Consider the following 57671-nt stretch of genomic DNA (forward strand, 5'->3'; position numbering starts at 1 on the left):
TCGCGGCCACCCGCCCGACGTCCCGAACGAGTTCTGGCGGGCAGTCGCGATCGGCGAGGCCATCGCCACCTGGCACATGGGCCGGGTGATCTACGCCTACCGCTGCCACCCGTGGCACGGCCAAGCCCTGCCGCAGGAGCTCGTCGCCGGCTGGCTCGGACTCACCCAGGCGCAGCTGAGCCGCATCGAGAACGGCCGCGCACCGGAGGAGCTCAGCAAGCTGGTCCGCTACAGCCAGATCCTCGGCATCCCCGCCGACCTCCTCTGGTTCGACCGCCCCGGCGATCCGCGCCAGCGCCAGCCCGCCGATCCACCGCGATCCAGGGAATCCGACGTGGAACTCCTCGGCGTTGCGGCGGCGGACGGCGGGGGAGGTCCTTACCGGGTCCTCGCCGAGGTAGGAGAGGTGATCATCGTGGCGGTCGACCGGCGGACGTTCCTCGCGGGCAGCGGAGCGGGGCTCCTCGTCGGTGGGCAGGCCGTACCGGTCGAATCACCGGGACAGGTCGCTGGACAGGTTGTCGACCACCTGACCGGCCAGATCGAGAGCTTCTACGCCGCCGAAGCCGTCTACGGCCCTCGCGCTGTCATCCCGTCCGTCCTGGTCCAACAGGAGCTGACCCGTCAGCTGGTCGGCGCCTCCCGGGGCGCGATTCGCCAGGATCTACTCCGTACCAGCGCCGCCTACACCGGCCGGTTGACCTGGCTGCGCCAGGACGCCGGTGACTTCGCCACCGCGTCGCAGTGGGCCAACGAGACCCTGGAACTGTCGCACCGGGTCGGCGACGCCCAGCTCATCCGCCACGCCCTGGTGAACAAGGCGATGATCTGCACCGACCAGCGCGACGGCGCGGGAACGCTCGACCTGACCGACGCGGCACTCGCCGACGAGGCGGTCCTCTGCGCGAAGGTCCGCGTCCAGGCCCTTCAGCAGTCCGCCCACGGCCATGCGCTGCTCGGCGACCGCACCGCGACCGACACCGCGCTCGACCAGGCGTCCGCGCTGCTGGCCCGGGTCGACGACGACTATCCCTGGTACAACGCGTGCCGCCGGACTCCGAACTATCTGGAGGCCCAGCGCGCCACCTGTTACAACCGCCTCGGCCTCGGCACCGAGGCGCGGACGCTGTGGGAGCAGGTCATCGGCGCCCTGCCGCCGGGGGCTCGCCGCGACGCGGGCGTTTACCAGACCCGGCTCGCTCTTTCCTACGCACAGGCCGAGCAGCCGGACGAGGCCGTCGGCGCGATCGACGACGCCGTCACGATCGCCCGCGAGACCGGCTCGGCCCGGCTACGCCAGGAACTTCACGACGTGTGGCACCAGCTCACGCCCTGGCACGACGCCCAACCAGGACGCGAGGCCAAGGACCTGCTCGCGACGCTGTAGGAGGACGACACGATGGGACTACGCGACCCGCTGCCAGCCGACGAGGTGACCCGCCGGCTCGCCCAGCTCGAAGGCTGGGAGAAGGCGCCCGACCGCGAGGAGATCCACAAGACGTTCCGCCTCGACTACTACGCCTCCGTCAAAGCCCTCAACGACGTCATGACCCCCGCCCAGGAACTCCAACACCACCCCGACATCGACCTGCGCTGGGAGACCCTCCACTTCAGCCTCACCACCTACACCGCCGGCCAGAAAATCACCGAACTCGACTTCCTCCTCGTCGACCGCATCGAACAGGTCCTGGCGGGATACATCACGGCCGCGGAGTAAGCGCCCGGTTGGCGTTGCTCCGGCCATGCAGAATCGGTTCGCTGGGCGCCGAGCCTGGGTCTCTTTGCATCTCTGGCTTGCGATGGCGTCAGGCCAGTTGACCGCTCGTCAGGGCCGCGGCCTCCTGCAACGCTCTTGGGCTGTCGGCTAATATCCAACCTGCCCGTCGTGTCCACGCGTCACGGGGGCGGTGGAACCGAGCCGGGCATTCGGGGGGCCTGTGGGTATCGCCATTGTCGACGCAGTCAAGCTTGCGAAGGACAACAAGCGCTCGTACGAGCATCTTGATGCGCGCCGCCAGTCATTGGCGCAGAAGATGGCTGCCGAGTCAGGGGCCCAGCAGAAGAGCCGCACTGAACTGTACGAATCGGCGCTGGCGCCGTTCCAGAAGGTGTTCGGTCGGCTGAAGAACGTGGACCTGGTCGAGCTTGCCAGGATCGACCTGATGACGGGCCGGAACCTGCCGGAGGCCGCGCTGCCCGGGATTCGGATCGGGGTGGTGCAGTCGCTGGGAGTGTTAGCCGGTGGTGCCGCGGCGGGCGCCGGGGTGGGCGCCGCGACCTTCGCGGCGGTCGGTGCGTTCGCGACGGCGTCGACCGGCGCCGCGATCTCCGGTCTGTCCGGCGCGGCGGCGACGAGCGCGACGCTGGCCTGGTTGGGCGGCGGATCGATCGCCGCGGGCGGTGGAGGTGTCGCCGCCGGTACCACCGTTCTTTCCGGGATTGTGGCAGCGCCGGTGGCACTCGCTCTCGTGGCGATTGTTGAGTGGCAGGGGCGGAAGGCCCGCAACGGCGAGCGTGTGACGTCGGCCAAGCTCGTCGAGGCGGCAGCCGCGCTGGACCGCGCTGAGGCTGATTCCGCCCTGGTGCGCCGACGAAGCCGGCAGGTGCGAGACGTTCTCGGGGACCTGCGCGTCGCGCTGTCCGATCGGTTGCCGTCGCTGGACGCTCTCATCACCTCGAACCCGGACTACATGACCTACACCAGCGAGCAGCGGCGCGTAGTCGCCCAGCCGGTCGCGATCGCCTCGGCCGCGGTCATGGTGATGAGCACGCCGATCGCGACCGACGACGGGACGGTGAACGAGCACATTCGTCCCGCCGTCCTCGCCGCCAAGCAGCGGCTGCTCCTCATGACGGAACCGTCATGACTTCCACCGAGCCCGACCACACTCCGTCCCAGGCCGCGACCGGACGATTCCCCGGTTGGCTAACAGGTGGTGCCGATGCAGCGGTCCTGGCAGTCATCGACCTGGCGACCCGTCGGACCGCCGCCGAGGTCGTCGAGACACTGAACGGCCGCGACACCGTGGTTCGGCTGGCCCAGCGATATGCCAACCTGGGCAACCCGCAGCGCGCCGGGCACCTGTTCGAGGTGATGCACACCGTCGGGTTCAACCGCCACGCGGCACGGGCAGGCGCGACGGTGCGCGCGCAGGTGCTGGAATGGACGCAGGGCGGCTCACAGAACGGTCCCGCCGACATCCGCCTGGTCGATGGTGGCCGCACGATCGCCGAGATCCAGGCGAAGCTCGTCGGCCGAGTTCCGGGCGCGGCCCGCGAAATCTCCCGGCCGTCCTACCGTGGCATGGGACGACTCGTCGCGGCCGATCGCCTCGACGACGTCAACAATCTGCTCGACCGCCGGCTGACCATGCACCCGCAAGGCGTCTTCTTCGACGATTACCTCGACGCGAGAGCGCGCACGTCCAGCCAGCTGGCGCACGAATCCGTCCGTGGCGACCCGATCGGCTACCAGCAGGCGCAGGTGGCCGCCAGCGACCCGATCGGATGGGCCAACCATCAGGTCGCCTCCGCCGTCGCCCGTGACGTCGTGGCGGCGAGCGCCGCCGCGGCCGCCGCGGGCGCGGTCGTGGGCGCGCTGGTCTCCGCGGTCGGCGAGACCGCGCGGGTCCGGGCCGGTGAGACCTCCGCGGGCGCCGCGATCATTACCGCGGCCGGCGCCGCAGCCCGTGGCGCCGCCCGCTCCGGCACCGTCGGTGCGATCTCGGCCTCTGTCCGGACGGCCGCCGCGACGGGCGTCCTGCCGACAGCGCTGGGCGGTGGCACCGTGCCTGCCGCCATGGCCGACGCCGTGTGGGTGGTGGCCGATGCCGGCCTGCAGCTGGCGAAAGGCCACATCGACCCAGGCGAGTTCGCCGCCCGCGGTGCGGCGGGAACCATCCGGGCCGGCATGGTGTGGGCCGGCGGGCTCGTCGGTCAGACCGTCCTGCCTGTGCCCGTCCTCGGAGCACTCGTGGGCGGTGTCGTGGCCCAGGCCACCGCCGCCCTCGTCCTGCAGGGGCTCCAGCTGGCGATCGTCGCCGCGCGCGCCGACGGCACAGATCACGACCACCTCGCGCTCCTGGAGGCCGAGACGGTCACCACCGCAGCCACGGCCGCGCTTATCGGCAGGGCCACCAAGGCTCTCGGCGAGGACCAGCACACCCAGCTGGCCCTCGCCGCGCTCCCCGCCCTCGCCCACATCCAGGCGACGCTGGCCTCCCCGGACCCCGGCAAAGCGATCACTGAACTCGCGACGGTCACCTGCCGCCATGCCAGCCAGCCCACCTTCACCACCGCGGACGAGTTCGACCTCTGGATGATCAACGACAACACCGGGCTCGTCCTCAACCCGAACTGGTAAATGCCCAGGGGGAACCTGTGCCCAGCGGCCCGAAGGGGTGACGTAATCAAGCCGTCGGCGGGGCTGGCGAATCGCCGATCGCCTCCCGCCTTGTCCGCCGGGTGATCGTCGCCAGTTGGCCGAGGGCGTCGTCCCGGGCCCGTTCGGCGGCTTGGCAGGCGGCCTCGGCGTGGGCGGCGCGATCGATCGCATCGTGGGCTTCGGAGCGGCTGCTCGTACCGGGAAGCCAGGCGGCGTACCGCTCGCGTAGGCCGTGATGTGCTCGCGAGTGAAGGTCGCCGCGCTCCACTCAGACCGGCGCGCGGACCCGGGCGGCAGTGCAGGCGTCGGCGCAGCCGTACCTTCCGCCGGTGAGGGCAACGCCGCAACTATCGGCCGGTGCAGGCGGCACGGAACCTTCCCACCGGTGTCCTCGTCAGCTGGACCGCTGCCCGTCCGTCATGATCCGTGAAGAACCTCAGGAGCGGCCGGCGACAGCCGAGATCGCTCCCGTCGGGATGGCATCACCTTGGCATCAGAACCACAAGTACGCGATCTTCAGTGTCAAGATCCCGACACAAACATGCAGGTCAGGCCAGGTGGGGCGGGTGGGGCTCGAACCCACGACCGGAGGATTATGAGGACTGTCCGGCTTAGCGGTGTGCTGAGCTGCATCAACGCAGCTCGCGTAGCACCGTCGGGTGTCGAATACCCCGCTGTATCGCGGTCGACTCGCGAGCAGATCCGGCGCGCTTGTAGTGTTGTACATCACAAGCGTTGAGAGGTCGACATGACGCCCTGTGTCCAATCGCAGACGTTCGGTCGCCGAGTGCCCACGGGCTTCTGTCGTTGCGCCTGCACACCCTTAGGCGCCACGCTCCCGAAGGCGGCATTGCCTGGCCTCGGCCAGCTACGCCCCCGCGCGGGTTAGCCCTCTGATGCGGTCAGCTAGAGTCCAACAGCTCGCCCGGCCCAGCCCGGACGCGAAGGCCAAGCGGGGGCCGCCGTGTCCGCCGCCTTCGGTCGGGACCTAGCGGCGCCTACGACCCCGCCTCGACGCATGGCGATGGCCAAACTGGCACAAGTCGACGCGGGGACGCCCCACGGGGGACTGCCGCCACGCGAGTTCCTGCCTCGGTGAGAAGATCGGACTGTGGGGGACGCGAGCGCAGAGCCGCAGGCGGAGAGCTGGGACTTCTTCGTCTCCTACACAACCGCTAACAAAACCTGGGCTGTCTGGGTGGCATGGCAATTGGAGGATGCCGGATACCGGGTGCTCATCCAGGAGTGGGATTTTGTGCCAGGATCAAACTGGCACGCCCGCATGCAGCAAGGAGTCCTCTTTTCGCAGCGAACGATTGCGCTGCTTTCAAACGCCTATCTCAATTCGGTCTATGGGCAACAAGAATGGCAGGCGGCCCAACAGGCCGACCCGCAGGGTTTCAAGCGTAAGTTGCTACCTATCCGGATAGAGGACTGCCCGCGGCCAGGCCTGCTCGGTTTGGTCGTGTCCATCGACCTGTTCGGCCGCGATGCCGACGACGCTCGCAGGCATCTGCTTGACAAGGTCGAACATGCAATCAAGGGTCGGGCAAAACCGCACGCGGCCCCAGACTTCCCACAGTTTGCGAAGGCCGCAACCCCGCCCAACGAACCCGGGTTTCCTGCCGACAATACCCGACCAGACATGCCCATTCCCGATCCGCAAGCCCCACCTTTCTCGGGTCAGTCGATCCGGGCCGTTCTCGATTCGCGCCCGACAGAAGCGCCGTATGACCAAAATTCTTCGGAACCGCCTCCGTCCACGGGGGAATCAAGATCGTCTGCTGCGGATGCTCGGCCGAATCGAACTCTCTCGGATAACCCGACCTGGTCTGTCCCGGCTCCGCCCCGCCGATCAAACCTCAATCGGGGGAGCAGGAGCCTCCCGGATCCACGCCCGGCGGGCGCGCCGCTACTCGGCCACACGCGCGGAGTGCGGTCGGTCTCGTTCAGCCCCGACGGTAAAATTCTCGCGACTGGCAGTAGTGACACAACTGTCCGGTTCTGGGACGTGACTGATTCCGCCCGCAGCGGCGAGAGCACCACACTACTCACCGATCACACCGGCGGAGTGAGTGCAGGAGTCTTCGGCTCATACGCTCAGATTTTCGCCACATGTGGCGGCGATGTGAGGCTCTGGAATATGACCAATCCGGCGGCACCTCAACTCATCACTGCGTTGCCCAGACCGAGTCTTGGGGCCGTGAGAACCTTGGCGTTCAGCCCCGACGGCCGCACTCTCGCCACCGGCAGTGTCGACGCAATCGTGAGATTGTGGGATCTAAGAAATCCAGCCCAGCCCAGCCCGATCGCCACCCTTCCCACTCGACACACTGGCGTCGTGGGAGCATTGGCATTCAGTCCCGACGGGCACGCTCTTGCTACCGCGAGCAGCGACGAATCGGTGCTGATATGGGACGTGGATAGACCCGGACGTCTTTTTGCCGAACTGAGCGGGGTAAATGCAGCAATGTGGGCAATTGCCTACAGCCCGGATGGGCGAACCCTCGTTTTCGGCGGCGAACGCCAGTCGGTAATAATCTGGAACGTGGAGGACGCAAGGCGGCCCCGAAAGATTGCCGCCCGGCTCGGCAGCCACGCCGAGGGGGTTCGTTCCCTAGTATTCAGTCCCGACGGTTCAATGCTCTTCACGGGATCTGTCAATCAAACAGTCCGGATATGGGATGTGGCCAACCCGGTCCGACCGTCGCTAATCGACGATCTGGTAACTGCACACACTGGCATCGTGAATGCGATGGCATTTAGTCCGGACGGGCGGAAGCTCGCCACCGGAAGTAGTGATACTACTGTTCAGCTCTGGCAGACGCGCCCATCCGAGCAAGGCACCTAACGTCCCCGTCCAGCGATTTTCTGTGGCCAACTCGAACCAGTCGCGTCGCGACTGTGATCCGAATTGGACCACGAATTGGTCGGCCGCAGCACTGGACAAAAGGGTTTCCGTGCTCAACACCTTCTATAGCCGGATTCCATCTGCCTTTCTACGTCGCCGCGCTTGCGCGGCCTTGAGAGCGAGACTTGTGAAGTAGGCACGGCGCGCGGAGTCGGCGCGCCGGGCGCGCTCGGCGGATGGCAGTTTGCGATCTGGGTCGACCTGTCGTTCGAAACGGTCGAGGAATGCGGCGCGGGCGGGTGCGGTTCGGGCGGCCCGGTCCTGTGTCTTCGCCCAGGACGAGTGGGATGCGATTCGGGCGATCATGCTGCGGTCCTCTGGGCGCGCGGCGGCCATGGGACGACCCTTCAGTGAATGATGCCGGGAGCGCAGACCGGCGGGAGATGAGAGGTAGCGGGTAGCGCAAGGTGCAGCGCGGAGGCACGGCCCTGAGCGCGTTTTCGGTCGACGGGCGCGCCGTCCGCTACCCGCTACAGGGCGCGATGTGTGCTGTTCAGAAGGCGTGTGACGGGTCGCCGGGGGTGTAGCGCTGCCGCTACACCCCCGGTGTGTCGCTACAGGTCGGCGCGGGCGCGGTGGGCTTCGCGGATGGCGTCGGCTCGGGCGCCTTTGCGGACCTGCCCGTCTCGGCGGACGTCGACCGAGGGCACGCCGAAGGCGCGAAGCTGGGCGCTGATCGCCTCAGCTGTGGCGTCTCGGTAGTGCTCTGGGTAGGCGGTCGCGAGACGGATGGCCAGCTCGGCCCAGTGGAGCCCGGGGGCGCCGTCCGCGAAGACCGACAGCGCATCGGCCAGGACGTCGCGCTGCTCGCGGTGGGCGATCTGTCCGGCTGCTTGGCCGGACAGGGTGCCGGTGAACTCGCGGAGTTTGCGGGCGATGGCGAGAAGGTGTGCGGCGTCCTCGGCGTCCGCGAGGTAGGTGCGGACGGTCGGGTTCGTGTCGCTGGCGCCGCGGAGGATGCCGGCGCCTTTGTGCTCGGCCGTTAGGGTCGAGGAGTCGAGCCCTTCGCTGAAGGCGCCCGCGCCGAGGACCAGGTCAGAGACCTGCCATGATCCAGTGCGTAGCGCGAAGCGGACGAGGTGGTTGTCGCGGTAGTCGGTGAACTTTTTCGCGACGTCGCCGCTACCGATCCCCGAGGGCCGCTGTGTGGCGCTGCCGATGATGACGCCGGCCGCTGGGGCGACCCTGATCAGATAGACCAGCAGCGTGGCTATTTCGCTGTCGGCCGCGGGGTTGCCGGTCGCGAACCATTCTTGAAACTCGTCCAGCAGGAGCAGCCGGACGGGCATGCCGTACTTGGGGTCACGTGAGATCTCCCGGGTCAGCTTGCCCTCGGGCACCACGTCTGGTGGCAGGTCCGAGAGTGCCAGGTAACGCGCTTGGACGTCGGACCGGATCTCGCGCAACGTGTCGATGAGAATCTCGACCGGGTCGCCGTCGCGGGTAGGCGCCAGCCCGAAGACGGCTCGGTCCGCGATGGCCTCGAACTTGCGCCAGTCGGGTTTCCCGCCACCGTCGGCCACGGTGATCCTTACGTACGGGTCGAGAGCGGCGAACAGGCCGAGCGACCGGAGCGCGAACGTCTTGCCTTGCCGGGGTTGGGCGCCGACCAGGATCGAGTTCCACATCAGGTCGACCGTCACGGGTCGGGCGCGTTCGTCCAGCCCGAACGGCGCGGGCGTCCAGATGTCCGTGGGCCTCCCGCGCAGGAGCGGCGTTCGTCCTGCGGGTATCGCGAGGGGGTCACGGTCGGCTACCCAGAGGGTGTGGCGTCGGTGCGACGTGGGATCGCGGGTGAGGAAGACTTGGGTGACCGCGACGTCGAGGCCGGAGGCGATGGCGCCGTGAGCCTTGACGGCGTCGGTGAACCCGCGGCCGTAGGGAAGATCGACCGCGACGCGGGAGCCGTCGCCGTCCCTGGCCATCGGCGAGCCGAAGGTCACCCGTTGATCGTCTTTGTCCGCTCCAAGCCGCGCGGCGTAGTAGGCGCGTAGGACGACGTCAGCGTTGAGCTTGCGGAATCGTGGCGTGACGATCGCGGGTGCGATCAACGGTCCTCCTGCCGGTCGCCCGGCACGCGCGAGCACGGCCACGAGCAGTGCGACGGTCAGCGCGGTCGCGGGCCACGGAGCGTTCGCCAGCGCGGGCAGTGTGGCCGTCAACGCGGCGAGGATCGCGCCGCCGGCGACGACGGTCAGGCCGGTGCGCGTTCGGCGGGTGGACCGCGCTTCGCGGTCCAGGCGTAGCCAGGCCGCGCTGTCGCCGCTGTCGACTGCGGCCCGGCGAAGCGGCGCGGACTCGGCGCATGCCCACCACCGGACGAGTCGGGCGACCAGGCGGCACGCGCCGAGGACCGAGGCCCGTGCCACAACGATCAGGTACCAGGGTGCGCGAACGGCATGGAAGGCGCCGATGTGCGCCCATCGGCCGCTCGTATGCCGGAGGGTAGGACCGAGCCGGCTGCTGCGGAGTTGCTCGGGGATGACCGGTCGGCGCCCGATATCGGCCGGTCGGTCGCCCGAGGGGTCGACGGGCGCGAGCCGGCCGTCGGGTCTCTGGTCGATCGGCCATTCGTAGCTACGCTCCTGCGTACCCGTCGCAGCGGGCAACATCGGCCTGATTTCGGCCAGGACAGCGGGGATGTCCGGTACCCAGCCCGATTGTTCGGCCGGCACGGGCAGGTTGTCCGTCATGGAAGGTCCCTTCGAGAGTCGGTTGAGACGATGGGGAGGCGCGTCCCGCCATCGCGGGGATGGCGGGACGCGCCTGCGATTACCGCTCTAGTAACGGATTGGTAGCGTGCGCAGGAATCCGTGAATCTGCGTGAGGACGGCCGCGATGGTCGGCACGAACCCGGAGCCGGCCCAGTACCAGCCGAGCAGAATGCACACCACGGGAACCAGGCTCCGGGTTCGGGTTCGCGGTGCGATCAGCGCGACCAACAGCAGTGCCCCAAGGAGAATGACGATGGTGATCTCCATGACGGGTCAGGCCTCGCTGTCGTCGTAGTCGTCGCCGTGGTCGTAGTCGCGGATGTCGGGGCCGAGGTCTTCCTGTAGGTCCGGAGGGATCTCAATGCCGGCGACCGCAGCCCACGTCCGGTAGGTCGCGGCCCACTCATGGCGGGTCTTTTCGCGGTAGCGGTGAATGAATGTGATGGCCTCGTCGACCAGTTCGGCCGCCTCCTGGTCGTATTCGGGGAGAGCCGCGAGCGCGCGGTGCAGGACGTCTGTAGCGTCGTAGGTCGCGATGTGGTCGGCGTAGGCCTGATCGGCGCGCAGCGCGAGATCGTCCAAGGTCAGCGACCCGTAGCCGATCAAGGGCGTGCTGCTATCAATGCGGATCATGAAAGGTTCTCCTTCAAAGCGGGAGAGGGAATGCAGCTAGCGAGACGTCGCGGTCAGAAGTAGCGGAGTGAATCGCGCGGCCGAGGCGAACAGCCAGACGAGGCAGACCCACGCCCTTACCGAGGCGCGGAGCGGCTTCGCTCCAGACCCCATCAGACCTAGGAGAAGGACGGTTTCGAGTAGCCACCATGCGGCGTCGTAGGAGAGTAGGAAGGCGCCGGAGTCCGGGCCTGTCGCGGGCCTGGAGAAAACTGGATTGAGGCCGATGGCGAGGCTCACCGGTCTCGGCCGCGGTGGACAAGGAAGACGGCGCCGTAGGCTAGGCCGGCGACGATCAGGAAGGGGCCGACGGCCGACAGGAGATGGCCGGCCACGTAGGACAGGCCGAACAATGCGAGGTACAGGGCTGAGACCGCCAGTGACCAGCGGAACAGCCGCGACAACAACGAGGGCCGGTAGACGAATCGAGGCATGGAGACTCCAGGCGTTATTGGCGAGAGGGGCGCCTCCGACTACTTCCCGGGGCGCGTTGGCATCGCCAGTATTGGCCTCGCGGCGCAGGGGTTTTGCCCCCAATATCGGTCAGTGATATGCGCCGATACACGGCGGGTCGTTGCGTTCGGATTGGGCGGCACAGTGACCACGCGTCAGGGCATCGCCGTGGCACGAAACATGGCAGCGGATCGGTTACAGATCCGAGCCGACCGCCCGCAAGCAGCGCGCGGAGCTGCGTGTTCAGGAGTTCTCATAGGCCCTCGTCGCGCCTCTCGCGTCCCCGGCCAGGGTGCGCCTGCCACCGATCAGCCTCGGTCGTGACCAAGACCGCCGCGCCTACTGCGCGAGGGCCCACCAGATCCGCTGCACCGACGCGCGTCCCGTCCTACTTCGGCGGGCCCGCTTCCTCTCGACCGCCGAACGGCCGTCAGCGGCGGCTTCGGGCAGTCATCGACAGCTAGTGGACACAAACGCAGCAGAAAAGGACAAAGCATGAGATAGTTGTCGACGTTGCCCAGCGAGTACCCCGCAAGGGCAACACCAGACACCGAAGGAGGAACTGCGGCGGGGGACGCGGGGGCCTACACAGGCCCACGCCGAACGCCACATGCACACCCACGACAGGCCGGACGTCGAGACGGTCGAAACGCTCCTCGGCAAGGCCCGGCGCCACGGCGCCGGAGCCGCCGAGCTGGCACGACACAGACCCGACCTGGTCGACCTGCTCACCCCGCCCGACGGGACCAGCCCGAAAACACGGGCCTTACTCGCCGAGCGGATCATCAGGGCCGCGATCGACCGGCTCGACCCGCCAGCGGACAGCGCCATGAGGGCTCTGTTCGGCCTGACGGCCGAGACCCGGCGCAGGAGCGTCGCCTACCGCCGAGACGAGGCGGCGCGCCTCATATGCCTCACTCCCGGCGCCTTCCGGCGTCCCAACCGGGAGGGCTCCATGATCCTCGACATCGCCTTCGAGATCGTGACCGCGGAGTGACCTCGGCAGTAGCGGCGAGAAGTGGGCCGCGCGGAGCAACCAGCCGCGCGGCCCACACACGTTCGCGGGTAACCCGAGAGATTCCGCCCCGAGGCCCGTTCCCGCCCGTTACGATCGTAACGTGACGATCGATACTGCCTGCCGGTGCGGCTGCGGTGCCCTTGTGCCTGCGGCGCCCGCCCGCGGTGGCCGGTCCCCGGCATGGGCCACGAACGCGTGCCGTCAACGGGCGTACCGGCGCCGGACGGCCGCCCTTTCCACCGGCCCGGTAGATCCACCGAGCGTCGCTCCGTTGCTCGCAGCGATCCGTGACCTTGCCGGACTCCTTGACGGCGGCCAGGCGCCCACCGCCGACCAGGCTGCCGCCGTGGCCGACGGAGCTAACGCACTTCTCACCCGCGCGGGAACGTCCGCCCGCATCAAGGTGGCGTCCGATCGTAACGAGACGATCGAAACGAGCAGCTCAGGCCATAGCGCGAGCCGTCCGCGGCGTGCGCCGGCCGCTGCTCCGGCCGATCGTAACGAGACGACTGAGCCGGGCGGTCCGGCCCACAGTGCGAGCCGGGCCGAGCCGGGCCCAGTCGCTCTGGCGGCCGATCGTAACGAGACAACCGACACGGCGGCCCCGCGCGCGAGTCGCCGTGCGCGTGCCCTGATCACTCCACCGGCCGATCGTAACGAGACGACCGAAACGAGCGCCCCGGCTAAGGGCGTGAACCGTCCCGAACCCGTGCCAGCGTCCGATCGTCACGGGACAAACGAACTGGTAGACGCGATGCGCGCAAACAGGGCCGCTCTTGAAGCCGCTGTGCGGGCAGTTCGGACCGCGCCCCCGGATGCGGTACCCGCGTTCGTGCGAGCGAGTGACGGCGGGTGGACGGTCGTGATGGGCGACGTCCCGATCGGAGTGCTACAGCCGACCTACGGGGTTCGGAGTCGCTCGGGCTGGGAAGCCCGCGACATCGCATCGATGGTGCCCCGCGGCCAGCATCCAACCCGGGCAGGCGCCGCTCTGCTGCTCGCCGATTCCCTGCTCAGGAGGCCCGACATCGCCGGTCGTCCCGACGACGTCGCGGAGGCCACCGTCCGGGCGTGGCGGGAGACCGGAGAGACATGGGCTCAGATCGGCGCCCGGGTCGGCTTGTCCAGTCGCGCGGCATCGAAGCGGTGGGGTCAGACGGCCGCTCATCGCGGCTAACAGTCGGACGATGGCCGCCGACGGGCGATGCGAACGCTTGCGAGCGGCTCGCGCTCGGCATCGGTCAACCTGCGAAGACGGCGAGCGCGTGTGCGGCGTCGCGGAGCGACCGAGGCGCGGCCGGTGAGCGCTTGACCGTGTCGGCCAGGCGGACGATGCGGACGTTCAATCGCCCCGAGTGGCTGTCGTCCGCGGCGTCGACAATGTCTCGCACCGTGCCTTCCGCATCCCGCCATGCCCCCGCGAGAACCTGGCTCAGCGCGAGATTTGGGAGCGTCAGAGAGCAATACAGACTGTCGGGCCGCGTTTCGAGGTACTCCCGAAAGGCCCTGATGGCCAACTCGTGCTCGTCAAGATCCTTCAGCAGAAGTGCCTTTTGAAGTTCCATCTGCTCGTCGTCCAGCCACCACACCCAGTAAGGATCCGAATCGCGCACCCCGTCGCCGAACTCGGCGACGGCTCGTTGCCAAACTCTCCTCGACTCGTGGTCGCCGCGTGCCGCGAGCGCACGCGCTTCACGCACGTGGAACATCGCGGACAGCCGTGGTGAGAGCGGCTGGTCCAGGACGCCGCGCGCCAGATAGAGCGCTTCGGTGGCCCTGCCGGTCTCACACAGGTGCATGGATTCGTTCTGCAGAACGAATATCTCCATACCGTGGTCACCGGCGACCGCCGCGTGGTGGAGTGCTCGGCTGTTGGCGTGGTCCACATCAGTCGGCCGCGCGGCATCGACCAGGAGCCAGCCTGAGATCTCGAACAGCTCAGCGGCGACCGCGTGGGCTTCGGACTTGTAGCCGGGGCGGACACCTGCGTCGGTTATCCGGCGTTCGAATGCGCGGGCGGAGTCGACGGCAAGGTCCGCGATGCGGGTTCCTCCGAACGTGCGCTCCATGGCAAGCAGCTGTTTCACCCGGTCACGCGCACGTTCGGTGTGAAGGGGACCGACCGGCTCTGTCGGGCCGACCTGCACAGGATCATGAACCTTCTCGGGCTCGTCGCCGTTGAGAAGATGATCTAGATCATCGAGCGATATTTGGAGGATCTCGGCCAGTGGCGCGCGGGTCGCGGGCTGCGGCGCTACCTCGCCGCGTTCCCACCGGGCGACTGTCGACCGGGCGGTTTCCAGCGCCTCGGCGAGGCCCTCCTGCGAGAGACCGACAGCTTTGCGCCGGGCGGCAAGTCCGGGGCGCTTCTCCATGAGTCAATTCTGCGCCATCGGGCCGGCACGTTTTCGGACTGTTGCGTCGACATCTGGCGCGTCACTCTTGCCGTGGCTCCCGGGCCGGCTGTCCCCCAAGCCGGTCCGGGACGACCGCAAAACGACCAGAGACCTCCCCAGACCATGTCACGGGCGAGGTCCGAGCGACGGGAGGACCGGCGGTGACAGTGGTGGAAGGCGTGAGCGGCCTCGTGATCGGCCGTGGTGGCGCAGCGGCGATCGGCCGATGGCTCCGCCGCTCCCGGCGCGGGCGCCACCAACTCGGCCCGCGGACGATGGCGTTGGTTGACCGCGGCGACGGTCCGCGGGCCACGTGGGTACGCCTTTACCGCGCAGCTTCTCCCCACGACCCGAACGACGCCGCCGCGGTGCAGGCTGGCGACGCCAGCGGTCCGGAGCCCGAGGCGCCCGGCTTTGGACCGTCCGAGTCCCAGCCATGCCGTGTGAAGGCTGCCGTTGGTGGGCCGGCGGTGACCGTGACCATCTGGCCGGGCCAGCGCCCGGACGATCTCATCGATCAACTCGCGCGAGTCTCCGACGGCATGGAATTCGTCGAGGTGTTCGGCGACCGCAGCCTCGTCCTCGTCTACGGACCAACCGGCGTTCCACCGACGCGACGATCGATGCTGCGCGCGGTCGTCGCCTCGCTCGGCCCAGATGACGACGGATAACCGTCACCCACCACTCAATCTGTCGACCGGGTCGCCCGGTCGTGAACAGGGCAGATCTCGATCAAACGTAAGCCATCGAAGGGAATTTGAAATGATCGGAGAGATCCAGGTTGAAATCACAGCCAAGATCACAGTAGCCGTAAACAAATGGGCCCACGCCTTTGAGATTCCCCTAGCCGCCGACGCCGTTGCGGCAAGTATAGTGTCCTACTACTCGAACGTCATCGCGGAGGCAAACCTGCGGGCTCCGGGAGTCTGCGCCATCAGTAGCCAGGTTCACAGAGAAGCATAAGACCGCTCCGAATCCCACTACCAGTGCTTGCGGGCTGCTTGCAGAAGTTAGCACCGGCGTCCAGGCGCGACATCGGCGAGTTGCCGAGTCAGCGTTCCGCTTCTGCAGCATTCGTTGACGACGAACCCGGAATCAATGGCTGGGTTTTGATGCGCGGCGGATCTGGAGACGCTCCAACAGGAAGAGGATCGCGAAGACAGTTCCGGCCGCCAAGATCAGGCCAAGAACCGCAAGGTACATGTCGTGGTAGTGGGACCAGTCGAACATGGACCTGTTGCCGTCGACCTGCGTGTAGTTGCCGCCGAAGAAGCCGAGGATGATTCCGATCGGAACGGCGATCGTGGACAGAAGGCCGATCGTCACGCCGTAGCGCAGTCTGCGCAGGTCCTGGCGCTGGGCATCCAGGGCCGTCTGGGAGCCCTCCTCGGCGGCCAGGACCGACGTGGCGCGGGCGAGCATCGTCGACACGGTCTCGATACTGTCGCGCAGCCCCGTACAGGCCACGAGTTGGCGATGAAAGTTCTCGACCCGCAGTGCTGGAACCAGGATCCCGATCTCGCACGCAGCTTCCACGCCGAACGTCAGAGCCAGCTCCTGCTCGGCTAAGGTCTCGTGAAGCCGAGCCAACTCGGCCCGTCGCTCCGGCCTGCTCATCGTGGCTCGCGTCGTGCCGAGTTCGCGGACACGCAGCAAGGTCTCATAAGCAGCGAATCTGACCCGACGAATCTTGCACGACGCCGCGACAACCTGAACCGAGGACAGCAGCGCGCAGTTCTCGATGTAGTCCTGTTGCGCCGCCAACACAGAAACGTAGGCGCCGACAGCGGCCCCGCTGGTCGGCCGCCGGTTGAGTTCCGCCGGGTACTGGATCGATGAATACTGAGGGTTCGCGTCGAGGTCAGCTCGGTAGATGAGACGTTGAACCGAGTCCTCGGGCAGCGTGGCCGAGGTGAACACCATCTGGTGGCGCTGCGAGGTCAGCTCCAGCCGACTCCCGGCGCTGTGCCGGACCGCGGCGTCCACCCCATCGAGAAGATCGGCCGCCACCCCGTCGATCGGGCTGCCGCCGATGGTCAAGTCGTCGTAGTAAAGATCCTCAAGAAATGGGATCAGTACCAACGGCTCGCAGTCGAGGTCGACGGACAGCACGGCCACGATGGGGCCAGCCTGGACGTCGAACAGCCACAGTCGAGCCGCCCGGATCGTCGCCGCGGTTCCCCCGCCCCTCCGGAAGGCCAGCGTCGGCGGATCGAGATCGCGTACCGCCAGGACACGGGGAAGTTGGCTGTCGGCATCGCGGTAGAACGCCGCAAGCCGACCCAACCGCAGGTACGTCTCCGGAAGCTGGCCGTCAGCGCGCAACAGGTCCGCAGTCTCGGCACTGGTCGCGATCACGATGGACAGCCGATGCGACGGCCGCGCCACGATCGGATCAAACGGCCGCGCGGAGCCCGCCGAAGCCGCGGCGCTCAATGAGCCCACCACCGGGTCGCAGGCGGACCGACCGACTCACCGATCGTCCCAACACGCAGCCTGATCTCATCGTCGATCACGGCCGAGGTCCCGTACTGCTGCAACAACCAACTGACCATGCCCAGCTCCCGCAGCCGAACCAGCGTCTCAACGTCCGGGGACGTCCGCAGATCAAAGCCATAGGCGGCGCAGAACTCCTGGTAGTCGGACTCGGCCAGCCCGAAGCGGCGCACCGTCACCAGGTTCGGGACCAGGTCCCACTCCCGCGGCCCACGACAGACCTGATCAAAGTCGATCAGGAGCAGACGTCGGCCCGGCAGGCACAGCACGTTGCCGTAGTGCATGTCCCCATGCATCACGCCGATCCCGAGCCGCGCCGACAGCCGGTCGACCGCCGTCTCCAGCGACGCGAGCAGGTCGACCAACGGCCCGGTCAACGATCGGTCGAATCCATCGCGCTCCGCCGCGGCCAACCTCGACCGAATCAACCCGAACGGCTCCCACTCGTCCAGGAGATCGGCCTCCGGCGCCGCAAGCTCATGGAACTGACGGACCAACCCGCCCAGCTCCGCGGCGCTCACCCGGCAGCCCTCATCCACGTCATGCAACGTCCACAGCGTCACGACCCCGGTCGACGTCACGACCGGCTGCACCAGCTCCGTCAGGTCAGCAGGCTCCGAAACAGGCATCCCGCGCGCCGCGACCCGCCGGACGAACTCCACCGTCTGGGCGACGTGCGTTGGATCGGTAGATGGTCGAGCCACTCTGACAACCAGCCGCCGTTCGCGGAACGCGTACAGCGCGTTCTCCCCGAACCGCAGCAACTCAAGATCCGGCGGATCCACACCCAGCCGCGCCAGCACATCGAACGCCGCCATCCGAGCGTCCGACTCCTTCCAAGCCACAGAGCCAGCCCTACCTGTCAGACCACGACGCGATCGATGTCAAGGCTGTTGCCTCCGACAGCCCACTCGCCACTATCAAATCGACAACGACGTGCGCTCGCGCGATCAAAATCCTGGTCACGGTCACTCCCGAGCTGGCCCATCGGTCAGCCTAAGCGACTACGACCCGGCGGCGGGCCCGAAAGTCAGCTTCGCCAGGATGCGCGCCTTGCGCGGACTGCCGACTTGGGATGAAGCGTCGGCCACCTGGCAGCGGCGTCGCGGCTGCTGCACCTCGCGCTGGCTCGGGGTACCTCGCATCGTCGCCCTGCCAAGACGTGCCCTACCCCGGCGGCCCTCATCCGTGATGTCGATACTGCAAAATCCTCGTGACGTCGACGCGTTCATTCACTACTGTTCAGCAGGATCCTTGAAATCGGATGCCCGCAACTTCTGACATCGGAGGCGACTTGATATGCCAGAATACGCACCCCCGAACCGTTCTGGCTTCGCCGAAAGCCGGGAGTCGATGGCCTGCATGGGTCGTGCGTACTGGCTTCAGATTATTCAAGCGTCGCGATGGCAGGAAGCTCGTCGCATGAAAGGACCCGTCACTTCCTATCCAACGTTCATACGACGCGAAGAGCCCTCGCCCTGGCTTGGGCGCGCGCCTCTGCGTGTGACCATTACGTCGGGGACCTTCCAGAAGAGTTCGCGCGCGCTCAGCCGAATTCTGTCGCTTTCAAAACTCGAAGATCGGGTCGAGATTCATGCGCATCGCGATATCGTCATCCCCGTCTTCGAAAGTCGAATTCACAGATTCGATTGGGAGCTACACGGTCCCGCTGGCGGCTGGATAACGACCGATTCCAAGCCGAACACGTTAACTGCATTGAACCCGACCCATGATGTTCGCCTAGGGTGGGAAGTGTGCGCCGATCGAACTTATCCCGCCCTACCAAGGGAGGATGCCCGTCGACTACACTTGGAAGTAGCAGCGCATGCCGCACTCGAAAACGACATCCTTATTGCCGAAGATCCGAAGCTCCTCGCCGATAGGTACGAGGTGGCCGACTTGGGTGCGGCGGGAGTATTCTCCCCATCCGAGGCGGTTCGAATACTTGAGCTGTGGATACGCGACCGCGGCGAATCATTCATGATTCTCAATGAAGTTGTCAAATGATCAAGCTAGGCTGCGGCCGCGATCAGGGGCGGTGGGGCTGGTTGGTAGCAACGGTTGTCGCGCAGGAGCGCCCAGATCACGTTGACGCGACGGCGGGCGAGCGCGAGGACGGCCTGGGTGTGGCGTTTGCCCTCGGATCGTTTGCGGTCGTAGAAGGTTCGTGACTGGTCGTTGTAGCGGATGCTGACCAGCGCGGAGGTGTAGAAGACGCGTTGCAGGCCGCGGTGGTAGCGGCGGGGACGGTGCAGGTTGCCGCTGATCCGGCCGGAGTCGCGTGGGGCCGGGGCCAGGCCGGCGTAGCCGGCGAGGTGGTCGGCGGAGGTGAACGCGGCCATGTCGCCGCCGGTCGCGGCTAGGAATTCCGCGCCCAGTAGGACCCCGATGCCGGGCATGCTCAGCAGGGCGGCGGCGTGTCGGTGGCGGTGAAACCGGCCCTCGATGAGCGTGTCGGTCTGCGCGATCTGCTCGTCGAGGGACATCACCCCCTTCGCCATGTCCGCGACGAGCTGCGCGGCCAGTTGTTCGCCGGGCAGGGTGGTGCGTTGGGAGTTCGCTGCCGCCGTGACGGTGGCGGCCAGTGCGGCGGCGCCGCGAACCTTCTGCGACCGCAGCCACTGTTCGAGCCCGGCCGGGCCGAGCTGGCGGATGGCGGCCGGGGTCTGGACGTGGGTGAGCAGGACCAGCGGTCCGCGGTTGGTCAGGTTCAGGACGCGTTCGAGGGCGGGGCTGATGCCCAGCAGGTGCTCGTGCAGCCTGTTGACCAGGCGAACCCGGTCGCCGGCGAGGTCGCGGCGGCGGGCGACCAGCATCCGCAGCTCGACGATCAGTTCGTCGTCGACGCGCATCGGGGCCAGGTCCCGGCGCATGCGGACCTGGTCGGCGATGATCGCGGCGTCTTTCGCGTCGGTCTTGCCTTCGCCCCGGTAGCCGCCGGCCGCCCGGCTGACCTGATTGCCGGACAGGTAGAACACCTGCTGTCCGTGTGCGACCAGCAGCCCCAGCAGTAACGCGGCTCCGCCTGTGCTGAGGTCGACGGCCCAGTGCACCCGCTCGGCCAACGCGGTGACCTGGCCGAGTAGATCCAGCAGCGTCGGCTCGTCGTTGGCTACCCGGCGCGACAGCATTCGGGCGCCGTCGGCGTCGATCACCACCACATGGTGGTGCTCCTTGCCGATGTCCACCCCGGCCCACACACGCTCCACCCGTGTCTCCCTGCTCTGACCAGCACGTTGTCCACAGACGACCTCGCCGGCTCATCCCTACGCAGCGATCAGATCGCAATTCTCAATCAGCGGCCGAGTCGTCGAGGGGGCGCCGGGCGGCCAATCATGTGAAGCCACTCGTACGGCAGATGCTTGAAAGCCATACCCGACACCCCTGGGCCCCCGGACCCTACGACCGGCCCGAGTCGACCCAAGAAAGACGGTAGGGATGCTTGAGGAACACTACTCGGAGCGGCTCAAGGGAGGGTTGTTTATCGATGCGGTCGTGCATGGCCTTGCCCCGAATACCCTGACAGCGTACCGGAGTTCCCTTGAGCCCGCACGATCAGCCACCTATCAGGCCACTGTGGATTTTCTTCATTCAAATATCGATCGGATGGCGAACCTACTAATTGCGGTCGATGAGTTAGAAAGAATCAGCCAGGTGGAAGGTTACATGGGGGGGAATAACAACCTGCTGGCTCGATACGGTTATCACGCACAGTACGCGCTGTCCCTGATGGCGGGTTTGCTTGACGTTGTGCCATGGATATTTGCAAGTTCAGTTGGAGCCACTCCATCGCCAAGTCGTGTCAGTTGGAACAATCTTCGAAGCGTCGACAAGCCGCCACCCTGGATACGTGACGCCACGGGGCCGATTGCATCTTTGCGCGATCTAGCAAGATCCGGCGCCGGGATGGAGCACGGAGATTTCATATACTCCCTCAGAGCCTACGTACATCACCGCCATTCGCTGCGGGGGCGCGTGGTTGAATTTTGGGAGACATCTCAACCGTCGGCCCGCGCGAAGATCTGCGCATTTGACATCACGGAGATTGATATTCCCGCCGGATGTGGGCGCTCGGATGGAATTTACATTTCAGACGGTCAGCGCCTCTTGATACCCGCTCCATTTTTTGCATCCGCGGCACGCAGGGTGATCTCCATCGTTGATCAGCTAATTGGTGTAGGCGCGTGGCCCAACGCTGATTGGTGGAGAGTGTCTCAGGACTGGGCGCGGCAAGCGGAGAGGATAGAGCGCCACGCCGAGGCGGCGCGGTGGTTGTACGATCCAAATCCTGACGTTTGACCTCGGTGGGCGCGAACCTAGAGACGATCGCCGAGCGCGGCTCGACGGTGTGCGTCCCGCGCTCGGTCATCGGCGGCTGACGCCGCGTACCGGCCGACCATCTCGCGGCTTCGCCATCCGGCGAGGCGCATCAGGTCCTGTTCCTGGTGACCCGCGGCGAGCCACGCGTGGGCGAAGGTGTGCCGGAACTGATGCGCGTGGAGCTTCGGGACGCCAGCGTCCGCCGCTCGCCGCTCCAGCATCTGGCTAATGCCCGAGCTGGTCATGGGACCTTTCTTGCCTAGCCAGAGTGCGGGGCTCTTGGCCTGGCCGTGCCGGGCGCGGGCGCGGATGTACCGACGGAGCGCGTCGGCCGTGCGGTTCCCGTAAGGGACGGCACGGCCACGCCGTCCCTTACCCATCACGTGCGCCACGTCGTGATCGAAGTCGAGATCATCGACGCTCAGCCCGACAAGCTCACCAATCCGGACCCCGGTGTCGAGGAACAGGCGGATGATCGCGGCGTCACGGCGGTTCTCGAAGCTGTTGCCCTTGCACGCGTCAAGGAGCTTCCGGAGCACGTCGTCACCCAGAATCGGTACCGGCTGCTCAGGGACGGCGGGCGCGCTCATCCGCTCGAACGGCGTCCGGCTGATCTCGCCATCCTCCACGAGCCACCGGAACAGCTGCTGGAGCGAGCGGTAGTGCTTGGCCACCGTCGCGGCGCTGACGCGCTCGCTGAGGGACACCAGGTACGCCTCGACGTGCTCCCGCGCGATGGCGCCCGCGGATCGTGGCATGCCCTGCTCGGTGAGGTAGCCGACGAACGACTCCCCGACTGTCAGGTAGCTCTGGATCGTGGCTGGAGATCGGTTGAGCGCCCGCAGATGCCGGCGCCAGTCCGGAAGGAGGGTGGTCAGGTCGTCGACAGCAGAGGCATCCGTCGCCTTCATGATCTTGAGGATACCTTGCTGTACGAGCGCTGTCCGGGACCCAGTACTCGCGTATTGCCTGGTGGTGGGGCGGGTGGGGCTCGAACCCACGACCGGAGGATTATGAGTCCCCTGCTCTGACCGGCTGAGCTACCGCCCCGGGCTGCCGCAGTCTACCGACTACGGCCTAGTGGTGACGTAGGCGACTGCGCCGTAGGCACGTTCGTCTGGCGTCGCATACCGTTGGTCCCACCAACGAATTCTCTGTCTTGCGCCACGACGGTCTTTGGCCTCAGACCGGCCACGCGCGGCTGCTCACGCTCCGGGGAGCTCGGCTCCGCGCCGCCTCAAAGGCGAGGCGCGCTCTGTCACTGATTGGAGGAGAATGTCCGCCACTTCGAGTCAATATTCGACCTGGTAGAAGGAGTGCACGGCAGCCTGGCCGGTGTAGTTCGGCCCCGCGCGATCGTCTGCCCCCAGATAGGTGAACGGAGGGCTGATCTCGCGTCGGCCCTGGCAGGTGAGCCGATGGCGACGAGCGTCGTAGGAGATGCCGCTGGTGCGTAGCGCCGTTGTCAGCGCCCGTCCGGCCGCCTGTCCGTTCGAGCGGCGCACGCTGACGGCGTCGAAGTCGGCGATGAAGAGGCCCGTTTCGGTCAACGCGTCGATGGCGCGAGTGATGACCGCGAGCTTGTCGCCGATGTAGTGCAGGCCGTGGACGCACGTGATGAGGTCAAACGGTCCGGGCCAATTCCAGGTGACGATCGACGTGGTGGTCAGCTCCACATCACTGCCTGGCGTCCGTGGAGCGAACGCGTCGACGAGGTCCACGCCGACCAGGCGCACCGCGAGACCAAGACCCTCGGCGCGTAGCAGGTCGCCAGCCTGGAGCAGGGCCTGGCCGGTCCCGCAGCACAGGTCGAGCCAGGTGATCTGGGTCTGGCCGGCGTGGCGTTCGCTGCCGGCGCGTGCGCGCAGCCAGTCCAACGGGTTGAACCCCAGCTCGCGTTCGTAGCTGTTGACCCCCGCGAGCTGGCGCTCCCGGTTCATCGCCCGGTTGGCGACCACCGACGACGCGGTCAGCGCGTCCTCGTCGAGCAGGCGGGGCGGCATAGCACCAGCCTGTCAGACCCGCCGCCGTAGGTTCGCGGCCATTCGAACCGGCCGAAGGTCGCCCGGACGAACTTCCGCCCCGGGCTACCGCGGGTGGACCGACCACTGCCGACTAGGGGTCATCCGACTGCGCAATCGAGGCCCCTCCGGCAGCTGGAGCTTGATCGTTGGAGTCGAGCGGCTTCCCCGCAGGGGCCGCGGCCCCCGCCTTAGGCGGGGATGAGGCGCACCGGCATCGAGGTGACGCCGTTGACGAAGTTGGAGCGAAGCCGGTTGGGTGGGCGCAGCGGTTCGACCCGGCGTACTCGGGCGGCCAGGGTGCGGTACATCAGCTCGACCTCGAGCATGGCGAGGTGGCGCCCGAGGCAGAAGTGTGGGCCGCCGCCACCGAAGCCGAGATGGGGGTTCGGGCTTCTGCCGATGTCGAAGGTGTAGGGGTCTTCGAAGACGGACTCGTCGAAGTTCGCCGAGGCGTAGAAGATGACGACCTTGTCGTTCTCGCGGATGAGCTGGCCGCCGAGTTCGACATCGCGGGTGGCCGTGCGGCGGAACCCGTTGACCGGGCTGACCCAGCGGACGATCTCGTCCGCGGCGTGGGGGGCGAGGCCGGGGTTCTCGCGGAGCCGTTCCCACTGGTCGGGGTGGTCGATCATCGCCTGCATGCCGCCGGCGATGGCGTTGCGGGTCGTCTCGTTGCCGGCGAACATCAGCAGGAGGAAGAACAGGTCGAACTCCAGCTCGGAGAGTTCCTCGCCCTGGTCGTCCTTGGCGATCAGGCGGCTGACGATGTCGTCGGCGGGGCAGGCGCGCTTGGCCGCGCCGAGGTCGTTGGCGTAGGCGTAGGCCTCGAGGACGGCGACCGCCGCGTCGCCGTTCTGGTCCATCCGCCCGTCGGTCGCGGAGGCGAGCCGGTTCGACCAGTCGAAGAGCTTGTGGCGGTCCTCGATCGGTACACCCATCAGCTCGGCGATGACGATCAGCGGAAGGTCGGCCGCGCAGAGATCGATGAAGTCGCCGGTGCCGACGGCCAGCGCCGAGTCGACGATCGTGTCGCAGGCGTCCTGAAGGCGTTCGGCCATCCGGCCGACCACCTTCGGCGTGAAGCCCCGGTTCACCAGGCTGCGTAGCCGACTGTGTTCGGGCGGGTCCATGTTGAGCATCATCAGCCGCTGCTGGGTGTGCTGCTCCTCGGTCATCTCGGCCAGGATCGCGGTGCACCGGCTTGAGGAGAACAGCTCCGGACTGCGCGACACCCGCATCACGTCCGCATGCCGGGTGACAGCCCAGAGGCCGTCCGGTCGCTCATGGTCGGGGTGGCGGAAGACCGGTGCCTGTGCGCGCAGCACGCGGAAGTCGTCATGCGGAATGCCGGACTCATAGCGGACCGGGTCATAGACGTCGACGGTCGGCAGCGCGGACATGCGGTCCTCCGAGCGGGGCGGGTGGGCGGCGGGCGGGGGCCCGGCCGGGTGGACCGGCCGGGCCCGGTGCGTGGGTCAGGGCGCCTTGGCGATGGCGCCGCACTGCAGCGCGGGGGCCGTCCATTTCCCGTTGGTCAGGTGGGCGAGGGTTTCGCAGGGTGCCGGTGCGATGTGGTTGAGGGGCCAGCGGGTCTCGGGCACGGCGGCGGCCACGTAGTTGGTGTAGTTGGTGTTGAGGGTTTTCAGGAACGCGTCGACCGTGAGGTTCTGGCCGGTCTTTTCGAGGGCTTTGACGAGCATGTCGGCGGACCAGTAGCCGGCCATCGACGTGAGGCTGAGCGCGGTGCCGGGGGCATACTTCTGGAAGTCGGCGGCCATCTGGGCGACGGCGGGGATGTCGGTGGCGAAGCCGCCCTGCCACTGCAGGAGTGCGTAGGTGCCTTCGAGTTCGGGCACGGTCGAGACGCGTGGGTCATAGATCGGGGAGACGAGCGCGCCCTTGAAGCCGGCGGCCTTGAGTGCTCCGGAGAGCTTCACGGCGTCACCGAACTGGGCGACGTAGAAGACGACTGCGGGTGGTTTGCCGGAGTCGGCGGTCATGACGGCGTTGACGATCGCGGTGGCGTCGGTGAGCCCGGAGACGGGGATCGACGACTTGTTATAGACGATCTTGAAGCCGGCGGACTGGAGGCCCTGGCCGACGGTGATGATTCCCTGGCGGGCGGCGTCGTTGTCGAGGCCGATGAGTGCTGCGGTCCTGGCGGTGCCCGCGGGCAGTGCGTTGGCGATGGTCAGTGCGCCGCCGGTGTCGTAGGCGCGTGGGTCGCCGGTTTTGGGGGTCTGGCAGCCGGTGATGCCGAAGCCGATGGCGTTGCCGCAGAAGCCGGTGTTGTTGCCCCAGCCGAAGAACGGCATCTCGGCGGTGCAGAACGCGTCGATGTAGCTGCCGTTGGTGGTCCCGACGAGGGTGGCGAAGGCCTGGTCCTGTTGGACGATGGCCTTGGCCTGGTCGGCGTCGCGGCCGGGGTCGGCGCCGTCGTCGCGGGTGGTGGTGAGGTCGAGGTGGCGTCCGGCGACGCCGCCGGCGGCGTTCGCGGCGTCGAGGCGGATCTTGGCGCCGGTGGGGAAGTCGCCGAACGCGACGCCGCCGGGGCTGGTGACGGTCGCGAGTGAGCCGATCTTTATCGAGGTCGCGGTGATCCCGCGGTTCGGATCCGGGGCCTTGGAGCCGCAGGCCAGCTTGGCTGGGTCGACGGTGACGTTGGTCTGGCTCCAGCCGTGGTCCGGGCCGAGCTTGCTCAACGCCGGGTTGACCGTGACCGCGCCGGAACCCGCGCCGCCGCTCGAACTCGTGGAACAACCAGCCACACCGACGGCGCAGGCCACGGATAAGACCAGAGCAACCCGGCCGGGATGCCTCATATCGGTATCTCCTTCAGCAGCCGGACCGGCCTCGGGGACGGCCCTGGGGAATGGACTGGGGTCAACCCAGATCCACGATGAGATACTTGATACAGTATACGTTCACGGTCGTGACGGCTGGACGAGGAACGGGATCAGGGCCGCGGCGCCGGGACGGTCGGCTGCTCAGTGCGCGGAGCGAGGTACTCGGCGCGCAGCGCCGCCGTCGCGAGTTTGCCGGTGGGCATGCGGGGCAGTTCGGGCCGGAACGTGATGACCCGGGGGACCTTGTAGCCGGCGAGGCTGGCACGGGCGTGCCGGCGCAGCTCGTCGGCGAGCTCCGGGGTGCCCGCCTCCGGGTCGACGGGCTGGATGACCGCGTGCACGTACTCGCCCATCTCGTGGTCGGGCAGGCCGAAAACGGCGACGTCGGCGACCAGCGGGTGCGTGATGAGCGCGGCCTCGATCTCGGCCGGGTAGATGTTCACCCCGCCGGAGATGATGGTGAAGTTCTTGCGGCCGGTCAGGTAGAGGTACCCCTCGCCGTCCAGATAGCCGAGATCGCCGCAGGTCGTCCAGTTGGCCTGGTCAGGGTGGCGGCTGGCCTTCGTCTTTCCCGGGTCCCGGTGGTATTCGAACGGCGGCTCGTCGCGCTCGAAGTACAGCAGTCCCGCCTCGCCGGTCGGCAGCTCCCGTCCGGCCTCGTCGCAGATGTGCGGAGTCCCGACCAGCGGGCGGCCGACGGAGCCCGGGTGCGCCAGCCAGTCGGCGGACCCGATGTAGGTCAGGCCGCATCCCTCGGTCCCCGAGTAGTACTCGTCCACGATGGGCCCTAGCCAGTCGATCGTCGCGCGCTTCACGTCCGCCGGGCAGGGCCCCGCGGCGTGCACGAGGCGGCGCAGGCTGGAGAGGTCGTATTTCGAGCGGACGCCGGCCGGCAGTTTCAGCAGCCTCACCAGCATGGTGGGCACCACCTGGACGTGGGTTATCCGCTCCCGTTCCAGGACGGCGAGCAGGCCCTCGGCGTCGAACTTCTCCTGCACGACCAGCGTCGCCCCCAGCTCGTGCACGCCGACCGACCATTGCAGGCCCGCCGCGTGGTACAGGGGAGTGGGGCACAGGTAGATCGTGTTCTCGTCCATCCCGAACAGGAAACGGCCCATCGTCGCGATACCGCCGCCGGACGGCTGGTCGACCGACTGGCCGGACAACGCGCGCCGAATCCCCTTGGGCCGGCCCGTCGTCCCGGAGGAATAGAGCATGACCTCGCCGCGGGGCTCGTCGGCCAACGGCTGCGCGGTCTGCGTGGCGAGAACCGCCTCGTACGGTTCGAATCCTGCCTGCGCGCCGTCCATCATCAGCCGCACGCCGCAGCCAGCCGGGCTCAGCCGCGCGACCTCCGTCGCCGTCGCGGCGAGATGGCTGGTGGTGATCAGCGCCTTCGCCTCGGAGTCGGCCACGAGGTAAGCCGCCTCGCCTGGCGACAGGTGCCAGTTGATCGCGGTCAGGTACAGGCCCGAGCGCAGCGCGGCCCACACGACCTCGAGATACCGCGGATGGTTCTCGGCCATGAGCGCGACGGTGTCGCCCTGGTTGAGCCCGCGTGCGCGCAGCAGCCGCGCTAGGCGCAGGGACCGCTCGTTCAGCTCGCGATAGGTCACCGTCTCACCGGTGCCCGCCATCACCACGGCGGCCCTGTCGGGGCGGGTGCTCGCGTGAGATCCGGGATACAAGTCTGAACTCCTCGTCCGCCACGCCTGGGTCCTGCGATCGACGCCGATGAGCGTGCCGTGCGCCGTGCGGGGCCGGCGATCCGGACGTTACCCCGCTGCCCAGATTTTCTGCAACAGATCACAGCAGAAAACAGGCCTAGCTGGCGGACCGCTCGGTGCCACTGGCCTCGGTGGCGGCCGGACCCACGCCGGCGGCGGCTTTGATCAGGCGGGCGAGCCTGTGCGTGAACGCCTCGTCGATGGGAAGCCTGGTCACGCACAGCCGCGTCGTGAGGGCGGACATCAGGCATTCGACCAGCATCGCGACATCCGCGTCGGGGTCGATCTCGCCACGGGCGACGGCCCGCTCGAACGGGAGCCGCAGGAACGCCATCTCCTGGCTCGCGAGCTGCAGGCCCCCGGTCAGGACGTCGTCGTTCGCGGTGGCTCGGGTCCTGATCAGGGCGATGGTCGTGGGATGGTTGAAGACCACGAGCAGGCCCTCGCGCAGCTTCTCGAGGTCGCGCTCCCAGCTGCCCTCGTCGGGGCGCGGAAGCGCGGCGGTCTCCGCGGCGACCAGCACGTCGCGCACGAGAGCGGCCTTGCTGGGCCACTGCCGGTAGAGCGTGGTCTTGTGGACGCCCGCGGCCTCGGCGACGTCGTCGAGCCGCAGCGCCTCGTAGCCCGAGGTCGCGAGCATCGAGCGGACCGCGCCGAACACGTCACGGCGTACCCGTTCGGACAGCCCGCGCGGCCGGCCCCGGCCGCGGCCGGCCGGCGCGTGGCCATCCTCGGGATCAGGGTTGGTCTCCGTCATGTCCGTCCCAGTCACGGTAGTCGCCGCTGCACCATGCCACCCTGCACCGTCGCGGCGATGTACGGGTGTCTACGGGCCCGGGGGACAGGTGGCATGCCATAGACCGCGATGGTCCGAGAAGGATCTCCATCCGGTCCCAGGCCCGGCAACGGGCCGTGGTTTGCCAGGTCATAGCAAGATCGTCTCCCTCTTGGTATGCCAAGTAGGGAGTCGGCCTCTAGCGCCTCTCCGTGGCCAGGGTCGGGTCTCGCGGCAATCTTCCCTGGTAGCAGGGCATTCGTGGGCCGTTCGAGCCTGTAACGAAGTCGGACAGGCGCGTTCATTCGAACGCAACATTTGGAAGATTGTATGCCTGATGTCGGGAGCGCTCGAAGTCACGCGAGACAGCTCGATCCCCTCGGAGGGTGGCAGATGAAGATCGATTCTTAGGCGCGGACTGACGTGGAGCGCGTCGCGTCTGGCCCTGCGGTGCCTGCCACGACGGCCGTCGTGGTGCCACGGCAGCTCAGGCGCCGGCGCGACGAGCGCCGACGGTCGGGCCGGGCGCTGGACCGACCGGCCGGGTCGTGCCGGGTGCAGCCCGCGCCAGCCAGACGCACGCGGTATACCAGAGGGCCCGACATTGGTGTCACGAAGAGGAGGAGGTCACCGCCGTGCCGGCTGCGAGCGTCTCAGACGACAGGCGCGCCGGCTTCCGTACGATCGTGGCGGCCACGGAGATCGACACGGGGGTGGGGCGATGACGACGCCTGGGTCAGCCGACCAGGTAGAGATCACGTCGCTCGACCCGCCGAGCCGGCTCGCCCCCGAACCCCTGGGCGTCGCCGACCGGTCGCTGGTCCAGCAGATCTACGAGAACATCCGTGAACGCATCATCAACGGTGAGCTGGCGCCGGGGACCAGGCTGCGGGAGCGAGAGATCGCGCTCGCCTTGGACGTCTCCCGGATCCCGGTACGAGAGGCGTTCCCTCAGCTGGAGGCGGAGGGATTCATCGTCTCCGAGCCTCGTCGCGGCTCGGTGGTGACCCAGCTGACGCTCCGCGATGTCGAGGAGCTCTTCGACGTACGTACCAGCCTGGAGTCGCTCGCCGCCCGGCTCGCCGCCCGTCAGTCGGGCAGGGGGGCGACCGATCGCCTGCACCGGGCGCTCGTCCTTGCCGAGGCGGCGACGGCGAAGGGCAACACGATGGCGATCACGACGGCGAATGCCTCTCTGCACGAGGAGATCGTGGCGCTCAGCGGTAACAGGACCCTGGCGAACCTGATGCGGCCGATCAACGGTCGAGTCCGCTGGTTGTTCCGGCTTACCGCCGAGCGGGACGCCGGCGCGCTCTGTCGGGAGCACCAGGATCTCTGCCAGGCGATCTGGGACGGCAACGCCGAGTACGCCGCGGCCATCGCCATCGCGCACGTCGAGCGGGGACGTTCCTACTCGATCGAGGCCCTGCGTTCCATCCTCCCCGCCACGGGCTGAGGACCTGACCAGACTCGTCGCGTCCAACGGCGGACCACGGCCGAGTCCACGTACTCGACCCGTCCGTTGAGTGGTGCGCCGCGACCGCGGCGCCCCAACACAGTCCCGCCATGGCGGTGCGGCCGGGGTTTTTCGCGCGGCCCGACGTGCGTGCCCCAGGCCACGCCCGCTCTCCGATCGGCCGGCCAGGCCTGACCCGCTGGCGACCGGCATCGCCCCGTCTCGCGATCGGCCTGACGCGGGCTGCCCGAACCGCGCCCTGAGCCGCCACGGTTCCCTCCGGCACGCCCCCGTCGCTCGGCGCGTCCTCGCACGTCCCGCGCCAGGAAGGAAGGTCACAGCCCATGCCATGGATCGCTGGCGCCGCCGACGATCTCTCGGTCGTCTCCGGCGGCCGACCGATCGCGCGGGCCGGGAGGCCCGGGCCGCGATGACGCTGCTGCTCAGCCGCTCGGAGATCGAGTCGCTCATCGACAGGACCGCGGTCATCGGCGCGGTCGAGGACGCGCACCGTGGCCTGGCCGCGGGCCGGGCCACCAACGGCAAGGCGTCGGCCGTCACGGTCGGCGACGCGGTGTTCCTCCCGATGCTCGCCGTCGACGAGCGCCTGCGGACCGCGACCGTGAAGTTCCTCGCGGACCTCGTGGGCGCCGGCGGCAAGGTGCAGCGCACCACCCTCCTGGTCTGCTCGACCGTGACCGGCGAGTGCGAGGCGCTCCTGGACGGTCGGCTCATCACCGCGGTGCGCACCGCGGCCGCCAGCGCGGTCGCGACGAAGTACCTGGCCCGAGCGTCCAGCCGCACGCTTGGGCTGGTGGGCGCGGGCCGGCTCGCGATCGAGCACCTACGCGCGCTGGCGCACGTGCTGCCGGTCGAGGACGTCGTCGTCTGGTCGCGTTCCGCGTCGACCGTCGATGCCTTCACCGAGCAGGCGAAGGCGCTGGGGTTCGCGGTGCGAGCACTGTCGTCGCCCGAGGCCGTCACCCGCCAGGCCGACGTCCTGTGCACCCTGACCCCGTCCCGCGAGCCGCTCGTCCACGGTGCGTGGTTCGCCCCCGGCCTGCACGTCAACGTCGTCGGGGCCCCGCCACGGACCGACCACCGCGAGGTCGACAACGAGGCCATGGCTCGGGCCTACGTGGTCGTCGACTCGGCCGACGAGAGCCTGGCCAAGTCCGGTGACACGGCGTTGGCGATCAGAGATGGCGCGATCAAGGCCGAGGAGGCCCTGCGCGAGCTCGGGGACGTCATCGCTGGTCGCACCCTGGGCCGCACGTCCCCCGACCAGATCACCCTGTTCAACTCGATCGGCCTCGCGCTGCAGGACACCGCGACGGCCCGCCTCCTGATCGACCGCGCCCGCGCCGAAGGCGTCGGCCGCGAGATCGACCTCAGCGCCTGAACGACCGCCGCGCGTGCACGAAGTACCACCTGACCCCGCCCCGCCAACTGCGTGCCTGTCTTACGAAAGGAATGCGCGTGAGCGCCGCAGCCACCACCACCACGGACGCACGAGTCGCCGACCTGCGCCGCGCCGTCGGATGTGACGTCATCGCCGAGGGCGATGCCGGGTACGACGTGCTGCGACGGGTCTGGAACGCCGACATCGACCGCCACCCACTCGCCATCGTCCGCGCCACGTCCGCGACGGACGTCGTCGCCGCCCTCCAGCACTGTGTGGCGGCCGGCCTTCCGATCACCGTTCGAGGCGGCGGGCACAATCTCGCGGGCACCGCCGTCCTGGACGGCGCCGTCATGATCGACACGGGCCTGCTGCGGTCGGTCGAGCTGGACGAGCGGACCGGACGGGTCGCGGTCGGCGCCGGCTGCCGCTGGGGCGACGTCGATCAGGCGCTGGCCGGCCACGGCCTGGCCGTGCCCGCGGGCGTCGTGTCGCACACCGGGGTCGCCGGGCTCACGCTCGGCGGTGGTCTCGGCTATCTGTCCCGGATGTTCGGCGCGACCGTGGACCACGTCGAGCAGATCGAGGTCGTCGTGGCCGACGGGCGAATCCTGACCGTCACCGAGCAGGACCATCCGGAGCTGTTCTGGGCGCTGCGGGGCGCCGGCCACAACTTCGGGATCGTGACTCGGTTCGTGTTCCGCACGATTGCCCTCCCGGGCCTGGTCACCATCCGACAGCAGCTCTTCGGCGCCTCGGACCGGCGCGCGATCCTGCGGTTCTTCCACGAATGGGGACCGGCGGCTCCGGGCAACATGGGGACCTACATCCGCCTGCTGCGCGCTCCGGAGTACTGGTCACAGATTCCCGCCGAGCATCGCGGCGAGCAGATCATCTCGGTCGCCACGATCTTCTACGGTGACCCGGCGGGGGAGGCCGAGGCCACGGCGCCGATGTTCGCCCTCGCCGACCCGATCTATTCCAGCCTGCGGACCATCCCGCACGTCACCCTTCAGCACAGCACTGACGACGAGTTCCGTTACGGGCTGGGCCATTACTGGAAGCACACCTCGCTCGACAACTTCGACGACGAGGGCATCGACGTGGTGCTGAGGTTCGTCGACGAGTACCCGGGCCGCAGCCTCAACTCGAGTGCCCACATCGCGCATCAGCTGCTCTGCCCGTTCGAGCTCATCGCCGGCACGCACCAGCCGCGGCCTCGCCCGAACGACTCGACCGCGGGCATCGAGTCGGTGCTCAGCGTCAACATCGGCGCGGACTGGCGGTACCCGTCGGAGAAGGCCCCACTCGTCGACTGGGCCCGCAGGTTCGACAACGAGCTGGAGCCCTACCGAAACGGCACCTACATCAACTTCACCTCGGTGGCGGGCGACGAGGAGATGGCCCGCTCCGTCTACGGCGACAAGTACGAGCGTCTCGCCAGGGCGAAGCGGCTCTACGACCCGAACAACGTGTTCTCCCGGGGCCTCGTCAACCTGGCGGAGAACGAGGACTCGGTGTGGGCGAAATGACCAGGGTCGGCGCCGACAGCAGCAAGTTCCCGCGCTCCCTCGAACTGGGCGCGATCGGGACGCTCGAGGCCATGAAGGCGGCCGGGCTTCAGGGCACCTTCTTCCGGTCCCCGTTCGAGCTGAGCCGGACGATGGACCCCGCCGAGCTCTCCGACGTCGTCCAGGCGGCGGCCGCCCTCGACATGTACATCGAGACCGGTATCGCCAAGGTGAACCCGTATGCCACGCCGGAGGCACCCGAGATCCGGGAGTTCGGGCGGGGAAGCTACTTCGACGGGATGGCCCGCATCATCGAGGCGGTCGCGGACGCGGGCATCACGGAGCTGTGGACCGCGACGGCGAACTACAAGCACAGGCTCCCGGGCCTGTTCGCCTGCGACCGCTTCCGCACCGACGTCGACTGGGAGGACCAGCTCGCCGCGACGGAGAAGTACCTGACGAAGCTCGGGCCGGTGCTGCGCGGCGTCGGGGCGCACCTCAACATCGAGACGCACGAGGAGATCACGTCCTTCGAGACCATCCGGCTGGTCGAGGCCGGCGGGCCGGACGCCTTCGGTATCACCTTCGACATCGCGAACGTGGTCTGCCGGGGTGAGGACCCGAGCGCGGCCGCCCGGCGGCTGGCTCCCTATGTGCGGCAGACCCATTTCCGCGACGTCGCCCTGGTCGAGACGGATGACGGCTACGGGCGGTTCATCGTTCCCATCGGCACGGGGATCATCGACTGGCCGGTGGTGCTCGGGCTGCTCGCCGAGCACAACCCGAACCTCAACATCTCGATCGAGGGCATCACGGCCACCAGAGCCGAGATGTCGCTGTTTCTGCGCGAGCCGCGCTGGGCCGCGTCCCACCGGGATCTGACGGCCGACGAGTTCGCCGCGCTGGAGCGGAGCGCGGCCGCGTACGGCGCCGAGGTCGCCGCCGGTCGCCGTCCGGGCCCGGCCGAGCTCCGGGCGAACGTCAGTGAGCAGCAGGAACTGGATTTCTTCACGACGTCGGCCGCCGCGCTGCGCGACGTGATCACAGCGGCGGCCTGACCCAGCCCGCGGCGAGTGATCGCCGTTCCCAGTCCATTCGACCAAACGCGATCGGTGAGCCCGCGCCTCTTCATGACCGGCGCCCGCACCACCACCGGCAGTTGTCCTCCGCTGCCGCTCCTGAGCAAAGAAGAGATTCCACCGAGGTGTCGACAGAAATGGGGAAGGTTCCGTGAGGAAGAACTACAGACGAGGGGCCGTCGTGCTCGCCACCATGGCGCTGGCCGGCGGTTCGCTGGCCGCCTGCGGTGGCGGTTCCGGCGGCGGCGCCGGGGGCAGCCGGGTGGTGATCGGCATTGTCCAGGTGCCGCACACCCTCGACCCGCAGCAGGTCTCCGACATCCAGAACGACGAGGCGATCACGAGCATGTACGACACGCTCGTGACCTTCGACGCGAACGGGAAGCTGGTCAGCGGCCTGTCGACGTCCTGGGAGTACGCGCCCGACGGCAAGAGCATCTCGTTCACGCTGCACGACGGCGCCAAGTTCCACAGCGGGAATCCGGTGACGGCCGCCGACGTGGCCTACACGCTGAACCGCATTAAGAAGGTCAACACCGGGGTCGCGGCGTACATGCAGGACTTCGCGAGTGCCACGGCCACCGACGGGACGCATCTGACGATCAGCCTCACGCAGCCTGACCTGCAGTTCATCGGTGTGCTGAGCAAGGTCTACATCCTGGACTCGAAGCTCGTGGGCCAGCACGAGGGCAGCGACGACGCGCAGAGCTGGCTGGCGACCAACGACGCCGGCTCGGGACCGTACGACCTCGCCGGGTACAAGGCGAACTCGAACCTCGACCTCACGCTCGACACGTCCTACTGGAACTACGACGCGACGCGCCCGCAGAACCTCGACTTCCGCTACATCGCCGAGAACAGCACGTTGGCCAGCGAGCTGAGGAACGGCGGGGTCGACGTCGTCGCCCAGCTCGACGCGACCAATCTCAAGCAGTTCCAGAACAACCCGTCCTACAAGGTCACGGTGCTGCCGACCCTGAACGAGACGATGGTCATCATGAACACGGCGGGTGGCGTGACCGCCGACCCTCGGGTTCGCGAGGCCATCCAGCTCGCCTATGACTACCAGGGCCACCTCAGCACCATCCTGGGCGGCGCCGGACAGGTGGCGACGGGCCTCGTCTCCCCGGCCGTCGCGTGTGGCGTCCACGGCGCTCCGAGCGCGCAGAACGTGGCGAAGGCGAAGCAACTCGTCCAGGACGCCGGCGCCACCGGCAAGAGCCTGACATTGATGTACCAGCCGGTCTTCCAGGAGCACACGCAGGCGGCGACGCTGCTGCAGACCGACCTCAAGGCGATCGGCCTGAACCTGACGCTCAAGCAGGTCACGTTCCCGCAGTACCTGCAGATGGTGAGCTCGGCGGACACCGAGCCCGACCTCGCCATGGTCTGGGACTCGCCGAACTACCCGCAGATCGGCGCCTGGCTGCAGCAGCGGTTCGCCAGCAAGTCGATCGGGACGACGAACCTGGCCCGCTACAGCAACCCCCAGGCCGACAAGCTGATCGCCGCCGGGGCGGAGGCGACGGACGCGACGACGGCCTGCTCGGACTTCAACCAGGCGCAGCACCTGATCCTCGACGACCACGTCGCCGTGACCATCGCCAACCCGGCGACCCCGGTCGTCACCGACGCGAAGGTGAAGCCGTTCGGCTTCGACCCCTCGTTCGTCATCTTCAACCCGAAGCTCATCCGCCTGGCGTCCGGCGCCAACTAACTGGCCCCGTGGGTCCCGGGCCGACGCCGTCCCGGGACCCGCGGCCCTCACGGGTAGGCAGGTCAATGAGAAATTTCGTGGTAGCGCGGCTCGGCCAGGCGATTCTCTGCGTATGGGGTGTCGTCACGATCGTGTTCGCTCTCACCAAGGTGATTCCCGGCGACCCTGCGCGGATCGCCGCGGGCCAGACGGCGACTCCCGCGCAGATCGACCAGGCGAGGGCCGCGCTTGGTCTGAACCACCCGTGGATCGTGCAGTACCTCGACTTCATCGGGCGGGCCTTCCGGGGTGACCTCGGGACCTCGACGGTCACCCACCAGCCTGTGATGCACGACCTCGCGCAGACCATTCCGACGACCATTCAGCTGGTCGCGATCGGCCTGCTGATCATCATCGTCCTCGGTATCCCGATCGGGGTGCTGGCCGCCTGTTTCGAGAACAGGCCGATCGACGGCGCGCTCCGCGTCTTCCTTGCTTTCCTGGGTGGCGCGCCGGTGTTCTGGGTCGCCATCCTGATTCAGTTCGTCTTCGCGGCGAAGCTCCGGATCGTCCCGATCTCCGGCTCCAACGACTACGGGCTGGCCCCGGCGCACCACACGGGATTCACGCTGATCGACTCGCTCGTCGACGGCAATGCCTCCGAGTTCTTCAACTCGCTGACGCACCTGCTCCTGCCGGCGTTCGCGCTGGCCGCGCCCTTTCTGGCGCACCTCGCCCGCAACGTTCGGACCACCATGATCGGAGCCCTCCGCACCGACTACGTGACCTTCGCCCACTCCAAGGGGCTCGACACGCGCCGAGTCGTGTTCCATCACGCGCTGCGCGCCACCCTGGCCTCCTCGATCACGATGCTCGGGATGCAGTTCGGCTGGATGATCGGCTCCGCGCTGCTGGTCGAGACCGTCTTCGGACTTCCCGGGGTGGGGACCTACCTCAATCAGGCCGTCCTGAGCCAGGACATCTTCGCCGTGCTCGGCGGCGTCCTGATCATCGGTGTCGTCTTCATCGTCAGCAGCCTGATCGTCGACCTGGTGCAGATCAGATTCGACCCGCGGGTCCGCGCCACGATGCTGGCGGAGGCGGCGCGATGAACAACGCGAACCCGGACATCACCTTCGTCGCGCCGCGCCGGCTGCCCAGGCTGGAGACGAGGCGTCTGGTTGGCGCGCCCGCGCGAGCGCTGCGCGGCCTCGCCGGCCGGCACGCCCCCTGGCTGGACCGCATCGCGGTCGGGATCCTCTGCCTCGTCCTGCTGGTCTCGGTCGTCGGTGCCTTCTGGCGCCCGGCCGATCCGTACACCGCCAATCCAAAGACGGCGCTGCTCGGCCCCAGCGCCCACCACCTGTTCGGTACCGATGACGTCGGGCGGGACGTGCTGTCGCGCATGCTCGCGGGCGCTCCGGAGACGCTGCTCGCGGCGCTCGGCATCACGTTGCTGGCGACGCTCGTCGGCGTGGTCCTCGCCTCCGTCGCCGCGTTGTCACCGCGGTGGCTCGATGCCGCGGTCATGCGGCTCTGCGACATCACGTTGGCGCTGCCGACGCTCGTGTTGGCGCTGGGCATCGCGGCCGCGCTCGGCCCGTCGAACCGCTCCCTGACCATCGCCATGGTGCTCTCGCTGTGGCCGGGCACGGCCCGGCTGGCGCGCACCACCATCCGGGAGACGATGTCCCAGCCGTACATCGAGACCGCGCGACGGATGGGGGCTGGCCGGCTCTCGCTGCTGTTCCGGCACATCCTGCCCAACTCACTCGACCAGATCGTCGTCACGGCCAGCATGGAGATCGGCGGGGCCATCGTGATCATGGCGGGTCTGGCGTTCATCGGGGTGGGCGCGCCTCCACCAGATGCCAACTGGGGTTCCATGGTGGCCGAGGGGCAGTCCTACATGACCACCGCGTGGTGGATCTCGATGTTCCCCGGGCTCGTGATCACGCTTTCCGCGATGGCCTTCGGCGTCATCGGTGACGCGATCCGTGTCCGTATCGATCCGGCGATGGTCCGATGAAGCCCCGCGCGATCGATCGCGACATCGAGCCCTTCCTGCGCGTCCGGAAGCTGCGGGCCACCGTCGCCGCGCCGGGACACAGGCCGGAGCTCGGTGAACGCGAACTCGTCAGGGGCATCGACCTGGACGTCTGGCCCGGAGAACGGGTCGCGCTCGTCGGCGAGTCCGGTTCGGGGAAGTCGGTGACCGCCCGCGGCATCCTCCAGCTCGACCCCTCCCTCCGGCTCACCGGGTCGGTCGAGGTGGCCCGACAACAGCTGATCGGCGCCGCGCCGGGCACGGTCCGGGGAATACGGGGCCGGGTGGTCTCGATGGTCTTTCAGGACCCGATGACGGCACTGAATCCTGTTCTCACGGTGGGCGACCAGGTGGCCGAACCGTTGAGGCTCGCCGGCACCTCCCGCAAGGAGGCCATGAGGCAGGCCGCCGACATGCTCGACCGGCTCGGCGTGCCCAACGCGCGAACACGGCTCGGCGCGTATCCGCAGGAGTTCTCCGGCGGCATGCGCCAGCGGGTCGTCCTCGCGGCCGCGCTCATCGGCCAGCCCTCGTTGCTGATCGCGGACGAACCGACGACCGCGTTGGACGTCCTGGTGCAGGAGCAGATTCTCGACCTAATCGTGCGGCAGTCCGACGAGCTGCGGCTCGCGGTCCTTCTCATCACCCACGACCTCGGCCTCGTGGCGGGGGCGACCGACCGGGTCTACGTCATGCGCTCAGGGGAGATCGTCGAGGAGGCGCTGGTCGACGATCTCTTCACCCACCCCGGGCATTCCTACACCCGCGCTCTTCTCGGCGCGGTTCCGACCCTCGACCACGACCCGGAAGTACCACTCGCGCCCGTGCCGGCGGCCGGGGCCGAACCCGAACAATGCCTACCGAGGAGCCGCCGATGACCGCGCTGTTGGAGGTGGACGGCCTCACCAAGTCCTTCGGCCGGGGCAGAAAACGTCACCAGGTTCTTCACGACGTGTCGTTCTCGGTTCCCGCGGGGCGCGTCGTCGGCATCGTCGGCCAGTCGGGGTCGGGGAAGACGACCGCCGTTCGGTGCGTGCTCGGCCTCGACCAGCCGGACGCGGGTGCGGTGCGGTACGACGGCTTCGACGTCCTGGCCGCCGGGCGTGCGCAGCGGCGACGTTTCCAGACGGAAGTACAGACGGTGTCGCAGGACCCGTACACGAGCCTCGATCCCCGTATGCGGGTCGAGAAGATCGTCGGGGAACCGCTGTGGATCGGTGGCCTGCGTGACCGCGCCGCACTGCGGGCCCGCGCCCTGGAGGCTCTGGCGCTGGTCGGGCTTCCCGACGACGCCGGCAGCCGTTTCCCGCGGGCGTTCTCGGGCGGGCAGCGCCAGCGCATCGCCATCGCCCGTGCCCTCATCACCCGGCCCCGCCTGCTGGTCTGCGACGAGGCCGTCTCGGCGCTGGACGTCTCCGTGCAGGCCGAAATCCTGAATCTCATCCGGACGATGCAGCGACAGCTGTCCCTTTCGGTGCTTTTCGTCGCGCACGACCTCGCGGTTGTCAAATACCTGTGCGAGCACGTCGTCGTCATGTCCGAGGGACGCGTCGTCGAGGCCGGGAGCCGTGAAGCGATCTACGACGCCCCGGCGACCGAGTACACCCGGCGACTTCTCGCCGCCGTCCCAAGGACCGATCCGGCCGCCGAGCGGGCCCGCCGCCACGCTCGGCTTTCCGCCGGAGCAGGCCGGTGAGCGCCGTCGTACCCGGAACGTCCTGCCCCAGGGCGGAGCTCCGTTGACCGAGCGTCCACCGGTGACCCGCGAGCTGGCCGCCTTCGCCGCCGGGCTGCGTTTCGAGGACCTGCCGAGCTCCGCCGTGGCGATGGCCAGGATGCACACCCTGAACATCGTGACCGCCGCCATGACCGGTTCGACGCTGCCCGCGGCGGCCAGCGTCCTCACGGTCCACCTCCGCGCGGGCGGCGTGCCCGAGAGCTCGGTCATCGGCGGCGAACGGCGTCTGCCTCGCGCGGCCGCGGCGGCGGTCAACGCCCATTCCGCCTACTGCACGATGAACGACGACAGCTTCATGGAAGGCGACCTGCACCCCGGCCACTCGGCGGTGACCGCCGCGCTGGCGGTCGCCGAGTCGGTGGGAGCCGGCGGGAAGGACTTCCTGCTCGCGCTCGTGGCCGGGATCGAGGTCGGCTGCAGGATCGGCGCCTCGCTATGCCAGACCCAGGAGTCGCACAAGGCCCGAGCGGGCTGGCACTGCAACCTCGGTGACACGTTCGTCGCGGCCGTCGCCGCCGGCAAGCTCCTCGGGCTGAGCGAAGACCAGTTCGTCGCCGCGCTCGGAATCGCGGCGACCGCGGCGGCCGGGCTGAACGAGGTGATGAATCCTCCGCCCTCGCTGGTGTGGCCCTGGGACGGCGGGCGCAACACCGGTCAGGGGGTCCTCGCCGCCGAGCTGGCCCTGGCTGGAATGACCGCGGGCACGACCGCGCTCGAGGGGCATCAGGGCTTCATCGAGATGTTCACCGGTGGGCGCGCGGAGCCCGTCGCGTTCGACCGCGCGCTCCGGGGCCTGCACGCGGAATGGATCAGCGAACAGCTGCTCATCAAGACGCGCTCCGCCTCCGTGATGACCCACAGCGCCATCGACGCCGCGCAGCACCTCGTGCTGCACCACCAGGTCGCCCTGGCCGAGATCGAGACCATCGAGGTGCGGACGAACAGGTGGACGGCCGAGAAGCTCTGCCATCGAGACATCCCGGACTTCAACGTCTCGGTGTTCAGCCTGCCGTTCGCCATCGCCCTGGCGATCCTGACCGGTGACCGGCTCTCGCCGCCGAGCTCTCATCAGGCCTATCTCGACAACGTCGAGATCAGGTCGCTGATGGCCCGGGTGGTCGCGATCGAGGATCCCGAGATCGACAAGGTCTTCGGCTTCTCGTTGCCCGCGGACGTCACGGTGCGGACCACGGACGGTCGCCGCTACCGGGCCCGTGAGGACATTCCGTACGGGCAGTATCCGCACAAGCCCCTCGATCCGGAGGTGTTCGAGCGAAAGCTCCGCCTCAACGCCGCGCCCCTGCTGCGGGCCGACCGGGTCGACCGGCTCATCGACTGGGTCTCGGACGAGCTGACCAGCGCTCGCACCCTGGAACCGCTCGCCCGGCTCATCGCCCCCTCCAGCTGACGACCTCGACCCGACGAAAAGGAATTCCGATGACCATCTCTGTGCAGGACGCGATGAAGCGCTCCCTGGAGCTCGCGGCCGAAGCCGCCGCCGCGGGCGACAACCCGTATGGTGCCGTGCTCGTCACCGCCGACGGGCAGGCCGTCGAGGAGCGGAACCGGGTCGTGACGACGTCGGACCCCACGGCCCACGCGGAGAGCATGGCGATCCGGGTGGCCGCCAAGACGTGGGGAATCGACCTGTCGGGCGCCACGATGGTGGCCTCCTTCGAGCCGTGTCCCATGTGCTGCGGGGCGATTCTCGAGGCGGGCATCACGGTCCTCGCCATCGGTCAGCGGCGGACGGTCGGGGAGGCGCCGCTCGGCCGCTACACGGTCGAGAACCTCCTTGAACTCGTCGACCGCCCGCACGCCCTCCAGGTGGTGACGGGGGAGTTCGGGGACGAGGCGGCGGCCTTCTACGCGACGGTCGGCTCGACGACCGAAGAGGCCTGACGTGGAGCCGACCCGGCGGTCGTTCCCGACCGCGAGCCAGGCCTTCCTCGCCAAGCGGATCTTCACCGCCGTCGGTGCCGAGGGAACGCTGATCGAGGACGCCGCGCTGGTTCTCGAGGACAACCAGATCCTGTACGTCGGACCAGCGCGGGAGGTCGAGCTGGCGGCGGTGCCGGTCCATGACCTGGGCGACGTCACCGTGCTTCCCGGCCTGGTCGACGCGCACGCCCACCTGACCCTGCCCGCCGACAAGCGCAACTACGAGCAGGTGCACCAGGATCCGGACGAGATGCTCGCCCTGGTCTGCGTCATGAACCTGCGGAAACACCTGGCCGCCGGCGTGACGACCATTCGCGACAACGGCGGGAGAAACCGGGTCACCTTCACCGTGCGGGACGCCATCCGGCGCGGCTATCTCGCCGGCCCACGGCTGCTCCTTTGCGGTCGCCCGGTCACCCAGCGACTCGGCCACTTCTACTTCTGCGGCGGCACGGCGGACGGCCCGGTCGAGATTCGAGCGACGGTCCGCGCCCTCGTCGCGGAGGGCGCGGACCACATCAAGATCATGGCCTCGGGTGGCGCCACCCTGGGCAATCTGCCGTACTACGCCGCCTACACCGTCGAGGAGATGAAGGCGGCCGTCGACGCCGCGCACGACCTCGGCCGGCTCACCACGGGCCACTGCCGGGCAACGCAGTCGATGCGTTACGCCCTGGAGGCCGGATTCGACGCGATCGAACACGCGGAGTTCCTGGAGGCAGATCTCTCGCGCAAGGCCAACCTAGGGGCGCACCACAATCTCCAGGGCGGGCAGAGCGTCTACGACGGGCGGCTGGCGCAGCAGCTCCTCGATGCCGGCACGTTCATCAGCACCACCCTGCAGTGCGGGGGATATGACACGGTCGTCGACCTGAGGCACAAGAAGGACACCGCTGGCCTCACCGGGCAGGAGCAGGGGCAGCTGGATGCCCTGCAGTTCTACTTCGAGCAGAAGGTCGGAAACTTCAGCCAGCTGATCAAGGACGGCTTCGTCGGCAAGCTCGCCATCAGCAGCGATGCCGGCCCCTTCGACACCCAGTTCGGCCGGATGGACCTCGGGCTGTGCCTCGGTGTCGAAGGCGGCATGACGACCGGGCAGGCCCTGGTCGCGGCGACGAGGGTCGGCGCCGAGCTCTGCGGCATCGCCGACGAGGTCGGAACCCTGGAGCCCGGAAAGCTGGCCGACTTCTTCGCCGTCGACGGCGACCCGACGCGGAACATCGCCGACATCGCCAACGTGACGGGCGTCTGGGCCGACGGCCGCCTGAGGTCCCACGGACCGGGCGTCGGCGTCGAGTGGCCGTGATCAATACGCCCGCGCGGCCGGCTCGGCTTGGCTGAACCGCGGCCTCCCCTTGGCGGCGGTCAGAATGTCAGGTCGTCCCAGGTGATGGTGACCGGGATGGGGTTGGTGATCGCGGGTGGGCCGCCGGCCTCGTCCTTCATCAGAGTGCCGAGGTGTTTGTAGAGCATGCTGGCGTGGTCGAGTGCGTAGCGTTCGATGGTGGTGACGCCGTCGTTGTCGAGGCGGGTGATCCAGTAGTGCGGAATCCCGGCGCGGGCGTACTCACCGAGCTTGTCGGTGGTGTCCTGGGTTTCCGAGCCGGGCGAGACGATCTCGATGACGAGCAGGGCGTGCTCGGCGCGGGGTCGTTCGCCGCGGTCGCGGTCCAGGCAGCGGGAGAGAATGACGTCGGGCCGCCGGTTGAGCAGCGGGATGTCGCGAAGCCGCAGATCGACGTCGTTGTTGACCGTGAGGCAGCCGTACCGGCCCGACTTCACCGCGTTCTGAGCGTGCCGCTCCAGCAGGTTGGCAAGGCGGCGCCCCGCGGTCTGATGGTCCGGGGTAGGAGCCTCGCAGAAGACGATGTAGCCGTCGACGATCTCGATCGAGCGGGCGATCTCCTCCGACAGGGCCTCGTACTCGGCGGCCGTCACGCGCGCGGGCTGCGGGCGGAGGGCACGCAACCAGCTGTCCTTCGGCAGGGCCGTTGTCACCATTGCCTCCCGAGCGGATGAGTCGTCACACGTCCAAGACGTCGGCAGGCCGCGACCGCCCGATCTCAGCGTAGATCCCAGGCTGGCGCAGACGTGCATCGCAGGCGACGCGACCACGTCAGGGCCGCCGGAGCCCGGTCTCGACCTCACCATGATCGCGGTTTCGGCCCCCCGCGTTGGCTACGCTGCCGTCATAAGAAACCAAGGTTTCTTATCGGGCTGGGAGGGTGGGCGGTGTCGGACCGGGCAACTGGCGGGCCAGGAACCCCGACCGTCCTAGGAGGACCCGTCGGTTCAGCCGGTGACTCGGCCGTGAGCGGTGCGTTGACCGCGTCGTTCTCGCGCCGTCGCGGGCAGGCGGACCAGGTTCACGTCACCCGTGGCGACAGGAGCACGACCAGCTGGAGGTTCCCCAGCTACGGCGACGTCCTGCCGCACGACCTCGTCCACTTCGTCGTAGAGGAGGGCCTCGGTCTGACCGATGGCTTCTGGGGCCTCGTCGACCAGGGCGCCGACGTGATCCTTGAGGGCGACCAGGCCGTCCTGACCCGGGACGGCCTACCCCTCACCGAGCACCGCGACGTCGACTTCACGGGCCTGACCCGGGCCGAGGAAGCCGTCGCGCTCCTTGGCCCCCAGCCGCGCTTGGAGCAGCCCGGGAGACTCATCGTCGCGCGGCCCGCCCCGGGCTCCTTCACCGCGCCCGACCTTGCCGACGCCGCCCGCCGCCTGGGCTTTCGCCTACCGCCGACCGCCACCGCCGACACCATCGCGGCGATCCACACGCGCCTACGGGACCTCGCGCACCGCTGGAACGCCCGCGACGGCGAGGCGATCACGCTCACCTGGCACCGCTGCGACGTCGACCGCGGCCACGATGGGCAACGCGCCGGCCAGCCGTCGTGCGGCGGTGGGAAGCTCGGCCCGTAGACAGGCACCGGTCACGGCGTGGCCCGGGGGGTGGTCCGGCTCGGTCGCGGTCAGCGTGCCGCCGTGCGCGTGCGCGATGTCCCGGGCTATCGCGAGGCCGAGCCCGCTGCCGCCGCCGTCCCGCGCCCGTGTCTCGTCCAGCCGCGTGAACCGGTCGAACACCGACTCGCGGTGCTGGGCGGGAATGCCAGGGCCGTCGTCGGACACCTGCACGGTCGCGGGCGCCGCCACCCGCACGACCACCGTGGACGCGGCGTGCCGCACGGCGTTGTCGACCAGGTTCCCGACCATCCGGCGCAGGTGGGAGGCCGAGCCGGTCACGACCACGTCGGGGGCGATGTCCAGCGTCACCTGGACGTCCCCGCGCCGGGGCCGCAGCGCCTCCTCGGCGGCCACCTCGCCGAGGTCGACCTCGTCCACGCGCAGCGGCTCGCCGGCGTCTAGCCTCGCCAGCAGGAGCAGGTCGGCGGCCAGGTTCTGGAGCCGGTCCACGTCGGTGAGCGCCTCCTCGACCAGGCAGGGGGCCTCGCGCTGGCCTAGCTCCAGGCGGGTCCGCAGGATGGCCAGCGGGCTGCGCAGCTCGTGCGCCGCGTCCGCGACGAACCGCTTGTGCCGCTCGACCGCCTGCTGCAGCCGGTCGAGCGTCGCGTTCATCGTCCGTGCCAGCCGGGCGATCTCGTCGCCCGAGTGGGGCACCGGAACCCGCCGGTGCAGGTCGGTGGCCGTGATGTCGGCGAACGTCGCGCGGATGGCCGAGACCGGGGCGAGCGCCCGTCCGGTCAGCAGCCAGGTCAGCCCGGCGACGAGCAGCAGCAGGACGGGCAGGCCCGCGAGCAGCAGATTCCGCAGCATCGCCAGCGCCGCGTCGGCCGGATCGAGCGAGACGCGGGCGGACACGGTCACGGGACCGGCCGCGGTGGCGACCTGGCGCTGGGCGGTGGCGTAGCCGGAGCCCCAGGCGACCTGCCCGGCCGTGCCGGCCCCGGTTCCCATGCTCTGTGAACCGGTCTGGCCGGCGACCTCGATGTTGGCCGCGCTGATGACCTTCACGTCGGGGTCGGGTCCGACGACGTTGGTGATGACCAGCGCGGGCCGGCCGGGCTGGTCGGTTTCGGCGCCCTGGGTGAGGACGGCCGCGGCCTCGTCCGCTCGCCGCGCCGCCTCCTGGCTCGCGCCCGAGACGAGGCTTCCCCGCAGGACCAGGACGAGGACCAGGCCCGCGGTGCCGAGGGCCAGCGCGACCGTCACCGTCGCCACCACCGTCGCGCGCAGCCGTACGGACCTCATCAGCAGGCTCCATCCAGCCGGTACCCCGCCCCTCGCACGGTGACCAGGCTCGCCCGGCCGAACGGGGCGTCGATCTTGCGCCGCAGCGCGCTGATGTAGACCTCGACGATGCTCGGGTCGCCGTCGTAGGCGAAGTCCCAGGCCTGTTCGAGCAGCTCGGCCTTCGAGACCACCTCGCCCACCCGCCGGGCGAGCGCGTGCAGGACGGCGAACTCCTTCGGGGTGAGCGCGATCTCCGTCTCGCCGCGCCGGCAGCGCAGGCCGGCCGGGTCCACGGCCAGGTCACCCGCGGTCAGGACGACCGGTCGCTCCCGCCCACCGCGGCGGATCAGCGCCCGCAGCCGGGCCAGCAGCACCACGTAGGAGAACGGCTTGGAGAGGAAGTCGTCCGCGCCGGTGTCGAGCGCCTCCGCCTCGTCGTACTCCCCGTCCTTCGCGGTCAGCATCATGATCGGCGTCCAGTTGCCGTCCTCTCGCAGTCGGCGGCAGACGGCATAGCCGTTGAGCAGGGGCAGCATCACGTCGAGCACGATCGCGTCGTACCGGTTCTCGGTCGCCATCCACAGGCCCTCCTGGCCGTTGTGCGCGACATCGACCGCGAATCCCTCGCCGGCCAGCCCGCCGCGCAGCAGTCCGGCCAGCCGCTCTTCGTCCTCCACCAGCAGCACTCGCATGACTACAGGGTGACGGACGCGACCTAATGGCTACCTGAAGATCACTTCAGCTGGCTTCAGGGGTGCCTCAGCCGCCGGACGGGAGTCTGGCTCCGGCCCCAATGAGGGGGCCATCGAGAAGAGGAGGTGCACGATGCGAATCCGCCGGATCGTCCTCGTCAGCGCGATCACCCTCGGGCTGGCCGGCTCGGGCGCCGCGGCCGCCAACGCCAGCGGTAACCAGCCCGGCTCCGGAGCCCCCTCGGGCCAGCCGTCGACCTGCCCCGCCCCGCCGCAGGGCGCGGGCCTCGACAACGTCCAGGTGAAGGACGGCAAGGTCTACCTGAACGGGAAGCTGGTCGGCACGGCCAAGCCAGGCGAGCCCGTGGCGGTGAAGGACGGCAAGGTCTACACCGGCGCGGCCGCCGAGGCGCTGCCCAAGCCGCCCGGGGCCGACGACTTCCAGGTGAAGGACGGCAAGATCTACCACAACGGAAAGGTGGTCGGTGAGGCCAAGCCCGGCACGCCGGTCGTGGTGCGGGACGGCCAGGTCGTCACCGGCGGTGCCGCCGAGGGGCTGCCGAAGCCGGCGGATGCCGACGGCCCGCACCTGATCAGCGTGTTCGGCAGCGCCGGCCCCGGCGACAAGGGCCCCGGTGCCAAGGTCTTCGGCGAGAAGGGCCCCGGTGACAAGGGCGGCCTCGTCTGCGCGATCGAAGGCGCCCAGCCAAGCCAGGACTAGCGGCGCGGAACCCGTTTGGCCGCGCGCGGAGCCGCGCCCCGTTGGTGGTGGGCGCGGCTCCGCGCCGCGTTCGTGGCCCTCTAGTCGTCGGGTCGCTACGTCATGATCGACGTCGTTCGCGCCACCGCGCGAGTTCGACGCGGTTGGCGCAGCCGGTCTTGGCCAGGATTCGACGCATGTGGCTCTCGACGGTCCGTTCGGACAGCACCAGTGCACGGGCGATGTCCCGGTTGGACATCGCCTGCGCGACCAGCGCCAGTACCTCGTTCTCGCGGTCGGAGAGCGGATCGGTGGCACGGGCCAGGCCCGCGGCGTCGGCGATCAGGGCGTCGGCCGCCCGCAGCGGGCCCGGCAGGTCGAGCCGGCGCGCGTCGGCGGCGGCCTGCCGGGCCAGCTCGGCGGCCGGTCGGATCGCTCCGGTGGCGGTGAGCGCGCGCGCCAGAGCCAGGCGACCGTGGACGACGAACGGACGAGCACCCAACCGGGCGTCGACCCGGATTCCCTCTTCCAGCAGCGGGATCGCCGCCTCCGGCCGGCCAGCACCGAGTTCCAGCTGGCCGAGCACGCGCGCGGTGGCGCCGTAGAAGAACACCGACCCCGCGCCGACCGCCAGCGTGGTCGTGAGCGTGGCCGCCATCCAGTCACGGACCTTGACGCAGCCGGGGACGTCGCCGAACTCGGTCGCCAGGAACGCCAGGTAGGTCAGGGCCGCGGCGTCGTGCGCGGTACGGGCGGCGACCAGCACCGGCAGCAGCGGCTCGTAGAGGTCGAAGGCCTCGGCGTCGCGACCCGCGAGGTGCAGCGCCGCGGCGAGCAGCGCGCGGGCGACCGGCGGGAGGCTGTGGACCTCGGCGAGGTGCAGGTCCCAGCCCGCGGCGAGGTCGGTCCGGTCGCCGCGCACCATGGCCAGGCCCACGGTCTGGCCGAGATGGATGTAGTGGGCTGACGTGTCATGCCAGGTGACGGCCAGCGCGAAGGCCTCGCCGCCCAGCCGGCGGCAGCCGTCGAAATCCCCCGCGAGCGCGGCGAAGGAGGCTCGGCGGCGCAGCAGGTGCCAGCGCACCAACGGAAGCCCGGTCTGGGCGGCGAGCGCGCGCATCGCCTCCACCTCGATGCGGGCCGCGGCCAGGTCCGCCCGGTGGACCGCGCGGTCGGACCGCCACGCGTGGGCCCACAGGCGGGCGAGCGGGCGTTCGGTCGGACCGGCGAGGTCGATGGCCCGGCCTCCGAGCGCGTACACCTCGTCCGCCTGGTCGGGCCGCCAGGCGACCATCACCCGGGCGTGGATCGCGTCCAGCTCGGCGTCGGTGTCCCCGGTGGCCTCGGCCTCGACCAGGGCCTGCGCCGACCAGCGGGCCGCCTCGTCCACCTGGCCGAGCTCGATCAGCGCGCAGGCCAGCGCGGCCTGGATCCGGGAACGCAGCACCGCGGTGCCCGTGGCGCCCACGGCGAGGGCGCGGCGGCAGAGGGCCTCGACCCGCGCGTTGGTGTCGGGATGGCCGATGCCCTGCACGGTGATCGCGGCGCGGGCCACCACATCGGCCCGGCCGGACCGTTCTCCGTCGGTGGCCGCGCGTTCGCAGCTGGCGAGGGCCGCCGTGATGTGGCCACCGAGGTACTGCGCGCGGGCCAGGTCGAGCAGCACCTCGGTGGTGTCGACGCCGCAGTCCGCCGGTGCCCGGTCGGCCGCGTCGAGGGCGGACTCCAGGTAGGACGCCGCCTCGTCGTACGCGCCGGCGGCCCGTGCGGCGTCGGCGGCCCGCACGGCCCAGCCCGCGGCCCGGCTCGGCTCGTCGGCGCGGGCCCAGTGCCGGGCGACGGCGCCAGCCCGCTCGTCGCGTCCCCGGGCGAGGGGCTCCAGCAGTTCCGCGGCGCGGCGGTGCAGCGTGAGCCGGCGCCGCGGGGCGAGCGAGGCGTAGACGGCGTCGTGGACCAGCGAGTGCGCGAACCGGACCGGCGCGCCGGCGACCGGTGCGACCTCCACCAGGCCGGTCGGCACGGCCGGGAGCAGCCGATGCGCGGCGACACCGGCGTCGACCCCGATCAGGCCGCCGAGCAGGGCCGGGTCGGCCTCGGCGCCGAGCACGCTGAGCGCCTCGACGGCGTCGGCCGCGACCGGCCCGGCGGAGCGCATCGCCGCCGTGACGAGGCCGCGGAACTCGGCCGCCTCGCCGACCGCGGCCGCCCAACCGCCGTCGCCGCGCAGCGGCCCGGCCGCGACCCGACTGAGCGTGCGCAGGTAGAGGGGATTGCCACCGGACAGTTCGATCGCCCTGCGCACCGCGCGCGGATCGGACCGCGCCACGGCCGACGTGAGGTAGGCGCCGGCCTCGGCGGGAGCCAGCGGCCCGAGGTGCACGTCGTCGGTGGCGCCGTGTCGCGGTAGCGCGTCCAACGCGCCGGCGAGCGCGCCGCGGTGGGCGCCGACCACCAGAACCGGCAGGCGTCGGACCTCGGTGGCGACGCGGGCGAGCAGCCGCAGCGTCGCGCGGTCGGCCCAGTGCAGGTCGTCCAGGACGATCACCAGCCCGGCCGCCGCGGCCGTCGCCGCCAGGGCGTCGATGACCTGGGTGTCGGCGGCGAAGGTGGTCGCCGCCGCGTCCTGAGCGCTGCCGTGCTCCCGTTGCGCGTCACCCGCGACAACCGCCGACAGCGCGTCACGCGGCCCGGGCAGGCCGCGCAGCGCGCGGGTCCACGGCCACAGCGGAGGCGCACCCTGGTCCGCGACCGCGCTGCCCCACACGACCGGTGTCGGGGCGGCCTCGGCCACGAGCTCCTCGATCAGCCGGGTCTTGCCGATCCCCGCCGGGCCGCTGACCATGACCACGCCGCCGGATCCGGCCCGAGCGTCGGCCAGCCGCCGGCGCAGCAGGTCGAGTTCGTCCTGCCGCCCGACGAAGCGGTCATCGGCTGCCACCCGGGCATTATCGCGGGTGCCAGGGGGTCACGAGAGCGTCTGTGCCGGCGCCGGGCGCGGCCCGGATTGCGTGCCGTGGTTACGTACCGGCACTGATGTGACCAGGGGCGAGCGACCCGATCGTGGACCCATGACCACAACGCATCGCACCCCCCTGCCATGAAGATCGCTTTCGTGGCCGACCCGCTGGAGTCGTTGGACGCCACGGTCGACACCACGGTCGGTCTGATGCACGCCGCGCAGGACCGCGGCGCCGAGGTGTGGGCCACCGAGGCCGTCCGCCTGGAGGCGGTCCGCGGCCGGGCCCGGGCCCAGGCCCGTCGGGTGCGGCTGGCGCCGACCCACCCGGCCGGTGGCTGCCGCTGGTCCGTGGCCGACGCCTGGTTCACCGCGTCGGCACCGACCATCGTGTGGCTCGACGACATGGACGCCCTGTTCATGCGCACCGAACCGCCGCTGGACGCGACCTACACCACGGCGACGCTGATCCTCGACCTGCTCGTGCCCGCGCGTACGGCCCTCATCAATGACCCTCGCGGGCTGCGCGCCTGCAGCGAGCATCTGTTGGCGCTGCATTTCGACGACCTGATACCGCCAACCGTCGTCACCGCCGACGGCGACACCATCCGCGACTTCCTGACGCAGCACGGCACAGCGGTGCTGAAACCCGTCGACGGGTTCGGCGGCCGCGGAGTCCTCCGACTGGACCGGCACGACCCCAATCTCGCGTCACTCCTCGAACTCGCCACGGCCGGTGGCACGCGCGCCGTCGTGGTGCAGCGGTTCCTGCGCGAGGTCGCCGCCGGGAACAAGCGCGTCTTCGTCATCGCCGGCGAGCCGGTGGGCGCCGTCTACCGGTACCCGGCCGCCGGCGACTTCCGGATCGGTGACGCGACGGCGCAGGCGCCGATCACGGACCGCGACCGCGAGATCTGCGCCCGGCTCGCCCCCGTGCTGCGGGCCAACGGCATCCACCTCGCCGGACTCGACGTCATCGGCCCCCACCTCATCGAAGTCAACGTGACCAGCGTGGGCGCCCTGCGCAAGGCCGACGCCCTGCTCGGCTGGACCCTCTGCGCGGACCTTCTGGACAGTGTCCTGCCCGCGCCGACCCTGGAGAGAAGCGCATGACCATCGCCATCAGCTGCGCCGCCATTCTCGGCGCGCTCGTCTTCGGCCTCGGCTTCAACGTGTCCCGCCTGCGCGGGATCGTCGGCAAGGCCGGCGGCGCCCAGCAGCCGACCGATCCCACCGACCGGCTGTTCGTCGCGGTCCGCGCGCACGGCAACGCGGCCGAGTACGTGCCGACGCTCATGGTCCTGTTCCTGCTCGTGGGGGAGCGCAGCCCGGCCGCCGTGGCGATCCCACTGATCATCGGTGCCACGGTCGCCCGCCTCGCTCACGTGGTCGGCATGCTGACCACGCCTGACTGGTCGATCCCGACCCGGTCCCGGCTGGTCGGTGCCCTGGGCACCTATCTGTTCGGCGTGGCCCTCGCGATCGCCGCCGCGGTGACGCTGCTGTGAGCCGGACCTCCCGGACCTTCCGGATCGCTCGGCCCCGAGGCACATCGAGCGCCACGTCGCCGCTCGGGGCACTGCGCTCGCCGGGCTTCCGGCGCTACCTGCTCGGCCAGGTGCCGTCGGTGACAGGTTCCTGGGCCCAGGTCGTCGCGTTGTCGTGGGCCGTGGTCGACCGCGATCCGGCGGCCCTGGGCTGGGTGGTCGCCGCGCAGTTCACGCCGAGCCTGGTGCTCGGCCCGTGGTTCGGCGCGGTGACCGACCGGCATGACCGCAAGCGGATCCTGATGTTCGCCGAGGCCGGCCTGGGGGCCGTCGCCGCGGCGTATGCGCTGGCCGCCGCCACCGGGCACCTCACGCTCGGTGTCATCGGTGTCCTCGCGTGCTGCTGGGGCGTGCTCAACGCACTGGACACGCCGGCCCGGCGGGCGCTCGTCCCGATGCTGGTCACCCCGGACCGCTCGGCCAGCGCGTCGGCCCTGAGCGGCATGGTGCTGCTGTCCGGGATGACCGCCGGCTCGGCCCTCGGCGCCGCGCTGGTCGCCGCGGCCGGAGTCACGACCGCCTTCGCCGTCAACGCCGCGACGTTCGCCTTCGACCTCGCCGTCCTCGCCACCATCCGGGCCGGAGCCTCGCCGCGGGTCGCACGGGCGCCTCGGCAGCTACGCGACGGGCTCGCCTACCTTCGCCACACGCCCCGGCTGCGCACGCCGTTGGTCGCCCTGGCCGTGCTGGCGACGCTTGCCTTCACCGTCCAGGTGTCGGTCCCGATCCTGGTGCGAACCGTGTTCGGCGCCGGCGCGGGCGTCGTCGGCATCGCGTTCACGGTGGTCACGGCCGGTGGGCTCGTCGGATCGGTGCTGTTCGCGACCTACTCCGGCGGCCGGGCGCTGGTCGGCGCGGCGGCCGGCATGGCGGCGTCGATGGCGCTCACCGCGGCCGCGCCGACTCTGGGTGTCGCGCTGATCGCGCTGGCCGGGGTCGGTCTGACCTGGTCGGTGTTCATCGCCGCGACCGTGGCCATCCTGCAGACGGCAGAGCCCGCGTTCATGGGCCGGGTGATGTCGTGGCTCGCCGTCGTGCTCGTCGGCGGGTTGGCCGCGGGCGCGGCCGTGGCCGGCGTGGTCACCAGGTTCGCCGGCGGCCGGGCGCCGTTCGTCGTCGGAGCCATCGCCGCCATCGCCGCCGCGGCCCTCACCTCCGGCACCGGCCGAGCGCCTGACCGCGCGGTCAGCCGGAGTACGGATCCCGCAGGGTCATCGGGGTTCCCGCGAGGTCGAGAGCCGGCTGAGGGAAGCGGGGGCCCGCCGTGTAGTAGCGGGCCCGGGTTCGGCCGACCGGCACCAGGACCTGAGCGGTGGTGAGGTCTCGGAGATCTCGTTGTGCCTGCTGCAGGCTCAGGCCCTCGGCTTCCTCGTAGCGTGAGCGGCGGACGCGCCCGGCCATGGCCACGTCGTGGAGGGCGGTCACCACCCGTTCGTCCAGGCCGGTGGCCGCGGCGAACTCCGACAGCGCCCCCCACACCCGCCCGGAGCGGTCGAGCCGGCCCTGCACGGTCTGGGCCTGCTGGTGGTAGGCGGTCAGGTTGAAGCGGATCCAACTGGCGACGTCCTGGTCGGGTACGTACGTCGGGCCCCGGCCGGCGAGTTCCCGGTAGTACTCCCAGGTGTTGCCGGGACGGCCAAGCCACGCCTCGATGGATGAGAACTCCGGGGCGAGAACACCTTCGCGAGCGATCATGAGCGTCTGCAGCGAGCGGGACATTCGGCCGTTCCCATCGGCCCAGGGGTGGATGGACACGAGGTGCAGGTGCGCCATGGCGGCCCGTACCAGCGGATGGGCGTCGTCGTCGGTGTCGAGCCAGTCGACGAGTTCCTTCATCAGTGCGGGGACGGTATCGACGTCTGGGGCGGTGTAGGCCGCGATGCTGGGGTCGCGGGCGTCCGTGACGTAGACGGGACCTCGGCGCCATTGCCCGGCCGGCCTGCGCGCGGTGTGCCGGTGGCCTTGCAACATCCAGTGCAACGCGTTGAACAGGCCTTTGCTGTAGCTGAAGTCCTGGGCATCGTGGAGCGTCTGGATATAAGCCATCATTCGCTCGTAGGCGAGCGTCTCGTCGCGATTTTCCTCGGAGACCTCGACATCCCGCTCGCCGTCGATCAGATCCTCGACGTCGATCGTGGACACCTTGAAGCCCTCGATCGAGTTCGAGGCCGCGACCGCGTCGGCCGTCAGGAACTTCCGGAGCCCGGCTGTCCACTTGGACGGCGTGGTCTGGATCTGGTGCCGCAGCGCCTGCCGCATGACGTCGATCTCGGCGAGCACCCGATCATCGGCGGGCGTCCGAGGCGGCGTGGGGTAGAGCATGCAGGGAATGATATGATGACGTAGTCATTACGTCAAATTGCCGGGCCGCGCGAGCGGTAGCGGTCACCAGATGCGGCGTAGTTGGGCGCCCTCGCGTCGGATCCGCAGCTGTTGGGCCCGCTCGGCGGGAGTGACCACGACGGTGTCGGGGGGTAGGTGCTTGAGCACGTCCGCGACTGGCACCTTGGTCACCGTCGCCTTGGGGTATTCGTTGGCCCGGTAGAAACGGGCCTGGAGGATTCCCCACGGGAAGTCGGCCTTGTCGAGCCAGTTGTGCACCCCGGGGTCCTGCCTGGAGACGACGGCGCGGAACCAGCCGTCGGGGTCGACGCGGGCCTGGAAGTCGTTGAGGCTCGACTGGCGGTTCACCCAGTCGACGGTGGAGAACCGGTCGTCGGCGACGAGGATCTGCCAGTAGTGGCATTCGGTCGGGACGGGGAACTCGACGATCAGCGCCTCGTCGTCGGCGATCTGGTGGATGCCGTCGTAGTAGGCCTGTTTCGCCAGGCCGCCGGCGTCCTCGATCCACTGGGAACGCAGCAGGACGTTGATGCCGTGGTGCTCCCGGTAGTACCGGACGAGCTGCATGTCGAACCGGATCATCCCGTCGATCCACTCGGCCAGGTCCGAGAACCGGCCGGCGCTCTCGGCCGGGGTCATGTCCGCGCCGGGGTCGTCCAGGCGGTTGATCGCGACCCGGGCGTCGACCTCATGCGTCCAGTCGCAGGCGCATTTGCGCATCAGGAGCTTGCGGGTACGGGGGTCGAGCGGCCACCAGTCGCCGTCGTGGCCGTCCGGGCGCCGCGCGCTGAGCGTGACGCGGAACGACCCGTCGGCGCCGATGGTGAGCTCGTCGAGGTCGTTGGTGACCCGCAGCGGGGGACCGGTCCGGCGCTCGAAATGCTTCGGGCTGGTCATCTCCGATTCCTGCTGCGTGATCTCGACGAACCGGGTCGTGCCGCGGAAGCCCGAGATCTCGTAGACGCCGGCCGGGTCGACCTCGGTCGTCAGGTAGACGTAGTCCGGGTTGGGCCCGCCCTGGTTGCACGCGAAGTTCCACAAGGGCATGAACACGGGCCGGCGGGCATCGGTGTAGACGTGGCACAGGTACCCGTCGGCGAGGATCGACAGGGCGAGCTTGTTCATGTCCTGCGTCTCGGCCTCGGTCGCGCCGTCCGGCCGCCAGGTGGCTATCAGGTTCTCCGCCACGCCTTCGAGCGCGCGCAGCTGGTCTGTCCAGGTCGGAAGCGCGGTCATCGCGTCAGCCCTCCACGGCTACGTCGAAGTGGCGGATGTAGAAGTCGTAGTCGGCGCGGATCTGGGCGGTGCTGAGGCCGAACTGCTCGGCGGTGTACCGGTGGGTGCCGGCGGCGCCCATCCGGTTGGCCTGCTGCCAGTCGAGGATCGTCCGCTCGACCGCGGGGGTGAGCTCGAAGCCGAGCCACGCGTAGATCCGGCGCACGGTCCCCTTCGGGTCGGCGACGAGCTCGCGGTGGTGGACGTCGAGGAACCGGTCCTCGCCGAGGCTCTTGCGGGCGTCGATGGCGTGGAGCAGGCCGCTGCGCAGGTGGTCGCTGATCTCGCGGCCGAGCCGGTGCAGGTCGCGTTCGCCGGCGGCGGGCGGCGTGATCGAGGAGACGAGGCTGGAATACGAGGGGACGACCTTGGCCGGGTCGCGGTGGGTCATGACGAAGCGGATGTCCGGATAGGCCGCCGCCAGCGCCTCGAGATGGAATTTGTGGTGCGGCGCCTTGAACAGCCACAGCTGCGGCGGGCGTCGCGATCCCAGCAGTTTCACGACGCGGCGGTGGTACTGGTAGGTCGAGGTCAGGTCCGCCTCGCGCCACCAGTCCCGGTAGCCGGCCACGGGTAACACCATCTGCTGGCCGTGAAACGCCATGCCGAGAAGCTCCGTGTCCTCCATCGTGGCGTCGACCTCGACGAGGTGTTTCGCCCGGCTCTCCGGCGACCGGCGCTCCTGGACGGCGATGAACTCAAGCCGTCGAGGGTCGTTCGCCTCGTCGTCCGGCGTCGGCGGCGGGCACGGTTCGGCCTGCTCCCAGCCCCGCAGGCAGCGGAACCGCGGGTCGAGGGACAGCATGTCGGCGAGCGCCGTGGTGCCGGTGCGGGGCAGCCCGTTGATGTCGACGGGCCCGAGGACCGGGACGTCGGCGACCTCCGGGTGCTCGCCGTACCAGGCCTCGACCTTGAGACGGTTGACGAGGCGGCGGCGGAAGTCACCGATCACGGCCGCGTCGGTGCCCGGGTCCAGGTCGCCGTCGCGTTCGAGGCTGTCGAGCAGCACGGCGAGGCCGTCGCGGAAGTCGCCGGGGCCGAAGTCGGCCAGCCCGGCCTGCGCGGCGGCCTCGTCGAGTAACTGGTTGGCGGAGGGATAGCGCCGCATCGGATCAGCTCGCCTTCACGCGGTCGGGGTAGAAGTGGGCGGCCATCCGGCGGAAGCCGTCGCGCCAGTCGACCCGGCAGGGCCCGGTGATCGTTGACCTCCTGGCGTGGTCCCCGACGGAGCCGAGCGAGGCCCCGGGGACGGGCTCGACGGCGACCGTGGCCTCGACACCGAGCAGCTCGCCGAAGTACGCGGACCACTGCTGGACCGTCACCGGCTCGTCGCCGGACCAGTTCACGATCCGCGCCGGCGTGCTGGCGACGGCGAGCAGCGCCTCGCACTGGGCGTTGATGTCGTCGTAGTGGATCGGGCTGTAGGGGAGCGGATCCCAACGAGCCGTGACCGGCCGGCCGGCGGCGATCGCGTGCAGGGAGGACGCGGGCAGACCGCCGCGGGCACCGTAGGCGCTGCCCATCCGGGCGATGGTGACCGGAAGGTCGAACGCCCGGGCGCAGTACCGGGCGACCGCCTCCTGGGCGATCTTGCCGATCGAGTACGGCCTCGGCTCGGGCAGGCCGGCGTCGCCCAGCGGGTCGTCCTCCCGGAAGGGGTGCCACGGATCCGGGTGCGGCTTGTAGACGGTCAGCGTCGACATCACCAGCGCGGCCTTCGCCGTGCGGCAGTGCGCCAGCAGGAGGCCCGTTCCCTCGCCGTTGACCCGTAGCGCGCGCTCGTAGTCGTTCCCGAAGTCCGCCGCGATGTGCAGCAGGTACGTGAAGTCGGAGGGGAGATCACCGAAGTCGCCGTCGCCCAGGTCCACGGCGCGGGTCGTCACCCCCAGCGCCTCGATCTCGGCGCGCGCCGCCGGATCGCCGAAGCGGGCGATGCCCCAGACCTCGTTGTCCGCCGCCAGCGTCTCGGCGAGACCGAACGCGATCCGTCCGGTCGGCCCGGTGATGAGGATCTTCTCGCCGCTCAGCACCCCGGGCCGCCCCTTCGGAGGATCTCTGATCTTTGATCCATGGTGGCCTAGACTAGCCGGGTGAACTCGCCCGTGCAGCCCCATCTCGACGCGATGCTCGACGCGCTCGATGGTCTCCTAAGGGCCCTCGAACCGGAACAGCTCGCCGAGGATCGTTCTCAGGTGCCACCCGACACCGTCAGCACGGCCGGACGGGTCTACGGCGGCCAACTCCTCGCCCAGGCGCTCATCGCCGCCGGCCGCTCGGTGACCGGCAAGGCCCCGCACTCGCTGCACGCCTCCTTCGTGCGCGCCGGAACCCCCGGCCGGCCGCTGGAACTGGCCA

47 protein-coding genes, 1 tRNA gene and 1 pseudogene (2 of these 49 only partly in view) are annotated in these 57671 nt (G+C 69.4%); 26 read left to right on the plus strand and 23 right to left on the minus strand.

Annotated elements, in window-relative coordinates:
• The 5 genes from FRAEUI1C_RS07390 to FRAEUI1C_RS37430 all read left to right on the plus strand — a co-directional run.
• Positions 1–1387, plus strand: partial view of a helix-turn-helix domain-containing protein gene (locus FRAEUI1C_RS07390; RefSeq protein ID WP_013422665.1) — the 3' portion only. 107 nt of this gene lie to the left of the window's left edge; the window shows 1387 of its 1494 coding nt (coding positions 108–1494); the start codon falls outside the window, past its left edge; it ends in the stop codon at positions 1385–1387.
• Between the two features lie 12 nt (positions 1388–1399).
• Positions 1400–1717: a 4a-hydroxytetrahydrobiopterin dehydratase gene (locus tag FRAEUI1C_RS07395; protein WP_013422666.1), complete on the plus strand. Its 318-nt coding sequence runs from the start codon at positions 1400–1402 to the stop codon at positions 1715–1717.
• Positions 1718–1937: 220 nt separating this feature from the next.
• Positions 1938–2867 (plus strand): hypothetical protein, encoded by a 930-nt coding sequence (locus FRAEUI1C_RS07400; protein WP_013422667.1) that lies wholly within the window; start codon positions 1938–1940, stop codon positions 2865–2867.
• Complete coding sequence (locus tag FRAEUI1C_RS07405; protein ID WP_013422668.1) at positions 2864–4363, plus strand: hypothetical protein; 1500 nt, start codon at positions 2864–2866, stop codon at positions 4361–4363. The genes FRAEUI1C_RS07400 and FRAEUI1C_RS07405 overlap by 4 nt, the downstream gene beginning before the upstream one ends.
• Positions 4364–5495: 1132 nt before the next feature.
• The gene (locus tag FRAEUI1C_RS37430) at positions 5496–7235 is read left to right on the plus strand and encodes a toll/interleukin-1 receptor domain-containing protein (RefSeq protein WP_071587930.1); all 1740 of its coding nucleotides are present in this window, start codon (positions 5496–5498) and stop codon (positions 7233–7235) included.
• A 614-nt stretch (positions 7236–7849) separates the two neighbouring features.
• On the opposite strand, the gene FRAEUI1C_RS07410 is transcribed toward FRAEUI1C_RS37430, so the two are convergent.
• The 4 genes from FRAEUI1C_RS07410 to FRAEUI1C_RS07425 form a co-directional block, all read right to left on the minus strand.
• Positions 7850–9988: a cell division protein FtsK gene (locus FRAEUI1C_RS07410; protein WP_013422671.1), complete on the minus strand. Its 2139-nt coding sequence runs from the start codon at positions 9986–9988 to the stop codon at positions 7850–7852.
• A gap of 87 nt (positions 9989–10075) precedes the next feature.
• Positions 10076–10276 (minus strand): hypothetical protein, encoded by a 201-nt coding sequence (locus FRAEUI1C_RS07415; protein ID WP_013422672.1) that lies wholly within the window; start codon positions 10274–10276, stop codon positions 10076–10078.
• A gap of 6 nt (positions 10277–10282) precedes the next feature.
• Entirely contained in the window at positions 10283–10642 is a 360-nt protein-coding gene (locus FRAEUI1C_RS07420) for a hypothetical protein (RefSeq protein WP_013422673.1), read from the minus strand.
• 275 nt (positions 10643–10917) lie between these two features.
• The gene (locus FRAEUI1C_RS07425) at positions 10918–11115 is read right to left on the minus strand and encodes a hypothetical protein (protein WP_013422675.1); all 198 of its coding nucleotides are present in this window, start codon (positions 11113–11115) and stop codon (positions 10918–10920) included.
• 629 nt (positions 11116–11744) lie between these two features.
• On the opposite strand from FRAEUI1C_RS07425, the gene FRAEUI1C_RS07430 reads away from it, so the two are divergent.
• A complete protein-coding gene (locus FRAEUI1C_RS07430; RefSeq protein ID WP_013422676.1) occupies positions 11745–12131 on the plus strand; it encodes a hypothetical protein in 387 nt (128 codons plus the stop codon).
• Between the two features lie 1262 nt (positions 12132–13393).
• Here FRAEUI1C_RS07430 and FRAEUI1C_RS35980 read toward each other — a convergent pair.
• Complete coding sequence (locus FRAEUI1C_RS35980; RefSeq protein WP_013422678.1) at positions 13394–14527, minus strand: helix-turn-helix domain-containing protein; 1134 nt, start codon at positions 14525–14527, stop codon at positions 13394–13396.
• A gap of 182 nt (positions 14528–14709) precedes the next feature.
• Here FRAEUI1C_RS35980 and FRAEUI1C_RS07445 point away from each other — a divergent pair, with 182 nt between their 5' ends.
• Positions 14710–15219, plus strand: coding sequence for a hypothetical protein (locus tag FRAEUI1C_RS07445; RefSeq protein ID WP_013422679.1), 510 nt, complete (start codon positions 14710–14712; stop codon positions 15217–15219).
• Between the two features lie 424 nt (positions 15220–15643).
• Here the strand turns inward: FRAEUI1C_RS07445 and FRAEUI1C_RS07450 are convergent, their stop codons facing one another.
• Positions 15644–16984 (minus strand): hypothetical protein, encoded by a 1341-nt coding sequence (locus tag FRAEUI1C_RS07450; protein WP_157734852.1) that lies wholly within the window; start codon positions 16982–16984, stop codon positions 15644–15646.
• On the minus strand, positions 16981–17862 hold the full coding sequence (locus FRAEUI1C_RS07455; RefSeq protein ID WP_013422682.1) for a phosphotransferase enzyme family protein: 882 nt from the start codon (positions 17860–17862) through the stop codon (positions 16981–16983). Before FRAEUI1C_RS07455 ends, FRAEUI1C_RS07450 begins: the two co-directional genes overlap by 4 nt.
• A 685-nt stretch (positions 17863–18547) precedes the next feature.
• Here FRAEUI1C_RS07455 and FRAEUI1C_RS39390 point away from each other — a divergent pair.
• Entirely contained in the window at positions 18548–19051 is a 504-nt protein-coding gene (locus FRAEUI1C_RS39390) for a hypothetical protein (RefSeq protein WP_157734853.1), read from the plus strand.
• Positions 19052–19056: 5 nt separating this feature from the next.
• Here the strand turns inward: FRAEUI1C_RS39390 and FRAEUI1C_RS07460 are convergent, their stop codons facing one another.
• Entirely contained in the window at positions 19057–20253 is a 1197-nt protein-coding gene (locus tag FRAEUI1C_RS07460; protein WP_013421767.1) for an IS110 family RNA-guided transposase, read from the minus strand.
• 229 nt (positions 20254–20482) lie between these two features.
• On the opposite strand from FRAEUI1C_RS07460, the gene FRAEUI1C_RS39395 reads away from it, so the two are divergent.
• The gene (locus FRAEUI1C_RS39395; protein ID WP_013422683.1) at positions 20483–21343 is read left to right on the plus strand and encodes a hypothetical protein; all 861 of its coding nucleotides are present in this window, start codon (positions 20483–20485) and stop codon (positions 21341–21343) included.
• 17 nt (positions 21344–21360) lie between these two features.
• Here the strand turns inward: FRAEUI1C_RS39395 and FRAEUI1C_RS07465 are convergent, their stop codons facing one another.
• From FRAEUI1C_RS07465 to FRAEUI1C_RS07495, 7 genes are all read right to left on the minus strand, one after another.
• Positions 21361–22275, minus strand: coding sequence for a tyrosine-type recombinase/integrase (locus FRAEUI1C_RS07465; protein WP_013422684.1), 915 nt, complete (start codon positions 22273–22275; stop codon positions 21361–21363).
• A gap of 62 nt (positions 22276–22337) precedes the next feature.
• Positions 22338–22414: transfer RNA gene (locus FRAEUI1C_RS07470), tRNA-Ile, on the minus strand.
• Positions 22415–22656: 242 nt separating this feature from the next.
• The gene (locus tag FRAEUI1C_RS07475; RefSeq protein ID WP_013422685.1) at positions 22657–23367 is read right to left on the minus strand and encodes a methyltransferase domain-containing protein; all 711 of its coding nucleotides are present in this window, start codon (positions 23365–23367) and stop codon (positions 22657–22659) included.
• A gap of 209 nt (positions 23368–23576) precedes the next feature.
• The gene (locus FRAEUI1C_RS07480) at positions 23577–24788 is read right to left on the minus strand and encodes a cytochrome P450 (protein ID WP_013422686.1); all 1212 of its coding nucleotides are present in this window, start codon (positions 24786–24788) and stop codon (positions 23577–23579) included.
• A 75-nt stretch (positions 24789–24863) separates the two neighbouring features.
• Complete coding sequence (locus FRAEUI1C_RS07485) at positions 24864–26210, minus strand: ABC transporter substrate-binding protein (protein ID WP_013422687.1); 1347 nt, start codon at positions 26208–26210, stop codon at positions 24864–24866.
• Between the two features lie 134 nt (positions 26211–26344).
• A complete protein-coding gene (locus tag FRAEUI1C_RS07490) occupies positions 26345–27922 on the minus strand; it encodes an acyl-CoA synthetase (protein ID WP_013422688.1) in 1578 nt (525 codons plus the stop codon).
• A 136-nt stretch (positions 27923–28058) separates the two neighbouring features.
• A complete protein-coding gene (locus FRAEUI1C_RS07495) occupies positions 28059–28718 on the minus strand; it encodes a TetR/AcrR family transcriptional regulator (protein WP_013422689.1) in 660 nt (219 codons plus the stop codon).
• Between the two features lie 739 nt (positions 28719–29457).
• Between FRAEUI1C_RS07495 and FRAEUI1C_RS07500 the strand changes: the two genes are divergently transcribed.
• From FRAEUI1C_RS07500 to FRAEUI1C_RS07555, 12 genes are all read left to right on the plus strand, one after another.
• Positions 29458–30192: a GntR family transcriptional regulator gene (locus FRAEUI1C_RS07500; RefSeq protein ID WP_013422690.1), complete on the plus strand. Its 735-nt coding sequence runs from the start codon at positions 29458–29460 to the stop codon at positions 30190–30192.
• Between the two features lie 430 nt (positions 30193–30622).
• Positions 30623–31594 carry an ornithine cyclodeaminase family protein gene (locus FRAEUI1C_RS07505; protein WP_013422691.1) on the plus strand — a complete coding sequence of 324 codons (972 nt, stop codon included), beginning with the start codon at positions 30623–30625 and terminating at the stop codon, positions 31592–31594.
• 77 nt (positions 31595–31671) lie between these two features.
• Positions 31672–33126 (plus strand): FAD-binding oxidoreductase, encoded by a 1455-nt coding sequence (locus FRAEUI1C_RS07510; protein WP_013422692.1) that lies wholly within the window; start codon positions 31672–31674, stop codon positions 33124–33126.
• Positions 33123–34163, plus strand: coding sequence for a sugar phosphate isomerase/epimerase family protein (locus tag FRAEUI1C_RS07515; RefSeq protein ID WP_013422693.1), 1041 nt, complete (start codon positions 33123–33125; stop codon positions 34161–34163). The genes FRAEUI1C_RS07510 and FRAEUI1C_RS07515 overlap by 4 nt, the downstream gene beginning before the upstream one ends.
• 172 nt (positions 34164–34335) lie before the next feature.
• Positions 34336–35901: an ABC transporter substrate-binding protein gene (locus FRAEUI1C_RS07520; RefSeq protein WP_157734854.1), complete on the plus strand. Its 1566-nt coding sequence runs from the start codon at positions 34336–34338 to the stop codon at positions 35899–35901.
• 77 nt (positions 35902–35978) lie between these two features.
• Positions 35979–36992 (plus strand): ABC transporter permease, encoded by a 1014-nt coding sequence (locus FRAEUI1C_RS07525; RefSeq protein ID WP_198318724.1) that lies wholly within the window; start codon positions 35979–35981, stop codon positions 36990–36992.
• Complete coding sequence (locus tag FRAEUI1C_RS07530; RefSeq protein ID WP_013422696.1) at positions 36989–37909, plus strand: ABC transporter permease; 921 nt, start codon at positions 36989–36991, stop codon at positions 37907–37909. The genes FRAEUI1C_RS07525 and FRAEUI1C_RS07530 overlap by 4 nt, the downstream gene beginning before the upstream one ends.
• On the plus strand, positions 37906–38805 hold the full coding sequence (locus FRAEUI1C_RS07535; RefSeq protein WP_013422697.1) for an ATP-binding cassette domain-containing protein: 900 nt from the start codon (positions 37906–37908) through the stop codon (positions 38803–38805). Before FRAEUI1C_RS07530 ends, FRAEUI1C_RS07535 begins: the two co-directional genes overlap by 4 nt.
• Positions 38802–39623, plus strand: a complete 822-nt coding sequence (locus FRAEUI1C_RS07540; protein WP_013422698.1) for an ABC transporter ATP-binding protein — start codon at positions 38802–38804, stop codon at positions 39621–39623. Before FRAEUI1C_RS07535 ends, FRAEUI1C_RS07540 begins: the two co-directional genes overlap by 4 nt.
• Positions 39624–39684: 61 nt before the next feature.
• A complete protein-coding gene (locus FRAEUI1C_RS07545; RefSeq protein WP_013422699.1) occupies positions 39685–41073 on the plus strand; it encodes an MmgE/PrpD family protein in 1389 nt (462 codons plus the stop codon).
• Between the two features lie 29 nt (positions 41074–41102).
• The gene (locus FRAEUI1C_RS35985; RefSeq protein WP_013422700.1) at positions 41103–41567 is read left to right on the plus strand and encodes a nucleoside deaminase; all 465 of its coding nucleotides are present in this window, start codon (positions 41103–41105) and stop codon (positions 41565–41567) included.
• Between the two features lies 1 nt (position 41568).
• Complete coding sequence (locus FRAEUI1C_RS07555) at positions 41569–42912, plus strand: amidohydrolase family protein (protein WP_013422701.1); 1344 nt, start codon at positions 41569–41571, stop codon at positions 42910–42912.
• A 59-nt stretch (positions 42913–42971) separates the two neighbouring features.
• Here the strand turns inward: FRAEUI1C_RS07555 and FRAEUI1C_RS07560 are convergent, their stop codons facing one another.
• The 3 genes from FRAEUI1C_RS07560 to FRAEUI1C_RS07575 all read right to left on the minus strand — a co-directional run bounded on the left by FRAEUI1C_RS07560 (position 42972) and on the right by FRAEUI1C_RS07575 (position 46495).
• Positions 42972–43607: a Uma2 family endonuclease gene (locus FRAEUI1C_RS07560; RefSeq protein WP_041259014.1), complete on the minus strand. Its 636-nt coding sequence runs from the start codon at positions 43605–43607 to the stop codon at positions 42972–42974.
• Between the two features lie 786 nt (positions 43608–44393).
• Entirely contained in the window at positions 44394–45821 is a 1428-nt protein-coding gene (locus FRAEUI1C_RS07570; protein WP_013422704.1) for a sensor histidine kinase, read from the minus strand.
• The gene (locus FRAEUI1C_RS07575) at positions 45821–46495 is read right to left on the minus strand and encodes a response regulator transcription factor (protein WP_041259018.1); all 675 of its coding nucleotides are present in this window, start codon (positions 46493–46495) and stop codon (positions 45821–45823) included. Before FRAEUI1C_RS07575 ends, FRAEUI1C_RS07570 begins: the two co-directional genes overlap by 1 nt.
• Before the next feature lie 133 nt (positions 46496–46628).
• Here FRAEUI1C_RS07575 and FRAEUI1C_RS07580 point away from each other — a divergent pair, with 133 nt between their 5' ends.
• Positions 46629–47216 (plus strand): hypothetical protein, encoded by a 588-nt coding sequence (locus tag FRAEUI1C_RS07580; RefSeq protein WP_013422706.1) that lies wholly within the window; start codon positions 46629–46631, stop codon positions 47214–47216.
• 100 nt (positions 47217–47316) lie between these two features.
• Here FRAEUI1C_RS07580 and FRAEUI1C_RS41575 read toward each other — a convergent pair whose 3' ends face one another.
• Positions 47317–50133 carry a helix-turn-helix transcriptional regulator gene (locus tag FRAEUI1C_RS41575; RefSeq protein ID WP_013422707.1) on the minus strand — a complete coding sequence of 939 codons (2817 nt, stop codon included), beginning with the start codon at positions 50131–50133 and terminating at the stop codon, positions 47317–47319.
• Positions 50134–50292: 159 nt separating this feature from the next.
• On the opposite strand from FRAEUI1C_RS41575, the gene gshB reads away from it, so the two are divergent.
• From gshB to FRAEUI1C_RS37440, 3 genes and pseudogenes are all read left to right on the plus strand, one after another.
• Positions 50293–51264, plus strand: coding sequence for a glutathione synthase (gene gshB, locus FRAEUI1C_RS07590; protein ID WP_013422708.1), 972 nt, complete (start codon positions 50293–50295; stop codon positions 51262–51264).
• Complete coding sequence (locus FRAEUI1C_RS07595; RefSeq protein WP_013422709.1) at positions 51261–51659, plus strand: MAPEG family protein; 399 nt, start codon at positions 51261–51263, stop codon at positions 51657–51659. The genes gshB and FRAEUI1C_RS07595 overlap by 4 nt, the downstream gene beginning before the upstream one ends.
• A pseudogene (locus tag FRAEUI1C_RS37440) lies at positions 51656–52840 on the plus strand (MFS transporter); the annotation flags it as partial. The gene FRAEUI1C_RS07595 and the pseudogene FRAEUI1C_RS37440, both read left to right, overlap by 4 nt.
• A gap of 43 nt (positions 52841–52883) precedes the next feature.
• Here FRAEUI1C_RS37440 and FRAEUI1C_RS07600 read toward each other — a convergent pair.
• From FRAEUI1C_RS07600 to FRAEUI1C_RS07615, 4 genes are all read right to left on the minus strand, one after another.
• Positions 52884–54020, minus strand: coding sequence for a Fic family protein (locus FRAEUI1C_RS07600; RefSeq protein ID WP_013422711.1), 1137 nt, complete (start codon positions 54018–54020; stop codon positions 52884–52886).
• A gap of 63 nt (positions 54021–54083) precedes the next feature.
• Entirely contained in the window at positions 54084–55277 is a 1194-nt protein-coding gene (locus FRAEUI1C_RS07605) for a DUF1214 domain-containing protein (protein ID WP_013422712.1), read from the minus strand.
• Between the two features lie 4 nt (positions 55278–55281).
• Positions 55282–56424, minus strand: a complete 1143-nt coding sequence (locus FRAEUI1C_RS07610; RefSeq protein ID WP_013422713.1) for a sulfotransferase family protein — start codon at positions 56422–56424, stop codon at positions 55282–55284.
• A 4-nt stretch (positions 56425–56428) separates the two neighbouring features.
• Entirely contained in the window at positions 56429–57346 is a 918-nt protein-coding gene (locus FRAEUI1C_RS07615; protein ID WP_013422714.1) for an NAD-dependent epimerase/dehydratase family protein, read from the minus strand.
• Positions 57347–57406: 60 nt separating this feature from the next.
• On the opposite strand from FRAEUI1C_RS07615, the gene FRAEUI1C_RS07620 reads away from it, so the two are divergent.
• Positions 57407–57671, plus strand: the 5' end (the start) of a protein-coding gene (locus tag FRAEUI1C_RS07620) for an acyl-CoA thioesterase (RefSeq protein WP_063747973.1). Its footprint extends 647 nt past the window's final position; 265 of the gene's 912 nt are visible here — the first part of the coding sequence; its start codon is at positions 57407–57409; the stop codon falls past the right edge of the window.

The sequence above is a fragment of the Pseudofrankia inefficax genome (assembly GCF_000166135.1).
Taxonomy (GTDB): domain Bacteria; phylum Actinomycetota; class Actinomycetes; order Frankiales; family Frankiaceae; genus Pseudofrankia; species Pseudofrankia inefficax.

Bases quoted from the DNA above. Each gene is read 5' to 3' on its own strand.
- FRAEUI1C_RS07395 (WP_013422666.1), top strand. From the start codon at position 1,400: ATGGGACTACGCGACCCGCTGCCAGCCGACGAGGTGACCCGCCGGCTC.
- FRAEUI1C_RS07535 (WP_013422697.1), top strand. From the start codon at position 37,906: ATGAAGCCCCGCGCGATCGATCGCGACATCGAGCCCTTCCTGCGCGTC.
- FRAEUI1C_RS35985 (WP_013422700.1), top strand. From the start codon at position 41,103: ATGACCATCTCTGTGCAGGACGCGATGAAGCGCTCCCTGGAGCTCGCG.
- FRAEUI1C_RS07425 (WP_013422675.1), bottom strand. From the start codon at position 11,115: ATGCCTCGATTCGTCTACCGGCCCTCGTTGTTGTCGCGGCTGTTCCGC.
- FRAEUI1C_RS07605 (WP_013422712.1), bottom strand. From the start codon at position 55,277: ATGACCGCGCTTCCGACCTGGACAGACCAGCTGCGCGCGCTCGAAGGC.
- FRAEUI1C_RS07495 (WP_013422689.1), bottom strand. From the start codon at position 28,718: ATGACGGAGACCAACCCTGATCCCGAGGATGGCCACGCGCCGGCCGGC.
- FRAEUI1C_RS39395 (WP_013422683.1), top strand. From the start codon at position 20,483: ATGCTTGAGGAACACTACTCGGAGCGGCTCAAGGGAGGGTTGTTTATC.
- FRAEUI1C_RS07595 (WP_013422709.1), top strand. From the start codon at position 51,261: ATGACCATCGCCATCAGCTGCGCCGCCATTCTCGGCGCGCTCGTCTTC.
- FRAEUI1C_RS07575 (WP_041259018.1), bottom strand. From the start codon at position 46,495: ATGCGAGTGCTGCTGGTGGAGGACGAAGAGCGGCTGGCCGGACTGCTG.
- FRAEUI1C_RS07570 (WP_013422704.1), bottom strand. From the start codon at position 45,821: ATGAGGTCCGTACGGCTGCGCGCGACGGTGGTGGCGACGGTGACGGTC.
- FRAEUI1C_RS07405 (WP_013422668.1), top strand. From the start codon at position 2,864: ATGACTTCCACCGAGCCCGACCACACTCCGTCCCAGGCCGCGACCGGA.
- FRAEUI1C_RS07410 (WP_013422671.1), bottom strand. From the start codon at position 9,988: ATGACGGACAACCTGCCCGTGCCGGCCGAACAATCGGGCTGGGTACCG.
- FRAEUI1C_RS07455 (WP_013422682.1), bottom strand. From the start codon at position 17,862: ATGGCGGCGTTCGATGTGCTGGCGCGGCTGGGTGTGGATCCGCCGGAT.
- FRAEUI1C_RS07530 (WP_013422696.1), top strand. From the start codon at position 36,989: ATGAACAACGCGAACCCGGACATCACCTTCGTCGCGCCGCGCCGGCTG.
- FRAEUI1C_RS07600 (WP_013422711.1), bottom strand. From the start codon at position 54,020: ATGCTCTACCCCACGCCGCCTCGGACGCCCGCCGATGATCGGGTGCTC.
- FRAEUI1C_RS07560 (WP_041259014.1), bottom strand. From the start codon at position 43,607: ATGGTGACAACGGCCCTGCCGAAGGACAGCTGGTTGCGTGCCCTCCGC.
- FRAEUI1C_RS07420 (WP_013422673.1), bottom strand. From the start codon at position 10,642: ATGATCCGCATTGATAGCAGCACGCCCTTGATCGGCTACGGGTCGCTG.
- FRAEUI1C_RS07500 (WP_013422690.1), top strand. From the start codon at position 29,458: ATGACGACGCCTGGGTCAGCCGACCAGGTAGAGATCACGTCGCTCGAC.
- FRAEUI1C_RS07610 (WP_013422713.1), bottom strand. From the start codon at position 56,424: ATGCGGCGCTATCCCTCCGCCAACCAGTTACTCGACGAGGCCGCCGCG.
- FRAEUI1C_RS07430 (WP_013422676.1), top strand. From the start codon at position 11,745: ATGCACACCCACGACAGGCCGGACGTCGAGACGGTCGAAACGCTCCTC.
- FRAEUI1C_RS07505 (WP_013422691.1), top strand. From the start codon at position 30,623: ATGACGCTGCTGCTCAGCCGCTCGGAGATCGAGTCGCTCATCGACAGG.
- FRAEUI1C_RS07515 (WP_013422693.1), top strand. From the start codon at position 33,123: ATGACCAGGGTCGGCGCCGACAGCAGCAAGTTCCCGCGCTCCCTCGAA.
- FRAEUI1C_RS35980 (WP_013422678.1), bottom strand. From the start codon at position 14,527: ATGGAGAAGCGCCCCGGACTTGCCGCCCGGCGCAAAGCTGTCGGTCTC.
- FRAEUI1C_RS07580 (WP_013422706.1), top strand. From the start codon at position 46,629: ATGCGAATCCGCCGGATCGTCCTCGTCAGCGCGATCACCCTCGGGCTG.
- FRAEUI1C_RS07415 (WP_013422672.1), bottom strand. From the start codon at position 10,276: ATGGAGATCACCATCGTCATTCTCCTTGGGGCACTGCTGTTGGTCGCG.
- FRAEUI1C_RS07480 (WP_013422686.1), bottom strand. From the start codon at position 24,788: ATGTCCGCGCTGCCGACCGTCGACGTCTATGACCCGGTCCGCTATGAG.
- FRAEUI1C_RS07465 (WP_013422684.1), bottom strand. From the start codon at position 22,275: ATGAAGGCGACGGATGCCTCTGCTGTCGACGACCTGACCACCCTCCTT.
- FRAEUI1C_RS07540 (WP_013422698.1), top strand. From the start codon at position 38,802: ATGACCGCGCTGTTGGAGGTGGACGGCCTCACCAAGTCCTTCGGCCGG.
- FRAEUI1C_RS07485 (WP_013422687.1), bottom strand. From the start codon at position 26,210: ATGAGGCATCCCGGCCGGGTTGCTCTGGTCTTATCCGTGGCCTGCGCC.
- gshB (WP_013422708.1), top strand. From the start codon at position 50,293: ATGAAGATCGCTTTCGTGGCCGACCCGCTGGAGTCGTTGGACGCCACG.
- FRAEUI1C_RS07475 (WP_013422685.1), bottom strand. From the start codon at position 23,367: ATGCCGCCCCGCCTGCTCGACGAGGACGCGCTGACCGCGTCGTCGGTG.